57 protein-coding genes and 1 pseudogene (1 of these 58 cut by a window edge) are annotated in these 55402 nt (G+C 70.2%); 32 read left to right on the top strand and 26 right to left on the bottom strand.

Translation table 11 applies throughout. The annotated features are described in order from the left end of the window. From SLW52_RS00290 to SLW52_RS00275, 4 genes are all read right to left on the bottom strand, one after another. Window positions 1-85: the beginning of a Rieske 2Fe-2S domain-containing protein gene (locus SLW52_RS00290; RefSeq protein WP_320739690.1), read on the bottom strand. It extends 1271 nt beyond the left edge of the window; the window shows 85 of its 1356 coding nt (coding positions 1-85); the start codon lies at window positions 83-85; its stop codon lies off the left edge, out of view. 86 nt (window positions 86-171) lie between these two features. Continuing rightward, window positions 172-1110 carry a catechol 1,2-dioxygenase gene (catA, locus tag SLW52_RS00285; protein ID WP_320739691.1) on the bottom strand — a complete coding sequence of 313 codons (939 nt, stop codon included), beginning with the start codon at window positions 1108-1110 and terminating at the stop codon, window positions 172-174. 81 nt (window positions 1111-1191) lie between these two features. Then, the gene (catC, locus tag SLW52_RS00280) at window positions 1192-1482 is read right to left on the bottom strand and encodes a muconolactone Delta-isomerase (RefSeq protein WP_170268170.1); all 291 of its coding nucleotides are present in this window, start codon (window positions 1480-1482) and stop codon (window positions 1192-1194) included. Between the two features lie 2 nt (window positions 1483-1484). Then, window positions 1485-2654, bottom strand: coding sequence for a muconate/chloromuconate family cycloisomerase (locus SLW52_RS00275; protein ID WP_148828006.1), 1170 nt, complete (start codon window positions 2652-2654; stop codon window positions 1485-1487). Window positions 2655-2815: 161 nt separating this feature from the next. Here SLW52_RS00275 and SLW52_RS00270 point away from each other — a divergent pair, with 161 nt between their 5' ends. Together SLW52_RS00270 and SLW52_RS00265 are read left to right on the top strand one after the other, a co-directional pair. Then, window positions 2816-3745: a LysR family transcriptional regulator gene (locus SLW52_RS00270; protein WP_017908774.1), complete on the top strand. Its 930-nt coding sequence runs from the start codon at window positions 2816-2818 to the stop codon at window positions 3743-3745. A gap of 89 nt (window positions 3746-3834) precedes the next feature. Further along, window positions 3835-4404: a DUF1415 domain-containing protein gene (locus tag SLW52_RS00265; protein WP_017908773.1), complete on the top strand. Its 570-nt coding sequence runs from the start codon at window positions 3835-3837 to the stop codon at window positions 4402-4404. A gap of 82 nt (window positions 4405-4486) precedes the next feature. Here SLW52_RS00265 and SLW52_RS00260 read toward each other — a convergent pair whose 3' ends face one another. After that, on the bottom strand, window positions 4487-5194 hold the full coding sequence (locus SLW52_RS00260; RefSeq protein WP_267114332.1) for a pseudouridine synthase: 708 nt from the start codon (window positions 5192-5194) through the stop codon (window positions 4487-4489). After that, window positions 5191-6261: a methyltransferase gene (locus SLW52_RS00255; RefSeq protein WP_320739693.1), complete on the bottom strand. Its 1071-nt coding sequence runs from the start codon at window positions 6259-6261 to the stop codon at window positions 5191-5193. Before SLW52_RS00255 ends, SLW52_RS00260 begins: the two co-directional genes overlap by 4 nt. A gap of 144 nt (window positions 6262-6405) precedes the next feature. Between SLW52_RS00255 and SLW52_RS00250 the strand changes: the two genes are divergently transcribed. Then, window positions 6406-6669, top strand: coding sequence for a hypothetical protein (locus tag SLW52_RS00250; RefSeq protein WP_017908770.1), 264 nt, complete (start codon window positions 6406-6408; stop codon window positions 6667-6669). Window positions 6670-7145: 476 nt separating this feature from the next. On the opposite strand, the gene SLW52_RS00245 is transcribed toward SLW52_RS00250, so the two are convergent. The 5 genes and pseudogenes from SLW52_RS00245 to SLW52_RS00225 all read right to left on the bottom strand — a co-directional run bounded on the left by SLW52_RS00245 (window position 7146) and on the right by SLW52_RS00225 (window position 11847). After that, window positions 7146-8480: a sorbosone dehydrogenase family protein gene (locus SLW52_RS00245; protein WP_193312602.1), complete on the bottom strand. Its 1335-nt coding sequence runs from the start codon at window positions 8478-8480 to the stop codon at window positions 7146-7148. A 74-nt stretch (window positions 8481-8554) separates the two neighbouring features. Then, window positions 8555-8875 carry a DUF3247 family protein gene (locus tag SLW52_RS00240; RefSeq protein ID WP_017908768.1) on the bottom strand — a complete coding sequence of 107 codons (321 nt, stop codon included), beginning with the start codon at window positions 8873-8875 and terminating at the stop codon, window positions 8555-8557. Between the two features lie 68 nt (window positions 8876-8943). After that, window positions 8944-10887, bottom strand: a pseudogene (locus tag SLW52_RS00235) (ATP-binding protein); the annotation flags it as partial. 221 nt (window positions 10888-11108) lie between these two features. Continuing rightward, window positions 11109-11357 (bottom strand): hypothetical protein, encoded by a 249-nt coding sequence (locus SLW52_RS00230; RefSeq protein WP_148828011.1) that lies wholly within the window; start codon window positions 11355-11357, stop codon window positions 11109-11111. Window positions 11358-11376: 19 nt separating this feature from the next. Next, window positions 11377-11847 (bottom strand): hypothetical protein, encoded by a 471-nt coding sequence (locus SLW52_RS00225; RefSeq protein WP_017914945.1) that lies wholly within the window; start codon window positions 11845-11847, stop codon window positions 11377-11379. Window positions 11848-12039: 192 nt separating this feature from the next. Between SLW52_RS00225 and SLW52_RS00220 the strand changes: the two genes are divergently transcribed. Next, the gene (locus SLW52_RS00220) at window positions 12040-12612 is read left to right on the top strand and encodes a DUF3016 domain-containing protein (protein WP_150411046.1); all 573 of its coding nucleotides are present in this window, start codon (window positions 12040-12042) and stop codon (window positions 12610-12612) included. A gap of 48 nt (window positions 12613-12660) precedes the next feature. On the opposite strand, the gene alr is transcribed toward SLW52_RS00220, so the two are convergent. After that, a complete protein-coding gene (gene alr, locus SLW52_RS00215; RefSeq protein WP_267092950.1) occupies window positions 12661-13734 on the bottom strand; it encodes an alanine racemase in 1074 nt (357 codons plus the stop codon). Next, complete coding sequence (locus SLW52_RS00210) at window positions 13713-15020, bottom strand: D-amino acid dehydrogenase (RefSeq protein ID WP_267085771.1); 1308 nt, start codon at window positions 15018-15020, stop codon at window positions 13713-13715. Before SLW52_RS00210 ends, alr begins: the two co-directional genes overlap by 22 nt. A 136-nt stretch (window positions 15021-15156) precedes the next feature. Between SLW52_RS00210 and SLW52_RS00205 the strand changes: the two genes are divergently transcribed. Next, window positions 15157-15636, top strand: a complete 480-nt coding sequence (locus SLW52_RS00205) for an Lrp/AsnC ligand binding domain-containing protein (protein ID WP_017908762.1) — start codon at window positions 15157-15159, stop codon at window positions 15634-15636. Window positions 15637-15656: 20 nt separating this feature from the next. On the opposite strand, the gene SLW52_RS00200 is transcribed toward SLW52_RS00205, so the two are convergent. Then, complete coding sequence (locus SLW52_RS00200) at window positions 15657-16037, bottom strand: host attachment protein (RefSeq protein WP_152245217.1); 381 nt, start codon at window positions 16035-16037, stop codon at window positions 15657-15659. 122 nt (window positions 16038-16159) lie between these two features. Further along, window positions 16160-16606 carry a hypothetical protein gene (locus SLW52_RS00195; RefSeq protein WP_150411044.1) on the bottom strand — a complete coding sequence of 149 codons (447 nt, stop codon included), beginning with the start codon at window positions 16604-16606 and terminating at the stop codon, window positions 16160-16162. 138 nt (window positions 16607-16744) lie between these two features. On the opposite strand from SLW52_RS00195, the gene msrB reads away from it, so the two are divergent. From msrB to SLW52_RS00165, 6 genes are all read left to right on the top strand, one after another. Continuing rightward, on the top strand, window positions 16745-17209 hold the full coding sequence (gene msrB, locus SLW52_RS00190) for a peptide-methionine (R)-S-oxide reductase MsrB (RefSeq protein ID WP_267085773.1): 465 nt from the start codon (window positions 16745-16747) through the stop codon (window positions 17207-17209). A gap of 62 nt (window positions 17210-17271) precedes the next feature. Next, window positions 17272-17649: an MliC family protein gene (locus tag SLW52_RS00185; RefSeq protein WP_320739694.1), complete on the top strand. Its 378-nt coding sequence runs from the start codon at window positions 17272-17274 to the stop codon at window positions 17647-17649. Between the two features lie 114 nt (window positions 17650-17763). Next, window positions 17764-18618, top strand: coding sequence for a flagellar motor stator protein MotA (motA, locus tag SLW52_RS00180; RefSeq protein WP_017908926.1), 855 nt, complete (start codon window positions 17764-17766; stop codon window positions 18616-18618). Between the two features lie 7 nt (window positions 18619-18625). Continuing rightward, entirely contained in the window at window positions 18626-19822 is a 1197-nt protein-coding gene (gene motB / locus SLW52_RS00175; protein WP_320739695.1) for a flagellar motor protein MotB, read from the top strand. Between the two features lie 106 nt (window positions 19823-19928). Further along, entirely contained in the window at window positions 19929-20453 is a 525-nt protein-coding gene (locus SLW52_RS00170) for a hypothetical protein (RefSeq protein WP_295912646.1), read from the top strand. Between the two features lie 8 nt (window positions 20454-20461). Then, window positions 20462-20746 (top strand): DUF4031 domain-containing protein, encoded by a 285-nt coding sequence (locus tag SLW52_RS00165; protein ID WP_017907657.1) that lies wholly within the window; start codon window positions 20462-20464, stop codon window positions 20744-20746. Between the two features lie 19 nt (window positions 20747-20765). Here SLW52_RS00165 and SLW52_RS00160 read toward each other — a convergent pair whose 3' ends face one another. Next, window positions 20766-21311 (bottom strand): hypothetical protein, encoded by a 546-nt coding sequence (locus tag SLW52_RS00160; protein WP_295912649.1) that lies wholly within the window; start codon window positions 21309-21311, stop codon window positions 20766-20768. A gap of 149 nt (window positions 21312-21460) precedes the next feature. On the opposite strand from SLW52_RS00160, the gene SLW52_RS00155 reads away from it, so the two are divergent. Further along, complete coding sequence (locus tag SLW52_RS00155) at window positions 21461-21703, top strand: DUF3297 family protein (RefSeq protein ID WP_010343635.1); 243 nt, start codon at window positions 21461-21463, stop codon at window positions 21701-21703. Between the two features lie 79 nt (window positions 21704-21782). Here the strand turns inward: SLW52_RS00155 and SLW52_RS00150 are convergent, their stop codons facing one another. The 3 genes from SLW52_RS00150 to SLW52_RS00140 all read right to left on the bottom strand — a co-directional run bounded on the left by SLW52_RS00150 (window position 21783) and on the right by SLW52_RS00140 (window position 24580). After that, window positions 21783-22544: an ABC transporter permease gene (locus SLW52_RS00150; RefSeq protein ID WP_295912651.1), complete on the bottom strand. Its 762-nt coding sequence runs from the start codon at window positions 22542-22544 to the stop codon at window positions 21783-21785. Then, window positions 22541-23488 carry an ABC transporter ATP-binding protein gene (locus SLW52_RS00145; protein WP_017914796.1) on the bottom strand — a complete coding sequence of 316 codons (948 nt, stop codon included), beginning with the start codon at window positions 23486-23488 and terminating at the stop codon, window positions 22541-22543. Before SLW52_RS00145 ends, SLW52_RS00150 begins: the two co-directional genes overlap by 4 nt. 162 nt (window positions 23489-23650) lie before the next feature. Further along, window positions 23651-24580 carry a DMT family transporter gene (locus tag SLW52_RS00140; RefSeq protein WP_295912654.1) on the bottom strand — a complete coding sequence of 310 codons (930 nt, stop codon included), beginning with the start codon at window positions 24578-24580 and terminating at the stop codon, window positions 23651-23653. Window positions 24581-24691: 111 nt separating this feature from the next. Here SLW52_RS00140 and SLW52_RS00135 point away from each other — a divergent pair, with 111 nt between their 5' ends. Beyond that, the gene (locus SLW52_RS00135; RefSeq protein ID WP_295912657.1) at window positions 24692-25171 is read left to right on the top strand and encodes an Lrp/AsnC family transcriptional regulator; all 480 of its coding nucleotides are present in this window, start codon (window positions 24692-24694) and stop codon (window positions 25169-25171) included. 197 nt (window positions 25172-25368) lie between these two features. Here SLW52_RS00135 and SLW52_RS00130 read toward each other — a convergent pair whose 3' ends face one another. Further along, window positions 25369-27006, bottom strand: a complete 1638-nt coding sequence (locus tag SLW52_RS00130) for a Na+/H+ antiporter (protein WP_017907651.1) — start codon at window positions 27004-27006, stop codon at window positions 25369-25371. A gap of 165 nt (window positions 27007-27171) precedes the next feature. On the opposite strand from SLW52_RS00130, the gene SLW52_RS00125 reads away from it, so the two are divergent. From SLW52_RS00125 to SLW52_RS00115, 3 genes are all read left to right on the top strand, one after another. Then, window positions 27172-27840 carry a class I SAM-dependent methyltransferase gene (locus tag SLW52_RS00125; protein ID WP_320739697.1) on the top strand — a complete coding sequence of 223 codons (669 nt, stop codon included), beginning with the start codon at window positions 27172-27174 and terminating at the stop codon, window positions 27838-27840. Window positions 27841-28088: 248 nt separating this feature from the next. Continuing rightward, complete coding sequence (locus SLW52_RS00120) at window positions 28089-28706, top strand: pentapeptide repeat-containing protein (protein WP_320739698.1); 618 nt, start codon at window positions 28089-28091, stop codon at window positions 28704-28706. 254 nt (window positions 28707-28960) lie between these two features. Further along, a complete protein-coding gene (locus tag SLW52_RS00115; RefSeq protein ID WP_284467837.1) occupies window positions 28961-29551 on the top strand; it encodes a fasciclin domain-containing protein in 591 nt (196 codons plus the stop codon). Between the two features lie 123 nt (window positions 29552-29674). Here the strand turns inward: SLW52_RS00115 and SLW52_RS00110 are convergent, their stop codons facing one another. The 3 genes from SLW52_RS00110 to SLW52_RS00100 all read right to left on the bottom strand — a co-directional run bounded on the left by SLW52_RS00110 (window position 29675) and on the right by SLW52_RS00100 (window position 33715). Further along, entirely contained in the window at window positions 29675-31108 is a 1434-nt protein-coding gene (locus SLW52_RS00110; protein WP_320739699.1) for a UdgX family uracil-DNA binding protein, read from the bottom strand. 461 nt (window positions 31109-31569) lie between these two features. Next, entirely contained in the window at window positions 31570-32814 is a 1245-nt protein-coding gene (locus tag SLW52_RS00105; RefSeq protein WP_017914786.1) for a putative DNA modification/repair radical SAM protein, read from the bottom strand. 94 nt (window positions 32815-32908) lie between these two features. Then, a complete protein-coding gene (locus SLW52_RS00100; RefSeq protein WP_148828025.1) occupies window positions 32909-33715 on the bottom strand; it encodes a class III extradiol ring-cleavage dioxygenase in 807 nt (268 codons plus the stop codon). 138 nt (window positions 33716-33853) lie between these two features. Between SLW52_RS00100 and SLW52_RS00095 the strand changes: the two genes are divergently transcribed. Further along, window positions 33854-34759, top strand: a complete 906-nt coding sequence (locus SLW52_RS00095) for a LysR family transcriptional regulator (protein ID WP_017909607.1) — start codon at window positions 33854-33856, stop codon at window positions 34757-34759. A gap of 108 nt (window positions 34760-34867) precedes the next feature. After that, window positions 34868-35437 (top strand): flavodoxin family protein, encoded by a 570-nt coding sequence (locus SLW52_RS00090; protein ID WP_010343649.1) that lies wholly within the window; start codon window positions 34868-34870, stop codon window positions 35435-35437. Between the two features lie 199 nt (window positions 35438-35636). Here the strand turns inward: SLW52_RS00090 and SLW52_RS00085 are convergent, their stop codons facing one another. Beyond that, on the bottom strand, window positions 35637-36548 hold the full coding sequence (locus SLW52_RS00085) for a LysR family transcriptional regulator (protein WP_320739700.1): 912 nt from the start codon (window positions 36546-36548) through the stop codon (window positions 35637-35639). Window positions 36549-36693: 145 nt separating this feature from the next. Here SLW52_RS00085 and SLW52_RS00080 point away from each other — a divergent pair, with 145 nt between their 5' ends. The 12 genes from SLW52_RS00080 (at window position 36694) to SLW52_RS00025 (ending at window position 48187) form a co-directional block, all read left to right on the top strand. Next, window positions 36694-37761 carry an aldo/keto reductase gene (locus SLW52_RS00080; protein ID WP_320739702.1) on the top strand — a complete coding sequence of 356 codons (1068 nt, stop codon included), beginning with the start codon at window positions 36694-36696 and terminating at the stop codon, window positions 37759-37761. Between the two features lie 38 nt (window positions 37762-37799). Further along, window positions 37800-38219: a carboxymuconolactone decarboxylase family protein gene (locus SLW52_RS00075; protein WP_267092964.1), complete on the top strand. Its 420-nt coding sequence runs from the start codon at window positions 37800-37802 to the stop codon at window positions 38217-38219. 54 nt (window positions 38220-38273) lie between these two features. Continuing rightward, window positions 38274-39269 carry an aldo/keto reductase gene (locus tag SLW52_RS00070; RefSeq protein ID WP_017909601.1) on the top strand — a complete coding sequence of 332 codons (996 nt, stop codon included), beginning with the start codon at window positions 38274-38276 and terminating at the stop codon, window positions 39267-39269. A 64-nt stretch (window positions 39270-39333) separates the two neighbouring features. After that, window positions 39334-40035, top strand: coding sequence for a glycosyltransferase (locus SLW52_RS00065; protein WP_043093436.1), 702 nt, complete (start codon window positions 39334-39336; stop codon window positions 40033-40035). A gap of 81 nt (window positions 40036-40116) precedes the next feature. Then, window positions 40117-40563 carry a GNAT family N-acetyltransferase gene (locus SLW52_RS00060; protein ID WP_295969751.1) on the top strand — a complete coding sequence of 149 codons (447 nt, stop codon included), beginning with the start codon at window positions 40117-40119 and terminating at the stop codon, window positions 40561-40563. 109 nt (window positions 40564-40672) lie between these two features. Next, on the top strand, window positions 40673-41689 hold the full coding sequence (locus tag SLW52_RS00055) for a 3-oxoacyl-[acyl-carrier-protein] synthase III C-terminal domain-containing protein (protein ID WP_320739703.1): 1017 nt from the start codon (window positions 40673-40675) through the stop codon (window positions 41687-41689). A 1-nt stretch (window position 41690) separates the two neighbouring features. Further along, window positions 41691-42668, top strand: coding sequence for an NAD-dependent epimerase/dehydratase family protein (locus SLW52_RS00050; RefSeq protein WP_320739704.1), 978 nt, complete (start codon window positions 41691-41693; stop codon window positions 42666-42668). Beyond that, on the top strand, window positions 42665-43513 hold the full coding sequence (locus tag SLW52_RS00045; protein ID WP_295965358.1) for an MBL fold metallo-hydrolase: 849 nt from the start codon (window positions 42665-42667) through the stop codon (window positions 43511-43513). The genes SLW52_RS00050 and SLW52_RS00045 overlap by 4 nt, the downstream gene beginning before the upstream one ends. Then, complete coding sequence (locus SLW52_RS00040) at window positions 43506-44687, top strand: ATP-grasp domain-containing protein (protein WP_320739705.1); 1182 nt, start codon at window positions 43506-43508, stop codon at window positions 44685-44687. The genes SLW52_RS00045 and SLW52_RS00040 overlap by 8 nt, the downstream gene beginning before the upstream one ends. Beyond that, on the top strand, window positions 44684-45799 hold the full coding sequence (locus SLW52_RS00035) for a hypothetical protein (protein ID WP_320739706.1): 1116 nt from the start codon (window positions 44684-44686) through the stop codon (window positions 45797-45799). Before SLW52_RS00040 ends, SLW52_RS00035 begins: the two co-directional genes overlap by 4 nt. Before the next feature lie 143 nt (window positions 45800-45942). Continuing rightward, window positions 45943-47130 (top strand): GGDEF domain-containing protein, encoded by a 1188-nt coding sequence (locus SLW52_RS00030; RefSeq protein WP_320739708.1) that lies wholly within the window; start codon window positions 45943-45945, stop codon window positions 47128-47130. A gap of 43 nt (window positions 47131-47173) precedes the next feature. Then, window positions 47174-48187, top strand: a complete 1014-nt coding sequence (locus SLW52_RS00025; RefSeq protein ID WP_320739710.1) for a Rieske 2Fe-2S domain-containing protein — start codon at window positions 47174-47176, stop codon at window positions 48185-48187. Here SLW52_RS00025 and SLW52_RS00020 read toward each other — a convergent pair. Both SLW52_RS00020 and SLW52_RS00015 read right to left on the bottom strand, forming a co-directional pair. Next, entirely contained in the window at window positions 48177-51074 is a 2898-nt protein-coding gene (locus SLW52_RS00020) for an EAL domain-containing protein (RefSeq protein WP_320739711.1), read from the bottom strand. The two genes, SLW52_RS00025 and SLW52_RS00020, sit on opposite strands and share 11 nt — an antisense overlap. A 156-nt stretch (window positions 51075-51230) precedes the next feature. Continuing rightward, window positions 51231-52160, bottom strand: coding sequence for an oxygenase MpaB family protein (locus SLW52_RS00015; RefSeq protein ID WP_152182484.1), 930 nt, complete (start codon window positions 52158-52160; stop codon window positions 51231-51233). Between the two features lie 6 nt (window positions 52161-52166). On the opposite strand from SLW52_RS00015, the gene SLW52_RS00010 reads away from it, so the two are divergent. Beyond that, entirely contained in the window at window positions 52167-52952 is a 786-nt protein-coding gene (locus tag SLW52_RS00010) for a hypothetical protein (RefSeq protein ID WP_226978460.1), read from the top strand. A gap of 261 nt (window positions 52953-53213) precedes the next feature. Next, window positions 53214-55331 (top strand): TonB-dependent siderophore receptor, encoded by a 2118-nt coding sequence (locus SLW52_RS00005; RefSeq protein ID WP_320739712.1) that lies wholly within the window; start codon window positions 53214-53216, stop codon window positions 55329-55331. Window positions 55332-55402 lie beyond the last annotated feature (71 nt).

The raw sequence follows: 55402 nt of genomic DNA, 5'->3' as shown, positions 1-55402 counted from the left end.
GGAACCTGCCTTCGGCATGGTCGTCCTGCACGGCGCTGGCGAGCAGGTCGTCGAGCGCGGTCGCTTTGTCGATGACGGCGGACATGTGGCGTTGTCTCCTGGGGGAAGGCGGCGGCCGTGCGCGACGGCAGGCCGCCGCGACGACGACGGACGCGGTTGGCGCAGCAGACGCTAGGCGGCGGCGCGCCGGCGCAGCGGGTTGGCCTGGTTGTCGACGCCGTCGACAAGCTCGGTGAGACGGAAGTCGAAACGGATCTCGGCGAACGGGCCGTCCACGCCATTGGCGGCGATGCTGGCCGCGTCGCTGTGCTCGACGATCGCCGGCACCAGGCCGTCACGGGTGGCGTAGGCGAAGTCGTCGTTGACCAGCGGGTCGCCGGCGATGTTGATCTGCGTGGTCAGCTTGCGGTGGCCGTCGGCGCCGACGAAGAAGTGGATGTGCGCCGGACGCTGGCCATGGCGGCCGAGCGCGAACAGCAGGCGTTCGGTCGGGCTGCCCGGCGGCACGCCGTAGCCCTTGGGCACGATGCTCTGGAAACGGTACTGGCCGTTGTCGTCGGCGACGATGGTGCGGCGCATGTTGAACGGCGCCTGCTTGCCGGTGGGATCGAAGTGCGAATAGAAACCGCGCGTGTCGCAGTGCCACACCTCCACCGTGGCGCCGGGCAGCGGGCGGCCGTCGGCGGCGTACACGGTGCCGTGCATGATCAGGGTATGGCCGTTTTCGTCGCTGCCGTCGTCGAGCCGGGCGAAGCCGTGCGCCACAGGCGCACCGGCCACGTACAGCGGCCCTTCGATGGTGCGCGGGGTCGGATTGTCGATGCCCAGTTCGGCGTCGATGGCGTCCAGGCGCAGGTCCAGGAAGTGGTCAACGCCCAGCCCGGGCGAGATCAGCCCGGCCTGACCGGCCGCACCCAGGTCGTTGAGCCAGGCGACGGCGGTCCAGTATTCGTCGGGGGTGACGTTCAGGTCGTCGATGGCCTTGAACAGGTCCGACAACAACCGGTGCATGATCTGCTTCGCCCGTGCGTCGCCGCCGGCCTGGTCCAAACCGCAGACCGACCGCAGAAATGCCTGCACGTTCGCAGTCTCGAAAATCTTGACGCTCATCGTATGGTCCCTTCTTTGCTCATGGTGGCGTTGGCTGCCTTGAGACGTTCCCCTCCCCAGGGAAGCGTCGTTGCTTCGGTTCTAGCGATCGTCCTCGTACAGCGAGGACGGGTGCCGGCACAGCGGCGTGACGGCGATACGCATGTAGGGAAACAGCGGCAGCGACAGCAGCAGGGCGTGCAACTGGGTGTTGTCGGCCACGTCGAAGATGCTGACGTTGGCGTATTGCCCGACCACCCGCCAGATGTGCCGCCACTGGCCGCTGCGCTGCAGTTCCTGGAAACGCGCCTTTTCCTGCGCCTTGAGTTGCTCGGCGCGCTCGGGCGGCATGTCGCCGGGCAGGTTCACTTCCATGGTCACGTGGAACAGCATGGTCATGGCTCCTGGCTGGGCGCGACCGGCACCGCCACGCGGCGGCGGTCGCGACGGAAGGCATCCACCCGCGCCTCGTCCAGGGCGATGCCCAGGCCCGGCGCGCGCGGTACGTGCAGATGGAAATCCTCGTAGCGCAGCGGCTCGGCGAGGATCTCTTCGGTCAGCAGCAGCGGCCCGAACAGTTCGGTGCCCCACTGCAGATGGGGGAAGGTGGCGAAGACATGGGCCGAGGCGATGCTGCCGATCGCCCCTTCCAGCATCGTGCCGCCGTACAGGCCGATGCCGGCGGCATCGGCGATCGCGGCGACCTTCTGCGCGGCGAACAGGCCGCCGGATTGTTCGATCTTCACCGCGAACACGTCGGCGGCGCCCTGCTGGGCGGCCTGGAAGGCGCTGTCCGGGCCGTTGAGCATCTCATCGGCCATCAGCGCGATCGGGAAGCGCCGCATCAGCCGCCGCATCGCCGCCAGCGACGCCACCGGCTGTTCGACCAGTTCGCAGCCGGCGTCGGCCAGCGCCGGCAGCGCGCGCACCGCCTCGGTCTCGCTCCAGGCCATGTTGACGTCCACCCGCACCGCGCCGCGCGCCCCCAACGCGCGCTTGATCGCCGCCACGTGGGCCACGTCCTCGGCGACGCTGCGCGTGCCGATCTTCAGCTTGAACACGTTGTGCCGGCGCTCGGCGAGCATGCGTTCGGCCTCGGCGATGTCGCGTTCGGTGTCGCCGGAGGCCAGCGTCCACGCCACCGGCAGGCGATCGCGCAGGCGCCCGCCCAGCAGCTCGGACACCGGCAGGCCGAGCCGCTGGCCGTGGGCGTCGAGCAGCGCGGTCTCGATCGCGCACTTGGCGAAATGGTTGCCCTTGACCAGGCCGCCGATCCGCTGCATCAGCGCCTGCACCGCGCAGGCATCGGCCCCGACCAGCAGCGGCGCGATGTAGCGGTCGATCGTCAACTGCATGCCTTCCGGGCTCTCCGCGCCGTAGGCCAGACCGGCGATCGTGGTGCCCTCGCCCAGCCCGACCACGCCGTCGCTGCAATGCAGGCGCACCAGCATCAGGGTCTGCCCGCGCATCGTCGCCATCGACAGGCGATGCGGGCGGATCGTGGGCAGGTCGAGCAGCAGCGTCTCGACGCGTTCGACGGTGGCGGTGGTGGGGTGCGGTGACATGGCGCCGATTCTTGGCCCGGCACGGCACTGCCGTCCAAGACTGAATGCAGCACCATTTCATACCCTGAAGATATAGTATGGCGGGAAACCTAGACGTTCATGATTTGCTGCAGCACAGCATACTTTGAATGTCATGTAACTTTCCGCCACAGCGAGCGTCTATGGATCTGCGTCAACTCCGCTACTTCGTGGCCGTCGCCCGCGAACGCAACTTCACCCGTGCCGCAGAAATCCTGCATATCGCGCAACCGCCGCTGAGCCGGCAGATCCAGCAGATCGAACAGCAACTGGGCGTGCCGCTGCTGGTGCGGCGCAGCCGCCCGCTGCGTCTCACCGACGCCGGACGGCTGTTCTACGAGGAAGCGCTGCAGGTGCTGGGCCGGGTCGAGCAGATGACCGAGGCCGCGCGCCGGCTCGGCCGCAGCGAGCGCCGCGTGGCCTCGATCGGCTTCGTCGCCTCCACCCTGTACGGCGGTCTGCCCACGGTGGTGCGGCGCCTGCGCCAGGCGCGACCGGACCTGGAAGTGCGCCTGGTCGAGCTGATGTCCAGCCAGCAGGTGGAAGCGCTGAAGGAAGGCCGCATCGACCTGGGCTTCGGCCGCGTGCGCAGCAGCGACCAGCATGTCGAACGCCTGGTCCTGCGCGAGGAGCGCCTGGTCGCGGCGATCCCGATGGAACACCCACTGGCCGCGGAGGACGCGCCGCTGCCGCCGGCGGCGCTGGCCGGGCAACGGCTGCTGCTCTATCCCAGCCATCCGCGCCCCAGCTTCGCCGATCAGGTGCTGTCGCTGCTGCAGGATCACGGCGCGCATCCCAGCGAACTGCAGGAGGTGCGCGAGCTGCAGACCGCGCTGGGCCTGGTCGCGGCCGAGAGCGGGATCTGCCTGATCCCGGCCTCGGCGCGGTCGATGCGCAGCGACCTGCATTACCGCCTGATCGACGACGAACACGCCACCTCGCCGATCATCATGAGTTATCGCCGCAACGACGACTCCGGCCTGGTGGAACTGACCAAGCAACTGATCCGCGAGATGTATGCCGAGCATCCGCCGTGGCTGGACGTGTCCTACAACCGCTGGAACGCACCGTAACCCCGGCCACCGGCGCCTATCCGGCATACACTGGCCGCCGCGCGCGGCCCCGTGCCCACGCGCGCCGCCCCTTCGCCGCCGCCGACGCCATGCCTCCCACCTCGCTTGCCCCCGCCTCCGACGACCCGATCGCCCTGACCCGCCGATGGCTGGAGCGCGCGGTGATCGGGCTGAACCTGTGTCCGTTCGCCAAGGCGGTGTACGTCAAGCAGCAGGTGCGTTTCGTGCTCAGCGATGCGAGTACGCCCGAGGCACTGCTCGAACAGCTGGCCGAGGAACTGGTGCTGCTGCGCGACACCCCGGCCGAGCAGATCGACACCACGTTGATCGTGCATCCGGACGTGCTGCAGGACTTCCTGGATTACAACGACTTCCTCGACAACGCCGACGCCGCGGTCGAGGCGCTGGACCTGCAGGGCGTGCTGCAGGTCGCCAGTTTCCATCCGCAGTACCAGTTCGCCGGCACCGCACCGGACGATATCGGCAACTACACCAACCGCGCGCCCTACCCCACCCTGCACCTGCTGCGCGAGGACAGCGTGGAACGCGCAGTGGCCGCGTTCCCGGACGCGGACGTGATCGTCGAGCGCAATCTGCAGACCCTGGAGACGCTGGGGCTGGAGGGCTGGAAGCGGGCGGTTGGGGAGCGGGATTCGTGATTTGGGATTCGGGATTCGTAGAAGCGGGATTTGCGACGGTGCGTGGCGCCACGCGCTTTTGCCAATCCCCAATCCCGACTCCCTAATCCCGGCCCTCGAACAGCACCGCCACGTCCTCCGCCTCCAGCACCCGCCACTGCCCCGAGGGCAGATCGTCCAGGCCGAAGCCGCCGATGCGGCTGCGGTGCAGCGCGGCCACGTGGTTGCCGACGGCCGCGAACATGCGCCGCACCTGGTGGTAGCGGCCTTCGTGCAGGGCCACGCGCACCTGCCGCGGCCCCAGCGTCTCCAGTTGCACCGGCAGCAGCGGCGTGGTCTCGCCGTCGAGCATCAGCGTGCCGCTGGCGAACTGCGCGGCCTCGTCGCCGCGCAGGTCCTCGGCCAGGGTGGCCTCGTAGACCTTGGCCAGCCGCGCCTTGGGCGAGACGATGCGATGCAGCAGCGCACCGTCGTCGGTCATCAGCAGCAGACCGCTGGTGTCGCGGTCCAGCCGCCCCACCGTGGACAGCAGCGGCGAGCGCAGGCGGAAGCGCGGCGGCAGCAGATCGTAGACGATGCGCCCCGGATCCTTGGTCGAGCAGGTGTAGCCCACCGGCTTGTGCAGCGCCAGGATCAGCCCTGGCGGCGGGTCCAGCGGCTCGCCGTCGACCCGGATCGCCGCGTGCGGCACCTGGTCGTCGGCATACAGCACCTCGCCCTCGGCGTCGGTGATGCGGCCCTCGCGGAACATCAGCGCCACCTGCTTGCGGCTGCCGTAGCCCAGGTTGGCCAGGTGCTTGACCAGTTTCATCGGCGCGCTCCGGCACGGCTGCGCACCGCGTGGATCAGCTTGAAGCCGTCGCGGGTGGCGAGCACCTCGGTCTCCCCGAAACTGGCGTCGAGCACCGCCTCGTAGGGCAAATGCCGGTTGGCGACCAGGAACAGCCGCCCACCGGGCGCCAGCGCCTGCGCCGCCACCGCGATGAAGCGCCGGCCGATGTCCGGCCGCTCCATCCGCCCCGGCGCATGGAACGGCGGATTGCTGACGATGACGTCGTACTGCCCCGGCAGTCCGGTGGTCACGTCGTGCCAGTGGAAGCCCAGCGTCGGGCCGGCCGGTGCCTGCGCCAGATTCGCGCGCGCCAGCGCCAGCGCGCGCGCGTCGGCCTCGAACAGGTCCAGCGCGGTCAGTTGCGGGCAGCGCGCCAGCAGTTCGGCCGACAGGTAGCCGTAGCCGGCGCCGAGATCGGCGGCACGGCCGCGCAGGTCGGCGGGCAGGTGCTCGGCCAGCAGCGCCGAGGCCGGGTCGATGCGATCCCAGGCGAACACGCCCGGGCGGCTGCGGAAGCGACCGTCGAGAATCGGCCGCACCGCATCCAGCGTTGCCCAGCGCTGCTGCAGCGCGGCGTCGTGGCCGCCCTGCAGCGGCGCGGTCCAGTACACGCGGCAGTGGTGCTTGGTCAGCTTGCCGCCGAGTCCAGCCAATTGCTGCAGGTCGTCCTCGCCGGAGCGCGCGCCCTCGTTGTTGGCCTGGCAGGCCACCACCATGCCGCCCGGCGCGGCCAGCGCCACGGCGCGCGCCAGCAGCGCCCGCGCTTCCTCGCGCTGGCGCGGCGGCAGCACCAGCACCAGCGCGTAGCCGCCTGCGTCGGCGGCGCCGTCCTGCTCCGCACGCACCGTCCAGCCGCCCTGCTGCAGCGCGCTGGCGAACGGCCGGTAGTCCTGCTCGCAGACCATTTGCGGCGGCTGCGCGTGCTGGCGCAGCGCCCAGCCGTCGCGGGCGCGCAGGAACAGCACCTTGCCGGCAGGCCAGCGCAGCACGCCCTGGGCGAACGGCAGGAACAGGGTGTCGAGGGGGGCGTCTTGCGCAGCCGGCATCGGGCGTGAGTCATCGGAACAGGGACGCGCATTCTACCGGCAGTGCGCCGCGACCCCGGTTTTGCGCGAATCCAACGCATCATTGATGTTTCGGCAACATCGCCGCGCCTAGGCTGCAAGGCACCCAATGACCGGAGAGGCAGCATGCGCGCAGTGTTCATCGGCGGCGTCGTCGACAACAGCGAAGTGGACCTGGATGGCAGCCAGCCGCCGTTGCACTACCCGGAGAACACCGGCACCGGGCGTCCGCGCTACCGCCTGCACCAGCGCGGCGCACGCGACGACGGCAGCGTGGTGTATGCCGTCTATGCCGCCCCGGAACTGGGCGACACCGAAGTGGAGCGCGTCTTCAACGAACGCGGCTACGCCCGCCGCTTCGGTGTGGAGCCGGCGCCTGTGGAGCACTGACGCCGGGCTTTCGGCTCGGTCAATCAAACCTGCAGGAGCGGCGTCGGCCGCGACCAGGTCGTGCCAGGCGCATCCCGGTCGCGGCCGACGCCGCTCCTGCACGCGTTAGCAGAGATGGATTTGCCCTCGTGCCCACTCGCGCGATTTTCGATTGCAGCAAACAAGGCCGGCTTCCAGGAAGCGGCTGCGGTCGTGGTTTTCCTGTAAGACCCGTCGAGGCTGAAGCCGCTCCTATGGGTGCCTGCGCATGTTTTTCGAAGCACGCGGCCGCGCAATGAGATGCGCGCTGCAGCAGCCCTGGGGGCACGCGCCACACCTTCCGCGGTGGCCCTTTGCAGGAACGGCCTAAGCCGCGATCGGGCTCCACCATGAAGCCCACGTCGCAGCCATCAATCCCGCATCGCGACCATGAACCCCGCGCCGCGACCGAAGCCACCCCTACGATCGATGCGGAAACACGCGGCTAACCAGACCGCTCACTTCCCCGGCTTCGGCGTCACCCGCCACACCACATTGCCGACGTCGTCGGCGACCAGCAGCGCGCCCGGCTTGTCCACCGCCACGCCGACCGGGCGGCCCTGCGCGCGGCCCTCGGCGTCGAGGAAGCCGGTCAGCACGTCCTGCGGCTTGCCGCTGGGCTTGCCGTTGGCGAAAGGCACGTAGATCACCTTGTAGCCCGACGGCGGGTCGCGGTTCCAGGAGCCGTGCTGGCCGATGAAGGCGCCGCCGCGGTAGGGCTGCGGCAGCAGCGCACCCTCGTAGAAGGCCAGGCCCAGCGAGGCGGTATGCGCGCCCAGCGCGTAGTCCGGCTTGATCGCGCTGGCCACCATCTCCGGGTTCTGCGGCTGCACGCGCTCGTCCACGTGCTGGCCGTAGTAGCTGTACGGCCAGCCGTAGAAACCGCCCTCGCGCACCGAGGTCAGATAATCCGGCACCAGGTCGCTGCCGATCTCGTCGCGTTCGTTGACCACGGTCCACAGCGTGTCGGTGCCGGGCTGCCAGGCCAGGCCGACCGGATTGCGCAGGCCGCTGGCGAACACGCGGGTGGCGCCGCTGGCGGCGTCCACTTCCAGGATCGCGGCGCGGTTGAGCTCCTGCTCCATGCCGTTCTCGGCGACGTTGCTGTTGGAGCCGACGCCCACGTACAGCTTCTTGCCGTCGCGGCTGGCCAGCAGGCTCTTGGTCCAGTGGTGGTTGATGCCGCCGGGCAGGTTGGCGACGAAGCTGGGCGCGGCGGTGATCTGGGTGTCGCCGTCCTTGTACGGGAAGCTGACCAGGGCATCGGCATTGGCGATGTACAGGCGGTCGCCGACCAGGGCCATGCCGAACGGCGAATACAGGCCCTTGAGGAACTGCGTGCGCACTTCGGCGACGCCATCGCCGTCGGCGTCGCGCAGCAGGGTGATGCGGTTGGCGCTGGGCACGGCGGCGCCGGCCTTGGCCATCATCGCGCCCTGGATCTTGTCGCGCAGGCCGCTGCTCTCCTTTTCCGGTGCCGGCGGCTCGGCGGTCTCGGCGACCAGCACGTCGCCGTTGGGCAGCACGTACAGCCAGCGCGGATGGTCCAGGTCGCGGGCGAAGGCCTGCACCGCCAGGTCGGCGGCCGGCATCGGCGCGGCACCATCGGCCCAGCGCTTGACCTCGGCGACCTTGACCGTGGGGATCATGCGCTTGACTGGATCGGGCAACACCGGATCCGGCCCCATGCCCTCCTCGATGGAGTGCTTGGCGGTGTCGCCGCAGGCGGCGAGCAGGGCGGCACTGAGCGCACACAACACCCAACGGGCGCGAATCGGCGAAGACATGGCCATGTGTCTTGGATATCCGGGAACACGGGGGAACGCCGATGATGCACAGCCCCGACGCGAAAAAAGTGAAAGATGCGTCAAGAGGCGTCGCCGCGCGGATCGGTCTCCCAGGGCCGCGCCGGCAACTGACGCACGCTGCGGATTTCGTCCAGCCACAGGTAGCGGTGCCGGGCCGGATCGTCGAGGTCGTCGATGCGCACCTGCGCATTGCTGCCCTCGTTGCCATCGGCGTCGCGGAACTGCTGGATGCTGGGCCGGACCGACACGGTGCCGAAGCACACGCTGCCGTCGTGCAATTCGATGCGCACATGCGCCTGCCCGGGCAGTTGCAGGATCAACGCTTCCAGCGCCTGGATCTGCGCCTGGTCGGTGTGGATACGCTCGGCAAACTGGGTCATCGGCGGACTCCTGAGGGGGAACCGCAGCACCCTAACGCCGGCCGCGTGAGCCGGCGGGCAAGACCGCGCTAACGCTGCCGCGCGAAGCGCACCGCCGAGACCAGCTGCGCCACGCTGTACGGCTTGGCCAGGTGTTCCTGGAAGCCGGACTGCAGCGCGCGCTGGCGATCGTCGGCACGCGCCAGCGCAGTCACCGCGACCGCCGGCAGTTCGTCCGCGCCCAGGCCCATGTTCTCGCGCACGGTGCGGATCAGCCCGTAGCCATCCATGCCCGGCATGCCGATGTCGGTGACCATCACGTCGATCGCCGCATGGCCGCCGCCGTCGAGCACCTCCAGCGCCTCGCTGGCCGAGCCCACCGCGACCACCTCCGCGCCCTGCTCCTCGAGCAGGCGCCGCAGGTAGTCGAGCATGTCCGGCTGGTCCTCCACCGCCAACAGGCGCACGCCCTTGAGCGAATACGCCTCGACCACCTGTTCGGCCATCGCGAACGCGCGCACTTCGCGCAGCGGGCGCGAGCCCGGCGCATCGCGGTGCAGCGGCAGGCGCACGGTGAAGACCGAGCCGCAGCCGCGACCTTCGCTGGCCGCACTGATCTGGCCGCCATGCATTTCCACCAGTTGCTGCACGATCGCCAGGCCCAGGCCGAGGCCGCCGTGCAGGCGCGTGGTGGTGCTGTCGGCCTGGCGGAAGCGCCCGAACAGATGCGGCAGGAACTCCGGCGGAATGCCGTCGCCGGAATCGCGCACCGCCACGCTGACGTGCTCGCCATCGTCGTCGAGCGCGATCGCCAGGGCGATGCGCCCGTGCGCGGGCGTGAACTTGATCGCGTTGGACAACAGATTCCAGAACACCTGCTGCAGGCGCGTGGCGTCGCCCAGCACCATGCACGGCTGCGAAGGCGCCTGCAGGGTCAGCGCCTGGTCCTTGCCTTCGGCCACCGGCTCCTGCGCGCGCATCGCCTCGCGCACCTGTTCGGCCAGGTCCAGCGCCTCCACTTCCAACTGCACCTTGCCCAGCAGCATGCTGCTGAGATCGAGCATGTCCGAGATCAGCCGCTGCTGCGCGCGCGCGCTGCTGGCGATCACCGACAGGCCCTTGCTGCTCGGGTCGCCCGGCGGCAGCCGCTGCAGCAGCAGGTCGCTCCAGCCGAGGATGGTGGTGAGCGGCGTGCGCAGTTCGTGCGACAGCGTCGCCAGGAATTCGTCCTTCAGCCGTGCCATGCTCTCGGCGGCGTTGCGTGCGCTGCGCTCGGATTCCAGCAGTTGCTCGCGCGCCAGTTCGATGTCGCGGCGTTCGGTGACGTCCGGACTGCTGCCGGCCAGGCCGATGAACTGGCCCTCGGCGGAATAGCGCGGCACCGCGGTCATTTCCACCCAGCGCCACTCGCCATCGTGGCGGCGCGCGCGCACCAGCGCGCGCAGGTTGCGCTGGTCGTGCAGCGCGTTGCGCAATTCGTAGGCGAACACGCCCACGTCTTCCGGATGCAGCACGTCGCCCCAACCCGGGCGCGCAGCATCGGTGTCCAGATCGATGCCGAAGAATTCGGCATAGGCGGTGTTGGTGAAGCGCATTTCGCCCTGGGCGTCCAGCACCCACACCGGCATCGGCAGGCCCTCTGCCAGCGCGCTGAAGCGCGCCTCGCTCTCGGCCAGGTCGCGCTCCATCCGCTTGCGCTCGGTGATGTCGAGGAACTGCACGGCGACCTGGCGCAGTTCCGGCGCGCCGACGCGGAACGAATCCACTGCCCACCAGCGGTCCAGCGCAGTCGCGAAGTTCTCGAACTTGTCCGGACGACCTGTCAACGCGACGGCGCCGTAGCGCTGGAACCAGTGCTCCTCGTGGGTCGGCGAGATCTCGCGCATGCGCCGCCCGACCACGTCGCGCAGGCCGGTCTCGCGCTCGAAGGCCGGATTGACCTGCAGGAACACGTAATCGACCGCGCGCTCGCCCTCGAACAGCATCTGGATCACGCAGAAGCCGGAATCGATCTTGTCGAAGATCTCGCGGTACTGCAGGTCCGTCGCCTGCGCGAACGAGGAAGCGGTGGAGTCTGGACTGGCATGCATGACGGACTAGCTCTGGAAGCGGCCTACGGCAACGGATGAAGACGGTGCCCGGCATACGCGGCGCAACGACGATGCGCCAGGAGCGGCAAGGCGTAAACCCCCATCTTGTTAAGCCACTCCGCCGCCGTCAAGCCAGCGCCTGTGCTGCGCCTGCCCGAACGATGTCACCAGAAGAACGCGATCACCAGCACGATGCCCAGCAACGACAGGCCGATGCCGGCGAGCACCATCCACTGGGTGAGGCGCGCGCTGCGCAAGGCCTGCTCTTCCAGCCAACGCTCGGCTTCCTCGCGCCACGGCGGCGGCGAAGAGGATTCCAGCAACTGCTGCACGCGTGCCGGCCCCAGCTGCCGGCATTGCCGGCGGCATTCTTCGGGAACCACGGATCGCTCGGGTGCGCTGACGACGGACATGACAACGTTCCTGAATTGCTCAGCCGAGCGTGAAACGAGGCGCGTCGCCGGCGAGTTCGTGCTCCACCGCCATCCGCGCCAGGCGGGTGTAGTTGGCGCGCGGGCCGGCACCGCGGCCGACAATCAGGCCCAGGTACTCCAGGCCGGTCCACACCCGCGCCTTCCACTCCACGCCGTCTTCGGCCAGCACCAGGGTCAGCGTGTAGCGGAAGCTCTGCCCCTGCGGGCTGCGGTAGTGGTAGCTGGGCGGGAACTGCACGGCCACGTCCTGCGCCTCGCCGAGCGAGACCAGGTAGCGCCGCAGCAGATGGCGCACGTCGTCGCCGGGGTTGAGGCGCAACTGCCGCGCCGCCTCGTCCAGGTTGGCCTGGTGCTCGACGAACGCGGCCGCACCGCTGGCCGGGCTGTGCCCATGGCGCTTGGCCCAGTCGATGAACTGCAGGCGCACATCGCTGCCGGTGTGGGCCTGGTGGAACAGCGGCGTCTTCATGCGATCCCCGTCGTGCTCGAGTGGCGGCCATGCTCGCGCGCGCGCCGTGAAGCAGGCGGCGAGGCGATGTGAGCCGCCCGTCACGCCGGAGCGGATGAATCGGCGGCCAACGGTCGTCGCCGCACGCCTCGCCGCGATTGCGGGCACGCCGGCACAGGCACACACTGGACGCACGCCTCCTGGAGATCCGCCATGAAGATCCGCTATGCCTGGACGGCGCTGGCGCTTGCCTGCCTGTGGGCGGGCGGCGCCTCCGCCGAGATCCGCAACGTCACCGACCCGCAAGCGCCGCGCAGCCTCGTCAGCGACGGCCCGGTGCAGGTGAGCTGGGCCGACCCGTCCACCTTCAGCGAACTGCGGCAGAGCCGCAACCGCTGGGAAGCCGAACGCGGCGACTGGGTGCAGGACCTGGCCGCCTACCTGCAGAAGCAGGCCGCCAAGCAACTGCAGCCCGGGCAGCGCCTGGACATCAAGCTGACCGACATCAAGCGCGCCGGCGACTTCGAGCCGTGGCACGGCCCGAACTGGAACGACGTGCGGGTGATGCGCGACCTGTACCCGCCGCGGATCAGCCTCGACTTCACCCTGTACGGCGCCGACGGCCAAGTGATCGCGCAGGGCCAGCCGAAACTGATGGACCCCAGCTATCTGTACAACAGCTCGGTCGGCCTGAGCACCGATCCGCTGCGCTACGAAAAGCGCATGCTCGACGACTGGCTGCGCCGCCAGTTCCGCAACAAGGACAGCGCAGTCGCCGAGCGCTGAGGCCGCACGCGCGGCGCCGGTATCGCGCCGGCGCCGTCAGCCATTGGCTTACGCGTCGAGATAGACGCGCGGCGCGCGCTTGAGGCCGCACAGCAAGCGGTAGGCGCTGGAACTGCAGCGCCCGGCCAGCGCGTCGATGCGCGGCTGTTCGCCCCACAACTGCACCTCGCTGCCGAGCCCGGCCTGCGGGTGGTCGGTCAGGTCCACGGTCAGCATGTCCATCGACACGCGCCCGATCAGTGCGCCGGGCGCGCCGTCGATCAGCACCGGGGTGCCGTTGGGCGCGAACTGCGGATAGCCGTCGGCATAACCGATCGCCACCACGCCGACCCGGGTCGGACGCGCCGCGACGAAGCGCGCGCCGTAGCCGACCGGCTCGCCCGGCGCGATAGTGCGCACGGAGATGATCCTGGACTGCAGGGTCATCACCGGACGCAGTTCGCCGGGCAGCGCGGCCGCGGCGGCGAACGGGTCGGCGCCGTACAGCATCAGTCCCGGCCGTCCCCAGTCGTTGCGCAGCTCCGGCCAGCCGAGCAAGGCTGGCGAGTTGCACAGGCTGGTCTCGCCGGCCAGGCCGGCGGTGGCCTGACGGAACACCTCCACCTGCTCGCGGGTGCGCGCGCTATCGAGTTCGTCGGCGCGGGCGAAGTGGCTCATCAGCACCAGCCGCTCGACCTGCGGCAGCGCGCTCAGGCGCGCGTGCGCGGCGCGGAATTCCTCCGGCGCCAGGCCCAGCCGGTGCATGCCGCTGTCCAGCTTCAGCCACAGGCACAGCGGCTGCGGTGCGGCGAAGGCGGCGATCGCCTCCACCTGCCAGGGCGAGGCCACCGCGCACCACAGCCGGTGTTCGGCGACCAGCGGCAGTTCGTCGGCGTCGAAGATGCCTTCCAGCAGCAGGATCGGCGCGGCGATGCCGGCCTGGCGCAATTCCAGCGCCTCCTCGATGCAGGCCACCGCGAAGCCGTCGGCCTCGCCGTCCAGCGCGCGCGCGCAGGCCACCGCGCCGTGCCCGTAGGCATCGGCCTTGACCACCGCCAGCGCCTTGCCGCCGCTCAGCCGGCGGGCCAGGCGGTAGTTGTGGCGCAGCGCGTCGAGATCGATCAATGCACGGGCTGGGCGCACGCGACGGCCTCGGCGACGGACGCGGCGGAACCGCGGGAATAACGGAAGATGTCCAGGCCCTCGCCGCTGATCTGCGGCTGCCGCGAGACCATCAGGTCGGCCAGGTAGCGGCCCGAGCCGCAGGCCATGGTCCAGCCCAGCGTGCCGTGGCCGGTGTTGAGGAACAGGTTGCGGTAGCCGGTGGCGCCGACCACCGGCGTGCCGTCCGGGGTGGCCGGGCGCAGCCCGGTCCAGAACTCGGCCGCGGCCAGGTCGCCGCCGCGCGGGTACAGGTCGTTGACCACCTTCTCCAGCGTGGCGCGGCGCCGTGCCGGCCGCGACAGGTCGAAACCGGCCAGTTCGGCCATGCCGCCGACGCGGATGCGCGCGTCGAAGCGCGTGATCGCCACCTTGTAGCTCTCGTCGAGGATGGTGGAGGTGGGCGCCAGCGCCGCGTCGCGGATCGGCAGGGTCAGCGAGTAGCCCTTCAGCGGGTACACCGGCAGGCGGATGCCCAGCGGCGCCAGCAGGCCCGGCGAATAGCTGCCCAGCGCGACCACGTAGCGGTCGGCGCGCTCCACCCGCCCGCCGATGCGCACGCCATCGATGCGGTCGCCATCGGCCTGCAGCGCCTCGATGGTCTCGCCCTGGCGGAACTGCACGCCGGCCGCGGCGGCCATCGCGGCCAGGCGCTGGGTGAACAGGCGGCAGTCGCCGGTCTGGTCGTTGGGCAGGCGCAGCGCGCCGACCAGGCCGGCCGGTGCGTTGGCCAGGGCCGGCTCGACCCGGGCGATGCCGGCACGGTCCAGCAGCTCGTAGGGCACGCCGTACTCGCGCAGCACCTCGATGTCCTTGGCCGCACCGTCCAGTTGCTGCTGGGTGCGGAACAACTGGGTGGTCCCGAGCTGGCGGCCTTCGTAGGCGATGCCGGTCTCGGCACGCAGCTGGTCCAGGCAGTCGCGGCTGTACTCGGACAGGCGCACCATCCGCGCCTTGTTGATCGCATAGCGCTCGGCGGTGCAGTTGCGCAGCATCTGCGCCAGCCACAGGTACTGCTGCAGATCGGCGGTCGGGGTGATCGCCAGCGGCGCATGGCGCTGGAACAGCCATTTCAGCGCCTTCAGCGGCACCCCGGGCGCCGCCCACGGCGAGGCGTAGCCGGGCGAGACCTGGCCGGCATTGGCATAACTGGTCTCCAGCCCGGCCGCCGGCTGGCGGTCGACCACCGTCACCTCGCAGCCGCTGCGGGCCAGATACCACGCCGTGGCCGTGCCGATCACACCGCTGCCGAGAACCAGAACCCGCATGCGCCTACTCCGTTCGGATCAATTCCCTGGCTGGATGGCGCCAGGGCAGAAGTTCGGTGCAGTATAGGCAGCAGAACCCAGGATTTTCCCCTGACTTCTGCCGACCCGGCAGGCCAAACCCCTGAGACCGCCCCGCATGGCCGCACGCCTCCGCGAACTGGACAAGATCGACCGCAAGATCCTGCGCATCCTGCAGCAGGAAGGGCGCATCTCCTTCACCGAACTGGGCGAGCGGGTGGGCCTGTCCACCACCCCGTGCACCGAGCGGGTGCGCCGGCTGGAACGCGACGGCGCCATCACCGGCTATTACGCGCGGCTGGACCCGCACTATCTCAAGGCCAGCCTGCTGGTGTTCGTGGAGATCAGCCTGGCCTACAAGTCCGGCGACATCTTCGAGGAGTTCCGCCGCGCCGCGCTGAAGCTGCCCAACGTGCTCGAGTGCCACCTGGTCTCGGGCGACTTCGATTACCTGCTCAAGGCCCGCATCAGCGAGATGGCGTCCTACCGCAAGCTGCTGGGCAGCACCCTGCTGACCCTGCCGCATGTGCGCGAGTCCAAGAGCTACATCGTGATGGAAGAAGTGAAGGAAACGCTCAGCCTGCCGATCGCCGACTGAGCGTTCCGCGCGAGGGCGGGTCAGGAGACCAGCAGCTTCTCGAGGTCGTCGCGCGAGGAATTGGCGTGGTTCTTGGCCAGTTCGGCCACCACCCGCTTCTGGACCTCCTTGTGCAGCAGCGGCCGCAACTGCCCCAGCGTGTGCGGGTCGGCGACCAGCATCAGGTGCTCGACATCGCCGCGCAACGCATCCTGGTACAGGCGCTCGGCGATCTGGCGCACGAACCCGGCTTCATCCATGGTCATCGGCCGGTCGCCATCCTCCACGCCCTCGATCGGCGTCGGGTTCAGCACTTCGGTCTGCTCCAGCAGCGCGGTCTCGCCGGCCAGGTTGACCCGGAACAGGCGCGCAGCGGTGCGGTCGGCGACGACGATCAGGGTGTTGTCGGGAAGCTTGCTCATCGGTTCTCCTGCGAAAACATGGCGCCGCGGCAGACGCGGCCGGTCCGTCAGTCTAGGAACCGATTTGTGAGGATGGCGGCCACGCGGCGTTCGCCGCGCGTTCGCCGCCGGGGCGCAGGCGCTCAGTCCTGGATGCGGACCCCGTCGCCGCTGGGCACGGTGTCGTAGTAACGGCCGGTGCGGGTATCCAGCGCGCGGTTCGGCCCCACCTGCATCGCCCCGGGCACCAGCTGGCCGCGGCGGTCGTAGAGGCGGACCGGGCGGCGTGCGGACGGGTCGGCGAGCGCGGCGGCCGGTACCGCCGGACTGGCCGGGCGCGTGTGCCGGGCCTTTCCTTGCGGCCGGTCGTCCAGGCTGGAGGGCACCGGCGCGGCCTTGGGAGCGGTCGTCGAGGCAGGTGGACGCTCGTCGAGACGGCTGGCCACCGAGGGCGCCGGCGGCGGCGCGGACTGCAGGGTGTTGGCGTCGCGATTGCCGGCCGGTGCGCCGGGGACCGGCTGGAGACTCTGCGCGGCGGCAAGCGCCGGCACGAGCAGGGCGATGGCAACGCAGGGCAGCAGGCGCTTCACGGTGGCTCCATCGACGGGCCGCAAGAGAGCGCTCCACGCTAGCGCATCGCCAACTCGGCGTCGACGCGGCGCGGCGCGCTTGATCCACCCCGTACAGCCCTCATGTTGTTTTCCCCTCCTCCAGCCACGGGCCCCGCCATGAGCCGATTCGACCTCACGCCTCCTACCGCTGCCGAGCGCGAGCAGTTGATCGGCGGACTGAATGCGGAGGAACGCCGGGTGCTGCTGCAGCACGGCACCGAAGCGCCGTTCTGCGGCGTATTCCTGGACAACAAGCTGGAGGGCGTCTACACCTGCCGGATGTGCGGGCTGCCGCTGTTCCGCTCCAGCGCCAAGTTCGATTCCGGGACCGGCTGGCCGAGCTTCTTCGCGCCCTACCACCCCGACCACGTGCGCGAACTACGCGACACCAGCCACGGCATGATCCGCACCGAGATCGTCTGCGCCCGCTGCGACAGCCATCTCGGCCACGTGTTTCCGGACGGCCCGCCGCCGAGCGGCGAGCGCCACTGCCTGAATTCGGTGTCGCTGCAGTTCACCGAACAGGGCCAGACGCTGCCCAACCCGCTGCACCGCGGCGGCGGCGAGACCGAACCGGCCTGATTCCGGCGCAACCGCGCCGCCACAGGGAGACCACCGGTATGCGTAGCCCGTTGCTTCCCCTCTTGCTGCTGTCACTCGCCCTGGGCGCCTGCCAGCGCAGCCCCACCCCGCCGCCGGCGCAGGCCGCGCCGGTCGCCGCCGCGCCATCGCCCGCCAGCGCGCCCGGCCTGCAGGCCGATGCCCTGCCCATGCAGTGGCGCTGCGGCGAGGAACGGGTGCAGGCGGCCGCCGACCCGGCCCGCGAGCGCCTGGCCCTGCAGGTGCGCGGCACCCACCTGGACATGCAGCGCACCGATGCCGGCGGCGCCACCGGCGCGCGCTACACCGACGCCCTGGGCAATACCTTCTGGCAGTCGCAGCCGGACCAGGCCACGCTGACCCTGGCCGGCCTGGGCGAGACCCCCAAATGCGTCCGCCACGACAGCGGCATGACCGGCTGAAGACCGGCGCGGGCGCGGCCGCCGCCAAAAACCCGGCACAGTTCACACCTTCAGAATGGCGCGGCGGGGCCGACATCTAGAGCGTCCCCGCTTCGGCCCGCAGGCTGCCCCGCCATGCTCATCATCGTTGGCTTCATCGTCGTCATCATCAGCGTGGTCGGCGGCTACGTGCTGTCGCACGGCAAACTCGGCGCGCTGTGGCAGCCCTACGAGCTGATGATCATCGGTGGCGCGGCGCTGGGCGCGTTCCTGGTCAGCACCCCGGGCAAGATCGTCAAGGCGACGCTCTCCGGCGTGCTGGGCGTGTTCAAGGGCCCGCAGTACAAGGCCGACGACTACCGCAGCACCCTGACCCTGATCTACGAACTGCTGAACAAGGCGCGCCGCGACGGCTTCATGGCGCTGGAAGACCACGTCGAGCGCCCGGCCGACAGCGCGATCTTCGGCAACTACCCGAAGGTGCTGGCCGACCACCACCTGCTCGACTTCATCACCGACTGCCTGCGCCTGATGATCGGCAGCAACATCGAGCCGCACGAACTGGAACCGCTGCTGGAGCTGGAGCTGGAGAAGCACCACCACGAGGCGATGGCGCCGGCGCATGCGCTGAGCAAGGTGTCCGACGGCCTGCCCGGTTTCGGCATCGTCGCCGCGGTGTTGGGCATCGTCATCACCATGGGCTCGATCGGCGGTCCGATCGAGGAGATCGGCCACCACGTCGGCGCGGCGCTGGTCGGCACCTTCCTCGGCATCCTGCTGGCCTACGGCTTCGTCGCGCCGCTGTCAGCGGCGATGGAAGCGCGCGCCGAGCAGGACAGCCGCATCTTCGAATCGGTGAAGACCGCGCTGCTGGCCTGCCTGCGCGGCTACAACCCGAAGATCGCCCTCGAATTCGCGCGCAAGACCCTGCCGACCGACGTGCGGCCGAGCTTCGCCGACTTCGAATCGCATCTGAAGACGATCAAGTAACGCGGTCATGGCCGAGACCAAATCCACCGTCGTCATCCGCCGGGTCAAGAAGGTCCAGGGCGGCGGCCACCACGGCGGCGCGTGGAAGGTGGCCTATGCCGACTTCGTGACCGCGATGATGGCGTTCTTCCTGGTGCTGTGGCTGGTGGCGGCCACCACCAAGGAACAGCGCGCGGCGATCGCCGAATACTTCCGCAATCCCAGCCCGCTGGCCGGCAAGAGCCCGGCGCCGAGCCCCGGCATGGCCGGCCCCGGCGGCGCCAGCACCTCGATGATCAAGCTCGGCGGCGCCGGCGAGATGCAGCGCGGCAACAACAAGGATCCGTTCGGCAGCAAGAGCCTGAAGGGCGACGACAGCAAGACCACGCAGCGCGAGAAGGAAAAGCAGCGCCTGGAAACGCTGATGCAGGAGCTGAAGGAAGCCATCGACAAGAGCCAGGCGCTGGAACCGTTCAAGGACCAGCTGCTGCTGGACCTGACCCCGGACGGCCTGCGCATCCAGATCGTGGACAAGGAAAACCGGCCGATGTTCGACCTCGGCAGCGCGGTGCTCAAGCCCTATACCCGCGGCATCCTCCACGAGCTGTCCGGCTTCATCAACCAGGTACCCAACCACATCAGCATCACCGGCCATACCGACGTCACCCAGTACAGCGGCAAGAACGGCTACAGCAACTGGGAACTGAGCGCGGACCGCGCCAACGCCGCGCGCCGCGAACTGGTCGCCGGCGGCATGGGCGAGGACAAGGTCTCGCGCGTGGTCGGGCTGTCCTCCTCGGTGCTGTTCGACAAGCAGGTGCCGAACAATCCGATCAACCGCCGCATCAGCATCGTGGTGATGACCAAGGATGCCGAGGACGCCGCCATCGCCGACGGCGACCACAGCGTCGCCCTGGGCACGGTGCAGCCCGACGCCGACACCAAGGTGCCGGACCTGAGCGCCGCGGCGGGGGACGCGGCCGCCGCGCCGACCACCGGCAAGGGCGCGCCCGCGGCGGCGCCTGCCGCCAGCAACGGCGCTGCCCCGACGGCCGCGGCCGCGACCTCCGGCAAGGCCTCGGTGCAGATCGCCGAGCCGCGCACGACCTCGCCGGAGGCCGCGGCCGCGGCCGCGCGCGATGCCTTGCGCAGGATCAACGGCAGCGCACCGGTGGCGAGCACCGCCGCCCCCGGCGGGACCCCGGCAGCGACCAACACGCGCTGACCGCGCCGCCGCCGCGCGCGCGGGCGATGACCGCGCCGCACCGGCCCGGCGGGACCGCACACGGCGCGGCGCTTACAATGGCCGCCACTTCGCCAACGAGACCGCCGTGTCCAAGCAATCCAAAGCCAAGCGCGACAAGCGCAAGAAGCAGCAGTCGCCGCGCCCCTTCGCCCGCCTGGGCCGCGAGCAGCCCATCGCCAACCACGCCGTGCTGCAGAACGAGAGCGGCCGCGTGCTGGCCGCGATCGGCCTGCAGGGTCGCCAGTGGTTGCTGTCGGTCGGTGGCCAGACCATGGGCAATGCCGACAATCCGGTGCCGATGCTGGCGATGCTCAAGCACCTGGCCAACCTGCAGGAGCAGGAAGGCAACACCATCACCCTGGACTACTCCGCGCAGTTGCAGCAGATGATCGACGCGCTGGCGGCCGAGGCCGGCCAGACCCCGACCGAGTACCTGGACGCGCTGGTTGCCGAGTTCGCCGCGGGCGATGGCGCGGCAGAGGATGCGGACGAGGACAGGGCCGACGCGGACGCCGCGGCGGAGACGGGCGATGCCGCTCCGGCCGAGGCCGACGGCAGCGCCACCGCGGAACCCGCGGCGGATGCCGACGGCACGCACAAGCCGGCCTGACCTGGCGCGTGGCGGTCTACATCGACGATGCGGTGCATCCCTGGCGCGGCCAGCGCTGGGGCCACCTGCTCGCCGACACGCTGGACGAACTGCACGCCATGGCGGCGCGGCTGGGCATTCCCCGCCGCGCCTTCCAGAACAAGCTCAGCGGCGCGCACTACGACGTGCCCGCCGCCCTGCGCGACGACGCGATCCGCCTGGGCGCGGTGCCGGTCTCGCGCCACAGCGACCGCGAGCTGCTGAAAGCATTGATCCGCAATGCACGTGCGCAGGCGCGCGGCGAGGCGCGGTGAACGGCGGCGCCACGTCCGCCTAGAACGGATCGCTGCCCGGGCGCAGTTCGATGTCCAGCAGCGCCGCCAGGCGCCGCATGTCCTCGTCGTCGCGGCTGAGCGCCATCCACCCGGCGTACGCATCGCCCTCGGTGTCCCAGCACCAGAGGGTATAGCCGTGTTCGCGCAGGCGATCGTACGCCACGTTCAGCAGCACCGGCACGTCATGGCTGTCGAGGAAGTCCTCGTCGTCCACGTCGCCGCCCCAATCGATGCGCAGGTTCCAGCGCGCCGCCAGTTCGTCGATCGCGCCGATCAGCGACTCGGTGTCCTTCCAGTCCACGTAGAAGCCGGCACTCCAGTCGATGGCATCCTTCAGCGTCCACAACCAGCCGTCGTCCTCTTCGCCCTCGTGCTCGGCGCGCGCTTCGCGGAACGCGTTGAACTGACGCAGCGCACTTTCCTCGTCGCCGGGATTGATCAGCAGCAGCAGGTTCCAGATCAGCCCTTGCTGGGTATCCGGATCGTCGTCGAGCTCGTCGTGCAGATCGTCGGGATCGTCGTAATCGGTGCTGTTGTCGGGCATGGCGTGAGCCGGCGGATGGAAGGGAAGGTGCAAGTGTGCCGTGCCCGCCGCGGCGACGGAAGCGCACGGAACTCGGCAACGGCGCCGCGGGCGTTTATCCTTCGCAGCCCGGAAGACGGCGCTGTCCGCCGCCACGCGAAGCCACCACGATGTCCGACACGCCCCCCGACCGCCTGGCGGTCAGCCCGCAGAGCCCCTTCCACGATGCCGAGACGCTGTCGCGCGGCGTCGGCATCCGCTTCAACGGCGTGGAGCGCGACAACGTCGAGGAGTACTCGATCAGCGAAGGCTGGATCCGCGTCCAGGTCGGCAAGGCGCGCGACCGCCGCGGCAACCCGATGACCATGAAGGTCAAGGGCACGGTCGAAGCCTTCTGGCTCGACGCCAAGTAGGCGCGACCGCCGGCAGGCGCCACGCCTGCCGGCATGCCGCTGCGACGCACGGCCGCACGCCGCGGCCCCGGCTACCGCCTCAGGGCTTGAGCCGATAGCCGCTGCGGAAGATCGCCCACACCACGCCCAGGCACAGCGCCATGAACGCCAGGGTCATGCCCAGGCTGACCGCGATGTGCACGTCGGCCTTGCCGTAGAACGCCCAGCGGAAGCCGCTGATCAGGTACACCACCGGGTTGAACAGGCTGATCTTCTGCCACAGCGGCGGCAGCATGTTGATCGAGTAGAAGCTGCCGCCGAGGAAGGTCAGCGGCGTGATCACCATCAGCGGGATCACCTGCAGCTTCTCGAAGCCGTCGGCCCACACGCCGATGATGAAGCCGAACAGGCTGAAGGTCAGCGCGGTCAGCACCAGGAAGCCGAACATCCACAGCGGATGCGCGATCTCGTACGGCACGAAGGCGCGTGCGGTGAGCAGGATCAGCAGGCCCAGCAGCACCGACTTGCTTGCCGCCGCGCCGACATAGCCGATCACCACCTCCCACCACGCCACCGGCGCCGACAGCACCTCGTAGATGGTGCCGGCCCAACGCGGCATGTAGATGCCGAAGGAGGCGTTGGAGATGCTTTCGCTGAGCAGCGACAGCATCACCAGCCCGGGGATGATGTAGGCGCCGTAGCTGATGCCGTCGATGGCGCCCATGCGCGAACCGATCGCCGCGCCGAACACCACGAAGTACAGCGAGGTCGACAGCACCGGCGAGGCGATGGACTGGGTCAGCGTGCGGAAGGTGCGCGCCATCTCGAAGCGGTAGATCGCGGCGATCGCGTGCAGGTTCATGCGCGCACCTCCGCCGCGGCCGACGCCGGCCGCACCAGGTTGACGAAGATCTCCTCCAGCGAACTCTCGCTGGACTGCAGATCCTTGATCTCCACGCCCTGCGCCTCCAGTTGCCGCAGCAGCGGGCCGATGCCGGTCTGCGCGGCCTGCGCGTCGTAGGTGTAGGTCAGTGTCGTGCCGTCGGCGGACAGCTCCAATGGCTGCGCCGCCAGCGCCGGCGGCAACGCGTGCAGCGGTGCCTGCAGGGTCAGCGCCAGTTGCTTCTTGCCGAGCTTGCGCATCAGCGTGCGCTTGTCCTCCACCAGCACCAGTTCGCCGCGATTGACCACGCCCACGCGGTCGGCCATGTCCTCGGCTTCCTCGATGTAGTGCGTGGTCAGGATGATGGTGGTGCCCTGCTCGCGCAGGCGCCGCACCATCTGCCACATGTCGTGGCGCAGCTCCACGTCGACCCCGGCGGTGGGTTCGTCCAGGAACAGGATGGACGGCTCGTGCGCCAGCGCCTTGGCGATCAGCACGCGCCGCTTCATGCCGCCGGACAGGGTGGAGATGCGGCTGCCGCGCTTGTCCCACAGCGACAGCTCGCGCAGCACCCGCTCCAGGTGCGCATCGTCGCGCGGCTTGCCGAACAGGCCGCGGCTGAAGCGCACCGTCGCCCACACCGTCTCGAACGCATCGGTGGCCAGTTCCTGCGGCACCAGGCCGATCTTGCCGCGCGCGGCGCGGTAGTCGCGCACGATGTCGTGGCCGTCGGCCAGCACCCGGCCGCTGCTGGGATTGACCAGCCCGCAGATGATGCTGATCAGCGTGGTCTTGCCGGCACCGTTGGGGCCGAGCAGGGCGAAGATCTCGCCGCGATGGATCTCCAGATCGATGCCCTTCAGTGCCTGGAAACCCCCGGCGTAGGTCTTGGTAAGGTGTTGTACGGAAATGATCGGCGACACGGGAACTCCCTGGGCGCGCGGCGGCTGCGGAAACGGCCCCCAGGGTAGAAGCCGGCTCGTGATGGATAAATCCCGATCCGGCGGAAGCACTCTCCCGGATGCGGGACAGTGCACCAGCGAGGTATCCGCAAACGCCGGGCGACGCCGTCGTCGCGCCGTGGACTAGCGCTCGCCGGGCTTGAGCCGGCTGGCAGGCGCCCGCGCTGCGCGCGGCCACGGCCACACGCGCCAGCCGAAGTTGACCCCGGCCGCCGCCAGCAGGATCAGCAGCGCCCCGAGCACCTGCGTCCACGCCAGCGACTGCCCGAAGGCGATGCGATCGACCGCGATCGCCACCACCGGATAGATGAATGACAGCGCGCCGATCATCGCGGTGGGCAGCGTCTGGATGGCGCCGTACAGCAGCACGTACATCACCCCGGTATTGACCACGCCGAGCACGACCAGATCCAGCCATTGGCCGGGACGGCTGGGCAAGGCATCGAAGCGCACGAACGGCGCCAGCAACACGATGCCGATGCCCAGTTGCAGCAGCGCGAGCAGATGCGGCGGCGTGCCTTTCAGGTGCTTGGTGACGATCGACGACACCGCGTACAGAAACGCGGCACCGAGCGCCAGGGCGACGCCCTGCAGATACTCGCCCGGCACCGCGAGCACCGCAGGCGCGATGCGCACCACGCCCACCAGGCCGACGAAGGCCACCGCCAGCCACGCCACGGTCGAGGCGCTGATGCGCTCGCGGAACACGAGCGCGCCGAGCCCGACCAGCATGAACGGCTGCGTGTTGTAGACGGCGGTGGCCATCGAAATCGACGCGCGACCGTAGGCGGCGAACAGCAGCAGCCAGTTGCCCACGATCGCGATCCCGCCGAGCAGCACCAGCGCCAGCATCCGCGGCGAGAACGCCTTGCGCCGCAACAGGCCCAGCGCCGCGCAGACGATGAGCAGCGTGGCCGCGCCGAACAGGCAGCGGAAGAACACCACGTTGAACGGCGACTGCCCCGACGACACCACCAGCCAGCCGATCGTGCCGGACATGAGCATGGCCACGACCATCTCGGCCGCACCACGGCGAATCTCGTTCGAGGCCATCCCGGTTCCTTTCAATGCTGCGAACAGCCGTCATTGTAGAAACCGAAATTCCGCGAAAATATGCTTAAACTTAGGCCAATTAGGGAATTTACCTAAAAAAGGAAGGCCACCATGCAAACCCGCCTTTCCCCTCCCGCCATCGCCCCACTCGACGCGATCGACCGCGCCATCCTGGCTGCATTGGCGCAAGACGCGCGCATGGCGACCAGCGAACTGGCCCGGCAAATCGGCCTGTCGGCCCCGGCGACCGCCGACCGCGTGCGCCGGCTGCAGCACCAGGGCGTGATCGCCGGATTCACGGTCGAGCTCGATCCGCGCGCGCTGGGCTACACCTTGCAGGCGATCGTGCGGGTCAAGCCGCTGCCGGGGCAGTTGCACCTGGTGGAGGAACTGCTGCAGCGCATCCCGGAATTCGTCGAGTGCGACAAGGTGACCGGCGAGGACTGCTTCATCTGCCGGCTGTACCTGCGCAACATCGAGCACCTGGACAACATCCTGGCAAAAGTCACCGATCGCGCCGAAACCAACTCCGCCATCGTGAAGTCGACCCCGGTGCCGCGACGGCTGCCGCCGCTGGCCGAGGACGCCTAGCGCGATGCGCTAGTCACGCGGCTTGCAACAGACCACACAGCGCCAGGGGCGCAGGCCGGCGTGCGCCCCTGGCGGGCAGTAAGCGACGAGCAGTGAACCGGCGCGCGCCGAAAGTGGCATCGCGGCGAGCCCAAAAAGGGCGCCAGGAAGCCGCTTTCACGAATCCCCATTCCCGATTCCCCATTCCCGGCCGTCGATCAACTCTTGCGCCGCGCCTCCAGCAGATCCAGATTGCGGATCAGCCGGCGCGCGATCTCGTCGGAGATCTTGCGCTGGCGGGTCAGCTTGAACAGTTCCTGGCGTTCGGCCTGCAGGCCGGCGTGACGCAGCTGGCGCAGCACCGCGTCCAGGCGCCGCGCCTCCTCCGGGTCGCTCTCCATCGCCTCGCCGTGATCGAGATGGCGCTGGTACAGCGCGCTGACCCGGTTGGCGGCCTCGTTGTAGAGATCGGCGTGCTCGCTGTCCTGCACCAGCCGCTGGCGCAGCTTCTCCACCGCCGCGAGCGCCGCGCGCGAGGACTCGCGGCGGGCCAGGTCTTCCTCCAGGCGGTCGGTCGGCTCTTCCGGTAGCTCCAGGCCGCGCAGCAGCCGCGGCAGGCCGATGCTGGCGACCAGCAGCGAGGTGACGATCACCGCGCTGGCCAGGAAGATCGCCAGATCGCGCGCCGGGAACGCGGCGCCGCCGGGCAGGGCCAGCGGCAGGGTCAGCACGCCGGCCAGGGTGATCGCGCCGCGCACGCCGGCCAGCGAGGTCGCCACCACGATCCGCCACGGCGGGCTCTGCCGGTCCTCGCCGCGACGGCGCGCCTTGAGCAGGGTCCAGCGCAGCGACAGCCACACCCACAGGAAGCGCAGCAACAGCAGGCCGACGTAGATCGCCAGCGCATAGGCGGGCAGCCACCACGGGTCCAGGTGGCCGGCTTCGTCCATGTTGTGCATGGCGCCCTGCACGATGCCCGGCAACTGCTCGCCGAGCAGCACGAACATGATGCCGTTGAGGGTGAACTGCACCATGTCCCACACCGCCGAGCGCTGCACGCGCATGCTGCCCGGGGCGCGGCCGCTCAGCTCCACGTAGCTCATGGCGATGCCGGCGGCGACCGCGGCGAGGATGCCCGAGGCGTTGATCGCCTCGGCCAGCAGGTAGGCGGCGAACGGCAACAACAGGTTGACCAGGATCGCCGCGCCCGGCTCCTCGCCGACCTGGCGCCACACCCAGCGCTGCGCCAGGCTGGTGCCGACCACCACCGCGATGCCGGCGGCCACGCCGACCAGCGCCACCCACAGGAAGGTCAGCGAGGCATCGGCCAGCGAAAACGTGCCGGTGATCGCCGCGGCCACCGCGAACTGGAAGCAGACCAGGCCGGAGGCGTCGTTGAGCAGCGATTCGCCTTCCAGGATGTGCATCAGCCGCTTGGGGATCGGCGCACGCGCGGCGATCGAGGACACCGCGATCGGATCGGTCGGCGACACCACCGCGGCCAGCGCGAACGCCACCGCCAGCGGCATGGTCGGGATCATCCAGTGGATCAGGAAGCCGGCGCCGATCACGGTGAACACCACCAGGCCCAGCGCCAGTTCCAGGATCACGCCCTTGTCGCGGAACAGGCCCTGCTTGGGGATGCGCCAGCCGTCCAGGAACAGCAGCGGCGGCAGGAACAGCAGGAAGAACAGCTCCGGCTCCAGCGCATAACCCTTCTTGAACACGCCGGCGATGATCGCGCCCAGGCCGATCTGCACCAGCGGCAACGGCAGCGAAAACGGCAGTACGCGCACCAGGTAGCCGCTGGCCACCACGGCCAGCAACATCGCCAAGACCACTTCGATCGAATGCATGCTCGTCCGGACGGCGGCGCCACGCCGGCGGCGCCGCCCATGAATGGGGGAGCCTGCAAGCAAAGCGCACCGCGGCGGCGATGTCCAGTGGTGCGCGCGGCGTCCAGGCTACTATCCGGCCACAGAGCCGGTGGCGGACACCGGCGCCTTTTCGCCGGAGACCGCATGCTCACCATCCAGGAACTCAACCGTTTCATCGACGAACACGCGGCGGAAGGCAGCATTCCGCGGATCTGGGACCTGATCGGCGACCACTTCGTCCAGGCCCAGGCCGGCCTGCCGGCCGAACACGCGATGGAGCGGCGCGAGCTGTCCTTCCACGACCATGTGCGGCTGCTGGGCTATCTGTGCCTGCTGCTGGAGGGCGTGCCGGGCGATCTGTTGGAGATCGGGGTGTGGAAGGGCAAGTCGCTGGTGCTGATGAACGAGGTGTCTGGCCGCCAGCGCCGGGTGATCGGCATGGATCCGTTCGCGCTGCCGAACCAGTTCGAGGAGTTCAACCACTATCGGCAGCAGTTGCTGCCCAATGCGCGCTTCATCCGCGGCTATTCGGAGTTCTGCGCCGAACATTTCTACGCCATGGAGCCGAAGGTGGCGCTGTTGCACATCGACGGTGGGCACACCGGGCGCAACGTGCTGCTGGATTTCCTGCTGTACGGACCGAGCGTGGTGTCCGGCGGGTTCGTGGTGTTCGACGACTACGGCGACTGGGAATACTCGCCGGAGGTCGGTCCCGCGGTGGACCTGCTGCGCGCCGCCGGCTACTTCGGCGACTTCCATGTGCTCGGCTGCGCCCACGGCTTCGAGAACAGCTACGTGCTGCAGCGCCGCTGAGCCGACGCGCCTTGGTCCTCCAGCGCGTGCCGGCAGCGCAAGGCGGCGTTCCGAGAACGGCATCGCCGGGATGATCCCGGCCAACCAACAGGACAAACATTTCCGACACACCGATCATCGATCCTGGACCCTGAGCCCGACACCCACTCAGGGTGCGGACGTCGCGGCGCGTCCGAAGCTGCAGCCGCGCTCAACCATAACGGCATGGCAGATAGCATGCCGCCAATTCATCCCCGAGGCGGCCCCCCATGAAAAACACAACCGCCAAATGGCGAAACCATGAGTATCTGGCGAGCATCATCGACAGCATCGATTCGATCGCGGCTGGACGACCGATCATTCGCGACGCTGATCTTTCCGGCATCAGCATCGGCCCATCTGCCATCCTGGAGCAGTTAAAAGCCGCAAATCTCTTCGAATCGAGGATCAGCAACACCGATCTGTCTTACTCGAAAATATCGGGAAGTGCGAACGATAGTTCCTTCATGAATGTCAGCTTCGAAAGTGCCAGCTTGAACGGAGCCCTTTTGTGCAGATCGGAAATAAAAAACTGCAACTTTTCAAAAAGCAAGCTTGCGATCAACATGGATGATGCGATCTGCGAAAAAACCGATTTCGTCAAAGCCAGGTTTGCCGGTGGATCTTGCGGAGTGGAGTACGGCGGCCGCCGGGTAAAATTCATGGACTGCGATTTTACCGGCGCAGTCTTTGACAGAGTCGAATTCAGAGCATCGACATTCATCAACTGCATCTTTGCCGATGCGAAATTCAGGAAATGCGACTTGCGTGGCGCCAGGTTTGAGGCTGGCGTTCTGCCACTGGCAGCCCAGTTTGAGGATATGGATATCCCTTCTCAGTGTCGGTGATCTCGTCGGCGCAGGCCGACGATGAGGCCTGCCTGCAGTCGTATAGACCGTTCGCCGGAGCGCTGCCCGGCCTTGCGGCTGCACCACCGTGCGACAGGGCGCTCGCCTGAACCGCCCTGGATGCGGGCGACGGTACCCGCCAGCCCCCCCTGTTCATCATTATCTGGACGGCGTGATGCAACCGCGTCGGCGCAGGCCGCGTAAAGACAGGTGCACGGCCGACTGGCCGCGCATCCCTTTCAAGGAGCAAGCCCATGAAGATCCACTTGCTGTCCCTGGCCCTCGCCGGCCTCGTCTCCCTGCCCGCCATGGCCGCCCCCAGCCAGGCCGCGATGCACGACCACGCCGCGATGAGCGAAGCCAAGCCGAATCCGATGGTCGGCGGCGCCCCGATGTACGCCACCAAGGACATCATCGACAACGCGGTCAACTCCAAGGATCACACCACCCTGGTCGCCGCGGTCAAGGCCGCCGGCTTGGTGGATACGCTGAAGGGCGCCGGCCCGTTCACCGTGTTCGCGCCGACCAATGCCGCCTTCGCCGCGTTGCCGGCCGGCACGGTGGACACGCTGCTCAAGCCGGAGAACAAGGAAAAGCTGACCCAGGTGCTGACCTACCACGTGGTCCCCGGCAAGCTCGATGCGGCGACGCTGCTGGCGCAGATCAAGGCCGGCGGCGGCAGCGCCAAGCTGACCACCGTGCAGGGCGAAACGCTGATCGCCAAGACCCGCGGCGGCAAGGTCACGCTCACCGACAGCAAGGGCAACACGGCGCACGTCACCACCGCCGACGTGATGCAGAGCAACGGCGTGATCCATGTGGTGGACAAGGTTTTGATGCCGTAAGCACGCGTCGGGGGGTGCATTGGCATCGCGGGGGCGGCTACGGCCGTCCCCGTTTTGCACGCCCATGCAGCCAACAGCGACCGCGCGCCACGCCGACAACGCCCGGACCACGCGCACGAACCGTCAGTCGCCGGCACCGCCTGCGTGCGGCATCGGCACCTGCGCTGCCAGCACACGCAAGTCATCCACGAAGTCTTGATAGGCGGCCTCGCCGCCACGCTGGCGCAGCACCCACGACGGATGCACCGTGGCCAGTGCGCGGGTGCCGTCGTCCAGCGCCTGCCATTGCCCACGCTGGGCCATCAGCTTGAAGCCGCTGCCCAGCACCGCGCGCGCCGCGGTCGCGCCCAGGCACAGCACGATGTGCGGGCGCACCCGCGCCAGTTCGCCGGCCAGCCACATCCGGCAGGCCTCGACATGCGCGCGCTCGGGATTGCGATGCAGCCGCGCCTTGCCGCGCTGCTCGAAACGGAAATGCTTGACCGCGTTGGTCACGTACAGACTTGCACGTTCGACGCCCAGTTCCTGCAGCGCGCGATCGAACAAGCGCCCGGCCGGGCCGACGAAGGGACGCCCGCTCAGGTCCTCCTCGTCGCCGGGCTGCTCGCCCACCACCATCACCGCGGCATCCTGCGGACCTTCGCCGAACACGGTCTGGGTGGCCGGCTGCCACAGCGGACAGCGGCGGCAGTCGCGCGCCGCCGCGCGCAGCGCGTCGAGGCTGTCGTCGGCGGCCACCACCGGCGCCGGTGCCGGCGCGGGAATGCGCCGCCGCACCGGTTCGGGCGCGCGCTCGGCCATCTCGCGCACGCGCTGCCCGGCGTCGCGGATCAGCGTGGGCAGCAGTTGCGCTTCCGGCAGATGCTTCCAGTATTTCTGCGGCATCTCCTGGCGCATCATCGTCGGATTGAGCCGCGCCGGGTTGAAGATGTTGGCGTAGTAGGTGCGCCACAGCGTGTCCTGCGCATCGTCGGCCGGCGCATCGGCGCGCTGCGCACCGGCGCCGAACTGCAGCGTCTCGCCGTCCCAGCGCACGCTGCGGTACGGGGTAAGGATCGCCCAGCGCATGCCGGCGAATCGCCGCGCGAAGAACGGCGCCACCCGATCGACGATGTGATGTTCCGGCTCGAACCAGGCGATGTAGGCCTCCTGCTCGCCCGGCACCTCGCGGAAGCGCACGAACGCCTTCATCTTGTGGCTGTCGCGGCGCACCGCCTGCGCCCATTGCTGGGCGCGGTGCACGTCGGCATCGGTGACCCGCTGCAGCAGCGCGCGCTCGCCGCCGGCGATGCGCCACAGCAGGCGGTACAGCAGCGCATGCCGCTGCGGATCGCGATGGCACAGCACCGCACCGGCCAGCGCCAGGAACTCGGCCGACACCCGCGGCGGCGGCACCTGCGCCGGCAGCGTGGCGACGTCGGCCCCGGCGAGCAACCCACCCTGCGCATCGCCGTCCCAGGCCAGCGTCTCCGGCGCCACCTGCGCGCACCACGCCGCCCGCGCCACCGCCCGCCACGCCTCCAGGCTCCACGGCGGCGCCACCTCAGCCTGGAACATGCACCGCTCCACGCATCAGCTCACCGAAACGAATGCAGAACACAGCAACACAACCGCCAACACAGCATCCGCAACCATCGCCGCGCGTGCAGATGTTGCTGTTGCTGTTGCTGTTGCTGTTGCTGTTGCTCGTGATGTTGCTTTTAAAACTTCCCGCCTTAAAGCGAGCCGAGCACCGGAGTGGCGAGCGGCCGAAGAGGCGCCCTTGTTTGAGCGAAGCGAGTTTGGGCGCCGTGCCGCTCGCCGCGAGGAGCGCAGGGGACCGGTGCGGCCGTATCGCACCGGCTCGTGTCAGGCGGGAGCGGTTTTGGTGACTTTTGCCAAGACAAAAGTCACTCGCGCCCGTAGGCGCGAAAGCCTTTGCCGTTGCTGTTGCTGTTGCTGTTGCTGTTGCTGTTGCCGTTGCCGTTGCCGTTGCCGTTGCCGTTGCCGCAAGCATGGCAACACCCCACCCCACCGCGTCAATCAAACAAGCCCCCCTGCCGCGGTGCCGGCGCCAGTTGCGCACGCAGCCGCTGCGGATCGTCCAGCCGCTGCCGCGGATGGTGGTCCAGCACACTGACGAACGGCAGCAACTTCTTCAGCGGCACCCGCAGCCGCGCCAGGTCCTCGACCCGCAGCCGCGCATGCCGCCGCGCCAGCAGCAAGCGCTCGACGTTGCGGGTGCCCAGCCCCGGCACGCGCAACAACAGTTCGCGCGCGGCGGTATTGAGATCCACCGGGAATCGCTCCGGGTTGCGCAGCGCCCACGCCAGCTTGGGGTCCACGTCCAGATCGAGCATGCCGCTGGCCGCAGGCGGGGCGATCTCCTCCACCGAGAAATCGTAGAACCGCAGCAGCCAGTCGGCCTGGTACAGGCGGTGCTCGCGCTGCAGCGGCGGCGCCAGCAGCGGCAGCTTGGCCGAGGCGTCGGGAATCGGGCTGAACGCGGAGTAGTAGACCCGGCGCAGGCGATAGTTGCCGTAGAGATTGTGGCTGGTGTGCAGGATCGCGCGGTCGTCCGCGCCGTCGGCGCCGACGATCATCTGCGTGCTCTGCCCGGCCGGGGCGAAACGCGGCGGCTTGGCGCGCACCCGCGCCTCGGCCTTGCGCGCCTCCTTGCTCTCCTCGATGCGCCAGCGCAGCTCGCCCATCGCCGCACGGATGCCGCCGACGTTCTTCTCCGGCGCCAGTTGCGCCAGGCCGCGCTCGGTCGGCAGCTCCACGTTGATGCTGAGCCGGTCGGCGTAGCGGCCGGCGGCGGCGAGCAGCTCCGGCGCCGCGTCGGGAATGGTCTTGAGATGGATGTAGCCGGCGAAGCGGTGCTCCTCGCGCAGCTGCCGCGCCACTTCCACCAGTTGCTCCATGGTGTAGTCGCTGTTGCGGATGATGCCGCTGGAGAGGAACAGGCCTTCGATGTAGTTGCGCTTGTAGAAATCCAGGGTCAGCTTGACCACTTCGGCCGGGGTGAAGCGCGCGCGGCGCACGTTGCTGGACACGCGGTTGACGCAGTACGCGCAGTCGAACACGCAGAAGTTGGTCAGCAGGATCTTCAGCAACGACACGCAGCGCCCGTCGGGCGTGTACGAATGGCAGATGCCCATGCCCTCGGTGCTGCCGATGCCGCCGCTGCGCAGCGAATGGCGCTTGTCGGCGCCGCTGGAGGCGCAGGACGCGTCGTACTTGGCCGCGTCGGCGAGCACGGCGAGTTTCTCGAGGGTATTCACCGGCCGACGATGCCGGGTCCGCGTCTCAAACGGTGAGACGCGGATGCGGTGCGGCCTTCACCGCGATGAATCGCTCAGGTCGATCTCCTGGCGTTCAGGCCGCCACGCGCGCCGCGGCGCCGTCGAAGCGGTAGATGTCCATCGCCAGCAGGCCGGCGTCGATCCCCGCATCGATGCGCTGCGCGCCCAGCCCGTCCGCGCCGGCCGCACCCATCGCCACATAGATCGGCAGCCAGTGCTCGTCGGTGGGATGCGCGCGCTCGGCGAACGGCGCCTGCCGGCGGTAGTCGAGCATCGCCGGCACGTCGTCGCGGCGCAACGCCTGCTCGGTCCATTCGATGAACGGACGCACGTAGGGCACTTCCTTGCCCTCGGCGTAGCGGCCGAAGTCGTGCAGGTTGTGGGTGATGCTGCCCGAGCCGATCACCAGCACGCCGTCCTCGCGCAGCGGCGCCAGTGCGCGGCCAAGCGCCAGGTGGTGCTCCGGCCCGAGTTCCGGCTGGATCGACAGCGGCACCACCGGGATGTCGGCCTGCGGGTACAGCAACGACAGCGGCACCCACACGCCGTGGTCCAGCCCGCGACGCTCGTCCAGCACCGGCGCCAGCCCGGCCTGCGCCAACAGCTCGGCAACCTGCTGGGCCACGGCCGGCGCACCCGGCGCCGGGTACTGCATCGCGTACAGCGCCTGCGGGAATCCGCCGAAGTCGTGGATGGTCTGCGGCTGCGCCGCGGCGCCGACCAGCGGCCGCCGGCCCAGCCAGTGCGCCGAGGCCAGCACGATGGCGCGCGGCCGCGGCAGCGTCGCCGCCAGTTCGGCCAGCCGCGTGCCGACCAGGCCGGGCTGCAGCGCGGTCATCGGCGAACCGTGCGAGATGTACAGGGAAGGCAAACGCGCCATGGCAGGTCTCCACAGTGGGGGGCGGCACGGTGGCGCGCGCGGCCAGCGCCGGGCGTTCGTGCAGGCGACCAGGGTATTTCCGCCATCTGCGGGAATAAATTACCCTGCCGCCGACGATCCATTTCAGGAACCGAAACAATGGACACGCTGGAGGCGATGCGGGTCTTTGTCGCCGTGGTCGACCGCAACGGCTTCAACGCCGCCGCCGACGCGCTGGGCATTTCCACCGCCAGCGTCACCCGCCAGGTGGCGTGGCTGGAACAGCGCCTGGGTTCGCGCCTGCTCAACCGCACCACCCGCCGGGTCAGCCCGAGCAGTGTCGGCGCGGCGTATTACCAGCGCTGCCAGTTGCTGCTGGCCGAGTTCGACGACATGGAGGCGGCGGTCGGCGAGCAGGCGCTGACGCCCTCCGGCACGCTGCGGATCAACGCACCGTTCAGTTTCAGCGTCGCCCGGCTGGGCCCGCGCCTGGCCGGCTACAGCGCGCGCTATCCGCAGGTCGCCCTCGATCTGTCGCTGTCCGACCGCCTGGTGGACATCGTCGAGGAAGGCTACGACTTGGCGATCCGCATCACCCGCCAGGTGGCGCCCACCTTGATCGCGCGCAAGCTCGGCGAAGTGCAGGCGTTCCTGTGCGCGTCGCCGGACTACCTGGCGCGTGCCGGCACCCCGCAGCTGGCCGCCGACCTCGCCGGCCACGCCTTCCTCAGTTACAGCTACGTGCAGGACGACCTGACCCTGCACGGCCCCGACGGCGCGACCCAGGTGCGGGTGGCCGGCACGCTGCGCGCCAACTGCGGCGACGTGCTGCGCGAGGCGGCCATCGCCGGCATGGGCGTCACCGTGCAACCGGACTTCATGGCCGAAGCGGCGCTGGAGGACGGCCGCCTGGTGCGGGTGCTGCCCGACCATGAGATCGGGCCGATCGGCGTCTACGCGGTGTACGCCAGCCGCAGCCACCTGGCGCCGAAGGTGCGCAGCTTCATCGACTACCTGGTCGAAGTGGGCATCGATCGCACGATGCGCTCCCCGGCCGAGAGCTGAACCGCAGCGCGCGGACCGGACACAACATCCCGCCGATGGCGCTGATCGCGGCGGCCGCGCATGCGCACAATGCCCGCGCTTTTCCCCCTCACCTTCAGGAGTCCGCGTATGAGCAAGATCGCGATCGTCTACTTCAGCGGCTACGGCCACACCGTCAAGCAGGCCGAGGCCGTGCACGCCGGCGCCGCCAGCGTCGGCGAAGCCACGCTGTACCGCATCGACCAGGACGGCAACCTGCCCGACGGCGCCTGGGAGGCCATCGGCCAGGCCGACGCCATCGTCTACGGCAGCCCGACCTACATGGGCGGCCCGGCCTGGCAGTTCAAGAAATTCGCCGACGCCAGCTCCAAGCCGTGGTTCGCGCAGGCCTGGAAGGACAAGATCGCCGCCGGCTTCACCAACTCGGCCTCGGTCAACGGCGACAAGTTCGCCACCATCGAATACTTCTGGACCCTGGCCCAGCAGCACGGCCAGATCTGGGTCGGCACCGGCCTGCTGCCGTCCAACACCAAGGCGCACGGCCCCAACGACGTGAACTGGACCGCCGGCTCCGGCGGCGCGCTGGCGATCTCGCCGTCCGACGCCTCGCCGGACGAGGCGCCGCGCAGCGGCGACCTGGAGACCGCGCGCCTGCTCGGCAAGCGCGTGGCCGAGTTCGCGGCCAAGCTCAAGGGCTGAGTCCGGCGGTGCCGCCCGCAAAGGGCGGCACCCTGCATCGCGATCGCAGCGGTCTCCGGGCGAGGCGATGCCCCTTCGGCGCCCGGCCTTGCCGGTCGGGCGCTTCCTCGAGGCAACAATGCCCTCGCGCTGCGGCGCTGCCGCGCGTTCTCTGCATCCCGATCTCGCCATGTGCCGGCCCTCGGCCAGCACCGTCGCGCTACGCCGTGCCACCCACCGCATGCGCCGCGCGCAGGTGATCGATGAACACGCGCAGCTTCGGCGGCAGGTGTTCGCGCGCCGGGTAGTAGATGTGCCAGCCGGCGAACGGCGCGTGCCAATCGTCCAGCACCTGCTGCAAGCGGCCGGCGGCGACGTCGGCGGCCACCTGCCACTCGAACGCCTGGCCCAGGCCCAGACCGCGGCGCGCGGCGTCCAGGCCGACCGCGGTGTCGTTGACCACCAGCCGTCCGCTGACTTCGACCAGGAAATCGTGGCCGTCGCGGGTGAACTCCCAGGCCTGCAGGCGGCCGTCGGTGCGGCGCCAGCGGATGCAGTCGTGCGCGGCCAGTTCGGCCGGCGTGCGCGGCACTCCATGCGCAGCGAAATACGCCGGCGCGGCCACCACCGTCTGCCGCTGCGGCGGTCCCAGCGGCACCGCGATCATGTCGCGCGCCAGGCTCTCGCCCAGGCGGATGCCGGCGTCGAAGCCGCCGGCGACGATGTCGGCCAGGGTCCGGTCCGAATACAGCTCCACGCTGACCTCCGGATAGCGCGCCAGGAACGCCGGCAGCTGCGGGCACACCAGTTGCTCGGCGGCCACCAGCGGCAGGTTGATGCGCAGCGTGCCGGCCGGGCGGTCGCGCAGGAAATCCAGGTCGGCGAAGGCCGCGTCGATCTGCGCCAGGCCCGGCGCCACCCGCTGCAGGAAGCGCTCGCCATGCTCGCTCAGGCCGACCCGGCGGGTGGTGCGGTTGAGCAGGCGTGCGCCCAGCTGCGCCTCCAGCGCGCGCAATGTCTGCGACAGCGCCGAGGGCGAGACGCCCAGCTCGGCGGCAGCGCGGGTGAAGCTGCCATGGTGGGCGACGCGGACGAAGGCGACGACGGCGGACAGCGGCGGTGGACGGTGCATGGCGACGGACGGCAGTGGAGGACGGACGCGGGAGCCGCGTCGGTCATTGTTTAGCACAGCTTCAAGGCACATGCGGATTCATCGGATTTATCGATGGCGACGCGGCGCCTACAGTGCCTGCACCCTTCACCTGGAGACCGCCGCGATGGCCCTCGATCACTACCGCCTGCTCGGCCGTTCCGGCCTGCGCGTCAGCCCGCTGTGCCTGGGCACCATGACCTTCGGCGCCGACTGGGGCTGGGGCGCGGACGAAGCCGAGGCACGCCGCCTGTTCGACCTGTACGTGGATGCCGGCGGCAATTTCATCGATACCGCCAACATCTACACCAACGGCAGCGCCGAGATCCTGCTCGGCCGCTTCGTCGCCGGCCGCCGCGACCGCCTGGTGATCGCCAGCAAGTTCGCGCTCAACCCCTTCCCCGGCGACCCCAACGGCGGCGGCAACCACCGCAAGGCGCTGCTGCGCTCGGTCGACGCCAGCCTGGCGCGGCTGGGCACCGATTATCTGGACCTGCTGTACCTGCATGCCTGGGACGGCACCACCGGCATCGACGAGGTGATGCGCGGCTTCGACGACCTGGTGCGCGCCGGCAAGATCCTCTACGCCGGCATCTCCGACACCCCTGCCTGGCAGGTGGCGCGCATGCAGACTCTGGCCGACCTGCGCGGCTGGACGCCGTTCGTCGCCCTGCAGATCGAATACTCGCTGGCGCAGCGCACGGTCGAGCGCGAGCTGGTGCCGATGGCCGAGGCGCTGGGCATGTCGGTGCTGGCCTGGTCGCCGCTGGCGATGGGCGTGCTCACCGGCAAGTACGGCGCCGCCGATCTGGCACGGGTGCGCGCGGCGGCCTCGGGCGGCGCGCAGGTCGATGGCGTGGGCCGCGCCGAGGTCGCGCATTCGCAACGCACCTTCAACGAACACGCGCTGGCGGTCGCCGAGACGGTGGTGGCGCTGGCCACCGAGCTGCAGCGCTCGCCGGCGCAGGTGGCGCTGGCCTGGCTGCTGGCGCGCGGGGCGATGCCGATCGTCGGCGCGCGCAGCGTGGCGCAACTGCAGGACAACCTGGGCGCACTCACCCTGCACCTGGATGCCGAGGCGCTGCAGCGGCTGGATGCCGCCAGCGCGATCGAATTGGGCTTCCCGCACGACTTCCTGGCCTCGCCCAACCCGCAGGCGCTGCTGAGCGGCGGCACCCGCATCCAGCCGCGCTGAGCGCGGCGTCCTGCCCCTTCGCACACGAGCACCATTCCATGGCATCCATCGCGAACGCGTTGCCGAGCAACATGACCCTGGCCGAGGCCGAAGCGGCCGGCATCGCGCAGATCGCCGCGCTGATGGGCCCGCAGCAGGGCGCGGCGATCCGCGCCCTGGCCGATGACGCGGACGCCGCGCTGAGCGGCCGCGGCGCCGCCATCGCCTTCGCCGAGATCTACCGCGCCGACAGCGCGCTGGACCTGAAGACCCGCGAACTGGTCACGGTGGCGGTGCTGGCCAGCCTCGGCCACGCCGCACCGCAGTTGCGCCTGCATCTGCGCGCCGCGCAGGCGGCAGGCGCCAGCCGTGCGGAGATCTTCGCCGTGCTCGACCAGTTGTACGCCTACGTCGGCTTCCCCACCGCGCTCAATGCCCTGGCCGTCGCCCGCGACGCGCTGGGCACGTCCTCACCCTGAGCGAACCGCCCGGCGGCCACGCTTTCCCTCCCCTCCCCCTCAGGAGCATCCTCCATGCAAACCCGCACCCTCGGCCGCAACGGCCCCCGCGTCTCCGCCCTCGGCCTCGGCTGCATGGGCATGAGCGCGTTCTACGGCGGCCGCAGCGACGACGCCGCCTCGATCGCGGTCATCCATGCCGCGATCGAGCACGGCGTCAGCCTCATCGACACCGCCGACATGTACGGCCCGCACACCAACGAAGTGCTGGTCGGCAAGGCCCTGGCCGGGCGCCGCGACCAGGTCGTGCTGGCGACCAAGTTCGGCATCAAGCTCGACCCCAACGACCCGGCCGCACGCGGCATCGACGGCCGCCCGGAATACGTGCAGTCGGCCTGCGAGGCCAGCCTGCGCCGGCTCGGCGTGGACCACATCGACCTGTACTACCAGCATCGGGTGGATCCGAACGTGCCGATCGAGGACACGGTCGGGGCGATGGCGCGGCTGGTGGAACAGGGCAAGGTGCGCTTCCTCGGCCTGTCCGAAGCCGCCGCGGCCACCATCCGCCGCGCGCACGCGGTGCATCCGATCACCGCGCTGCAGAGCGAGTACTCGCTGTGGTCGCGCGACCCGGAACACGACGGCGTGCTGGAGACGGTGCGCGAGCTGGGCATCGGCTTCGTGCCGTACTCGCCGCTGGGCCGCGGCTTCCTGACCGGGGCGATCCGCTCGCCGGAGGATTTCGAGGCCGACGACTACCGGCGCCATTCGCCGCGCTTCCAGGGCGAGAACTTCGACCGCAACCTGCAGCTGGTGGAGCGGGTACGTGAGCTGGCGCAGGCCAAGGGCGTGACCCCGGGGCAACTGGCGCTGGCCTGGGTGCTGGCGCAGGGCGAGGACCTGGTGCCGATCCCGGGCACCAAGCGCCTGGCCTACCTGGAAGAGAACCTGGGCGCGCTGCAGGTGAAGCTGAGCGCCGAGGAACTGGCGCAGATCGAGGCGATCTTCCCCGCCGACGCCGCCGCCGGCCATCGCTACCCGGCCGCCTCGCGCGGCGCGCTGCAGGGCTGAACCGCGCCCCCGGCCGCGGCGCGGGTCGATTGCCCGCGCCGCCCCGGCCCCGCATGATGCGGGGGTGATCTCCTTCATCGTCCCCGCGCACGACGAAGCCGCCCTGATCGGCGACACGCTGGCCTCGCTGCATGTCGCCGCGCAGGCGCTGCGGCTGGACTGCGAGACGCTGGTGGTGGCCGATGCCTGCCGCGACGGCACCGCCGAGATCGCGCGCCGGCACGGCGCGCAGGTGCTGGAGGTGGAACTGCGGCACATCGCCGCCGTGCGCAATGCCGGCGCCGCCGCCAGCCGCGGCCGCCATCTGCTGTTCGTCGATGCCGACACCCGGGTCAACACCCCGCTGCTGGCCGCGGCGCTGCGCGCGCTGGGCACCGGCGCGGTCGGCGGCGGCGCGCAGGTGCGCCTGCTCGGCGACATCGCCTGGCACGAGCGCCTGGCGCAGACGCTGTTCGGTTGGCTGTTCCGCTGCACCGGCATCGCCCCCGGCTGCTTCCTGTTCTGCACGCGCAGCGCCTTCGTCGCCGCCGGCGGCTTCGACGAGCGCTACTACGCCGGCGAGGACGTGGCGCTGAGCCGCGCACTGGCGCGGCAGGGACGCTTCGTGATCCTGCGCGAGCCGGTGCACACCTCCGACCGCAAGCTGCGCAGCTTCAGCAAGCGCGAGCACCTGGGGCTGCTGTTGCGCCTGCTGCGCCGCGGCCGCAGCCTGCTGCGCTCGCGCGACGGACTTGGCTTCTGGTACGGGCAGCGTCGCGGGCGCTAACGCGCCGCCCATTTCCGCACAGATTGCGTCGGGTCGGCAAAGCGGTTGCGCCCGACGCGGGCGACTTCCTACTGCCTGCAAATGCGCGAGAACGGCACCCTGGACATCAGGAACGCGACAATGGCGGACCGGCAGGCGATCGTGACGCTGATGGCGGCACTGGACTACGCCGGAACCGAGGACTTCATCGAGGCGCGCCTGACGCAGCTCCTGGCACATCCGGACGCGGCTTTGCTGTTGGCCGCCGCAGGGGACGACGTCCTGGGTGTGTTGTCGCTGCACTTTCTGCCGCAGTTGGCATTGGCCGGCGACATCTGCCGCATCAGCTATTTCTGCGTCGACAATCGCGCGCGCGGCGCCGGGGTGGGACAGCGTTTGCTGGCAGAGGGCGAGGCACTGGCGCGGCAGCGCGGCTGCGACCGCCTGGAGGTGCACTGCCACAGCCGGCGGGAACGCGCGCACGCCTTCTATCGGCGGGAAGGCTTTGTCGAAGCGCCCACGTATTTCGCCAGGTCGCTGCGCGATTGAGGATTGTCTGAGGTCGCCAGCCGCAGACAGCGGCGCGATCTTCGCAAGAGCGGTTGCCGGCGCCGAGCCGCTGGCAGTACGCTGCGCGCCCCTTGTGCGAGCTTTACGGATGAGCGTCCACACCAGCAGGCCCATCGCGCTGCGCATCCTCGGCACGGGCGAGTATCTGCCCGCGCAGCGGGTGCCGGCGGAGGCCTTCGACCGGCGCTGGGGCAAGCCCGCCGGCTGGACCCTGCGGCATACCGGGGTCGCCACGCGGCACTACGCGGGCGCCGACGAGCCGGCCACCTTCATGGGCGAACGCGCCGCGCGCGCGGCGCTGGACGCGGCGCAGTTGCAGGCGCACGAGGTCGATTGCGTGATCAGCGCCTGCAGCCTGATGGAACAGGCGATCCCATGCAGCGCGGCGCTGCTGCACGCGCGGCTGGGCCTGCAGGGCAGCGGCATTCCGGCCTTCGACATCAACGCCACCTGCCTGAGCTTCATCGCCGCACTCGACCTGGCCGCCTGCGCGATCGCCGCCGGCCGCCATCGCCGCGTGCTGATCGTCTCCAGCGAGATCGCCAGCGTCGGCCTCAATCCGGACGATGCGGATACCGCGCCGCTGTTCGGCGACGGTGCCGCCGCGGTGGTGCTCGGCGCCGACGACGGCGCCAGCGGTTCGCAATTGCTGGCGGCGCGGCTGGAAACCTATTCCGAAGGCATCGACCACTGCCGCGTGCGCGCCGGCGGCACCCGCCTGCGCCTGGATCATGGCGTCGACGCGCTGCGCGCCGGCTCGCAGTTCGAAATGAACGGGCGCGCCACCTACCGGCTGGCCGCGGCGAAGCTGCCCGGTTTCCTGCAGCGGCTGCTGGCGCAGGCCGGCGTCGAGCTGGTGCAGTTGCGGCGGATCGTGCCGCATCAGGCCAGCGCCAAGGCGCTGCGCCATCTGCGCGTGGCGCTGGGGCTGGCGCCGGATGCGCTGATCGAGGTGATCGGCCAGCGCGGCAACCAGATGGCCGCGTCGATTCCCGTCGCGCTGCACCAGGCGATCGCCAACGGCCGCATCGTCCGCGGCGACCTGATCGGCCTGGTCGGCTCCGGCGCCGGGCTGGCGTTCGGCGGCGCGGTGTTGCGTTACTGACATGGCCCGCGTCCTGGTCACCGGCGCGTCCGGGTTCATCGGCGCCTACATCGTGCGCGCCCTGGCCGATACCGGCGTAGCGGTGCGCGCCAGCGGTCGCGACGCCGCCAAGCTGGCGGCCTTCGCCGGCGATCCGCGGATCGAGGTCGTGCCCGCCGAGCTGTGTCGCGACGAGCTGGTGCCGTTGCTGCACGGCTGCGATGCGGTGATCCACTGCGCTGCGTTGTCGGCACCTTGGGCCAGCGCCGAGACCTTCCGCCTGGCCAACGTGGTCGCCACCGAACGCCTGCTCGCCGCCGCGCTCGCCGCACGCGTGCGCCGCTTCGTGCACTTCAGTTCGCCCAGCATCTACTTCCGCTTCGCCGATCAATACCAGATCACCGAAGACTTCACCCCGCCGGCGCGCTGGATCGGCGGCTACCCACAGACCAAGTGGGAAGCCGAGGAAAAGGTGCGCGCCGCCGCCGCCGCCGGACTGCCGGCGGTGGTGCTACGCCCGCGCGCGGTGTTCGGCCATGGCGACAACGCGATCGTGCCGCGCTTGCTGGCGGTGGCGCAGCGCGGCTGGTTCCCGCTGGTCAACGGCGGCCGCGCGATGATCGATGTGTGCTGCGTGGAGAACGCGGTGGCCGCGGCGCTGGCGGCGCTGCGCGCCGAGCACATCGGCGATGGCCGCGCCTACAACATCAGCAACGGCGTGCCGATCGCGGTGCGCGACCTGCTGACCGAACTGTTCGCGGTGCTGCGCCTGCGCGTGCGGCTGTTGCCGCTGCCGCGCGGACCGGCGTTGGCACTGGCCACGCTCGGCGAGCAGATCGCGCTGCGCCGTCGCGGGCAGCCGGAGCCGCGGCTCAGCCGCTACGGTATCGGCGTGCTCGGCTATTCGCAGACGCTGGACATCGGCCGCGCCCGCCGCGAACTCGGCTATGCGCCCGTGCTGTCGACCGAGGCCGGGCTGGCCGCGCTGGGGCGGCCATGAGCGTACCCAGGCTGCAGTGGCGGCTGTACGAAGCCGGTCACTGCACGCATCCGGAGCGCGCCACGCGCCGCGGCGCGCCGCTGGCGCCATGTCCGTTTCCGGCGCTGGCGGCCCTGCTGCAGCATCCGCAGCAGGGCGACCTGTTGTTCGACACCGGCTACGCCCGTCATTTCTTCGATGCCACCGCGCGCTTTCCCGAACGCCTGTACCGCTGGCTGACGCCCGTGCAATTGGCACCCGGGCAATCGCTGCGCGAACAACTCGCCCGCGACGGCGTGGATGCGGACCGCATCGGCTGGATCGTGCTGTCGCATTTCCATGGTGACCACGTCGGCGGCGTCGCCGATTTCCCACACGCGCGCCTGGCCTGCGCGCAAAAGGCCTGGGACGATCTGCAGCGCCGCGGCCGGCTGGCCGCGCTGCGCGAAGGTTTCCTGCCGGCACTGCTGCACGGCGCGCGCCCGCGCATGCACTGGATCGAGGCGCTGCCCGCGGCGCTGCCGCCCGCCGCACTGCGCGACTTCGGCACGCCACGCGACCTGTTCGGCGACGGCAGCGTGCTGCTGGTGCCGCTGCCCGGACATGCGCCCGGCCACTACGGCCTGTGGTTCGAGGACGCGCACGGCCCGGTGTTCCTGATCGCCGACGCGGCCTGGTCCAGCGCTGCGCTCGCCGACGGCACGCCGCCGCCAGCCCTGGTCACCCACCTGCTCGGCGAGCATCGCGTCTATCGCGACACCCTGGCGCGGCTGCATGCGCTGCGCCAGGCCGAGCCGGGCTTGCGCCTGGTGCCCTCGCATTGTCGGCAATGGCGGCCGGCACCGGCGGAGCACCCGCATGGCTGAGGCCCCCGGCGTGCTGATCACCGGCGCACGCGCGCCGGTCGCCCTGGACCTGGCGCGCCGCTTCGCCGCGCAGGGTTGGCGGGTGCACCTGGCCGACAGCGTCGCCAGTCGCATCTCCGGCTGGTCGCGCGCGGTGGCCGCGCATCACCGCGTCGCGCCGGCACGCGATGCGCCACGCGCCTGGCTGGCCGATCTCAATGGCGTGCTCGCGCGCCAGCGCATCGACGTGCTGGTGCCGACCTGCGAGGAAGTGTTCTACCTGGCCCGCTATCGCAGTGCGCTGCCGACGCAGTTGCAGCTGCCGTTGCACGACTTCGACACGCTGCGCACGCTGCACAGCAAGTACGCCTTCATGGAACTGGCGCGCAGCCTGGACAGCGCCATCGACGTACCCGCCAGCGTGCGCGTGCGCAGCCTGGGGCAGGCGCGCGAATGGGCCGGTTCCGAACCGCTGGTACTCAAACCGGAGTTCTCGCGCTTCGGCGTGCATGTGCGGCTGTACCCGCAAGGAGTTCCCGCCGATGCCGCACCCCTGCTCGCGCAGGGCGACTGGGTCGCACAGCGCTACTGTGAGGGCGAGGAACGCTGCTCGTATGCGCTGGCGCGCGACGGCATGTTGCTGGCGCATGCGGTGTACCGCCCGCGCTATCGGCTGCGGCGCAGCTCCAGCTACTACTTCGACGCCGCACCGAACCCGCAGATCGAGCGCTTCACCGCGCAACTGGTGCAGGCGCTGCGCTTCACTGGGCAGATTTCCTTCGACTGGATGGTCTCCGCGCAAGGGCGCTGCAGCGTGATCGAATGCAATCCGCGCGCGACCAGCGGCCTGCACCTGTTCGCCGCGACCGATCCGCTGGTGGGACTGCTGTGCGGCGACGCGGGCGCGGCGCCGGCGCCGTTGCGCCCGGCCGACGAGCGCGCGGCGATGCTGGGCATGCTGATGCTGGGCGTGGCGTTGCCGGCGGCGCTGGGCCAGGGCCGGCTGCGACAGTGGCGCCACGACTACGCGCGCGCCGAGGACGTACTGGCGCCGCGCGGCGACCGCTGGCCGCTGGTCGGCACGCTGTGCGACCTGGGCAGCCACGCGCGCCTGGCGCTGGCGCAGCGCTGCAGCGTGCGCGAGGCCGCCACCCGCGATACCGAATGGGACGGCGAAGCGCTGCCGCCGCCATGAGTACCGACAGCGCCGACGCCGCAGCCGCCGACTACGCCGCGAAGCTGCAACGCTTCGCCGCGCTGCACGCCGGCGGCGACGCGCAGCAGTTGGCCGACAACGCACATGCGCGCATCGAGGTATTGCAGGCGGGCGACCTGGCGCTGCCGGTGACGGTCGGCGAACGCCACCCGGGCAACGCCTGGGTCTGCTCGCCGCGCACCACCTACGCCGACTACGCCGCCGAGGAAGCCGCACGGCTGCTGCCGGGCGCGCTGGCCGCGCCGGTGCGCGGCCTGTGCGGCGGCATCGGCGCGTGGCTGGACTGGGCACGGATCGACCGTGCGGTCACCCTCAACAACTGGCTGCTGTCCACCAACCTGTACCCGCCGCTGCCGCCGAGCGGCTTGCGCGCATTGCTGGATGTCGCACGCGCGCGCTGGCCCGACCACGCGCTGTGGTTCCGCTCGCTCAACGCGGTGGATACGCCGCAGTGGCTGCACGCGCTGCAGGCCGAAGGCTTCACCCTGATCGGCAGCCGCCAGGTCTACCTGTACGAGGACTGGCCGCAACTGTTGCGCCATCGCGACCTGGCCCGCGACCTCAAGCTGGTCGACCGCCGCGACCTGCAGCGCTGCGGCAACGACGCCATCGGCGAGGCCGACTATCCGCGCATCGCCGCGCTGTATGCGCAGCTGTATCTGGAGAAATATTCGCACTGCAATCCGGCCTACCACACCGACTTCCTGCGCGCCTGGCACCGCGCCGGGCTGCTGCGCTTCGACGGCTTCCGCGACGGCGACGGGCAACTGGTCTGCATCACCGGCCTGTTCGGCATCGGCGGCACCGTCACCGCACCGATCGTCGGCTACGACCTGCAGCTGCCGCAGCGGCTGGCGCTGTACCGCACCCTCACCGCCTGCGGCATCGACCATGCGCGACGGTATGGACAGCGCCTCAACCAGAGCGCCGGCGCGGCCAGTTTCAAGCGCCAGCGCGGCGGCATGCCGGTCATCGAGTACAGCGCGGTCGATGCGCGCCACCTGCCGCTGCGGCGACGCCAGCCGATCGCCGCGCTCGGCGCCCTGACCCGGCGCATCGGTGTCCCGCTGATGCGCCAGTACCGGCTGTGAGGCCAGGCAGCGCCACGCCCGAAGGCGGGCCGTAATCGTTTTCAGCGTCGATCGCACATGCCGCGTCGGCTGCCCGACACTGGCACTGGCATATACTTTGCTGCATCTGCAACACCTCATCGCCGCTGCGGCCCGGAACATCTGTGGAATGGATTGCGCATCTGGCCCATGCCGGCACCTTGCTGATCGTCAACGCATTGCTCGCGGCGGTGTCCTCGGCGATGTTCCTGGCGCTGTACGTCACCGGCCGCAAGGAACGGCACGCGCGCAGCCTGTTGCTGCTGACGCTGAGCTACGCCGTGTTCACCCTGGGCTTCGGCACCCTGCTGGCGCCGGCCTGGCACTACATGGAAGTCTGGGTCGCGCCCGCCGGCAACGTCACCCTCGACGTGGCCACCGCACTGACACTGGTGGCGGTAAACGCCTACCTGCGACGCCCACTGCTGCAGTGGACATTGCTGGTCCCGATCGCGCTGCTCTGCGCGCTGGAACTCTACAGCCTGCACTACACAGGCCTCGATCACCGCATCATGGTGATCTTCGGCGGCCTGGTGCGCGGCATGCTGACCCTGGCCACCGCGGTGGCGCTGTGGCGACACGCCGACAGCACCGTGCGCACGCCGGCGCGCTTCACGGCCGTCTTCCATTTCCTGTGGGCCGGCATGGTCGGGCTGCGGGTGGTCTGGTGGGCCTTCCATCCCGACGTCGATACCAGCTACGACCCGACCACCAACTTCGGCCTGCTCTCGCGCATCGTGCTGACCGCCAGCATCACCCCCGGCTTCCTGTGGATGCTGACCCGCGAAATGAACGCGGAACTGCGGCGGCACGCCTCGCAGGATCCACTCACCGGGGTCACCAACCGCCGGGTGATGTGGGAGCGCGGCGAGGCGGCGACCCTCGATGCCGCACGCAAGCGGGCGTCGATCGCGGTGCTGATGATCGACGTGGACCATTTCAAGGCGATCAACGACCGCTTCGGCCATGCGGTCGGCGACCAGGTGCTGGTCGCCATCGCGCAGACCCTGACGCAGCACATCCGCATGCCGGACCTGCTGGCGCGCATCGGCGGCGAGGAGTTCATGGTGCTGATTCCGCAGGGCGACGAGGCGTCGGTGCGCGATCTCGCCGAGCGCCTGCGGCGGCGCATCGCGCAGCAACAGATCGATGCCGCGCCGGAGGCGCCGCTGGTGTGCACGGTGAGCATCGGCTACTGCCTGTCGCCCGGGGCGCAGGCGTCCTGGCAGACCCTGGTGCTGGCCGCCGACCAGGCGCTGTACGCGGCCAAGCGCGCCGGCCGCAACCGGGTCGCCGGCACCGCCATCACATGAACGCGCGCGGCGCGCGGCACACCACGCGCGTGGCGCCGGCGGCATGAGCGCCTGGCATCCGTCCCTGTACCGGCAGTGGTTCGCCGTCGCCCCCGCCACGGCGTTGCGGCGCCAGCCGCTGGCGGTGTCGGTGATGGACCGGCATGCGGCGATCGCGCGTTGCGCCGATGGCGGCCTGCTGGCGCTGGAAGACCGCTGTCCGCACCGGCACGCGCCGCTGTCGGCCGGCTGCGCCGCCGGCGACGGCCTGTCCTGCCCCTATCACGGCTGGCGCTTCGACCGCGCCGGCGCCCTGCGCGAGATCCCCGGCCTGCCGCCGGGGCAGGCGCCGCCGGCGGTGCGGGTCCGCGCCTTCGCCGCGCGCGAGCACGACGGCCTGATCTGGCTGCGTCCCGATCCGGAAGGCGCGGACGCGCCCTCGCACCTGGTGCAGACGCTGCAGCCGTCGGCGCGGCGCTTCCTGTGGCGCACGCGCTGGGATGCGCACGTGGTCGATGCGCTGGAGAACTTCCTGGACCCGCTGCACACCCATCTGCTGCATCCGGGGCTGGTGCGGCGCGGCGGCGCGCGCACCGCCATGCGCGCCGAGCTGCGCCACACCGACGAAGGCTTCCACGTCGACTACCGCGGCGCCGCGGCGCAGAGCGGCTGGCTGTACCGGTTGTTCGAGTCGCCGCGCATCCTGGAACGCGCGCATTTCGCCGCGCCCGGCAGCGCGCAGATCGAGTACCGCTACGCGCGCGGCGGCCGCGTGCGGATCAGCCTCCACTTCACCCCGCTCGACGCGCGCAGCACCGACGTCTTCGCCAGCCTGCACGTGGAGGGGCGCTGGGCGCCGGCGTGGGCGGTGCGGCTGCTGGTGTGGCCGCTGCTGCGCCGGGTCGGCGAACAGGACCGGCGCATGCTCGCGCTGCAGTCGCGCAACCTGCAGCGCTATCCGGGCGCGCGCGGTGCCTCCACCGCGCTGGACCTGGTGCGCGAACCGCTGCGGCGTTACTGGGACGGCGAGCCGCTGCCGGCACCGGGCAGCGGGCACGACGTGGAACTCATGCTGTGACCGCGCCGAGCCGCTGCAGCACATCCGCCAATGGGGCCGGACGCCCGAGCAGATAGCCCTGCACGCCGCCGCAGCCGTGCGCGCGCAACCAGCGCAGCTGCGCCTCGGTTTCCACGCCCTCGGCGACCACGTCCAGCCCCAGGCAATGGCCCAGGGTCAGCAGCGCCTGGCAGATCGAGGCGTTGCGTGGATCGCGGTCCACCTCGGCGACGAAGCTGCGATCGATCTTCAGCGTGTCCAGCGGCAGGTCGCGCAGATACGCCATGCTGGAGAAGCCGGTGCCGACGTCGTCCAGGGCCACGCGCACGCCCAGCGCGCGCAGTTGCCGCAGCACGTCGCCGGCCTGCTGCGGCTGCCGCATCAGGCTGCTCTCGGTCAGCTCCAACTGCAGGCCGTTGGCGGCCAGCCCGGCCTCGGCGCAGGCCTGCACCAGGTCGGCGACCAGGTCGCCGTCGAAGAACTGCAGCGCCGACACGTTCACCGCCACCGGCAGGTCCGGCCATCCGTGCTCGACCAGGGCGCGACGCGCCCGCGCCGCCGCGCGCATCACCCAGCGCCCCAGCGGCAGGATCAGCCCGGTGTCCTCGCACAACTGGATGAACGCATCCGGCGCGATGAAACCGCCATCGCGCTGCGGCCAGCGGATCAGGGCTTCCAGTTCGCGCGGCGCGCCGCTGACGGCATCCATGATCGGCTGGAAGTACAACTCGAACTCCTGGCGCTCGATCGCCTGCTGGATGCGCCCGGCCAGGCGCAGGCGTTCGCCGGTGCGCGCGGCCATGGCGCGGTCGAAGCGCACCAGGCTGCGGCCCTCTGCCTGCGCCGCATGCGCGGCCTGCGCGGCGCTGCCGATCGCCTCGTCGGCATCGGCGGCATCGTCCGGACACAGCGCCACGCCGATGTGCGCCTGCAATTGCTGGGCGAATTCGCCGCCCTGCACCGGTGCGTACAGCGCCTCCTGCAGCGCCTGCAAAGCCTGCGGCAGGAGCTGGGGGTCCAGGATCGCCAGCACGAAGTCCTGCGCCGGCTGGTGCGCGCTCAGGCCGAAGCGCTCGCCGAGCGTGCGGATGCGCCCGGCCACCGCGCTGCGCACCGCGTCGCCGGCGGCGCGGCCCAGGGTGTCGCCGATCAGGGCCAGGCCGCGCACCTGCACGTAGGCGATGGCATAGCCGCCGCGCTGCGCACGCAGGGCTTCGGCCATCGCGCGCGGCTTGAGCAGGCCGGTGTTGAACTCGTGGCGTGCCAGGTAGGCCAATTCGCGTTCATGGGCAAGACGCTCGGTGACGTCTTCGGCCAGGATCAGCCGCGCCGGCACGCCGCCGAATTCCAGGTCGGCGCTGTGGATGCATACCGACAGCAGGCTGCCGTCCTTGCGCCGGTGGGTCCACACGCTCGGCGCGTCGAAGCCCTCGCGCGGTTTGCGCACGTCCTGCAGCAAGCGCTTGGCATCCTCCGCCGGGCGCAGGCCAAGCAGGTCCATCGCCAGGAATTCCTCGCGGCTGTAGCCGTACTGGCGCACCGCGGCCTGGTTCACTTCCAGGAAGCGCAGGCTGTCGACGGCGAACACCCAGTACGGCAGCGGATTGCGGTCGAACACCAGGCGGAACTGGCGCTCGGCATCGAGCAGGCGCGCGTGCGCCGCCACCCGGTCGCTGACATCCTGCACCGCGCCGGTCATGCACACGCCCTCGCGGGTGTGCACCAGCGCGCCGCGTGCGGCCAGCCAGCGCAGGCGTCCATCGGGCAGGTGCATGCGATAGACGGTGTTGTAGTCCGCGCGCCCTTGCGCCGCGTCCTCGTACAGCTGCGTCACCCGTGCGCGATCCTCGTCGTGGATCCGCGCCAGGAACGCCTCGATGGGCAGTTGCATGCGCTGCAGGCCGAACATCGCGCCGGTCGGTTCGGACAGGCGCAGCACGCGCCGCGCGATGTCGACGCGCCAGGTGCCGATGCCGCCCATGCCGTGCGCCAGGCGCAGATCCTCGTCGCCACGCCGCAGGCGCTGCAGCAGGTGGCGTTGGCGACGCTCGGCGCGGCGCAGGCTGACCAGCAGATAGGCCAGGCCGAGCAGGTACAGCACGTACACCAGCGCCGCCGCCGCGACGAACCACCACCAGCCGGACAGCGTCTCGCGCAGCCCCACCCCGGCGACTGCCAGCAACGGATGCGCACCGCCGCCGCTCAGCGCCAGGATCCGCGGTGTCCCGTCGAAGACATCGCGGCGTACCCCCAGGGCGCCGCCGTGCGGCATCGGCTGCGCCAGCGCGATCGGCAGACGTGGCTGGCCGGCCGCGAGCGGACGGCTGGCGGCCAGCAGCACGCCCTGCGCGTCGGTCAGCGCGACGATGCCGTCGCGCCCGCTGTCGGTGCCCTGCACGATGCGTTGCAACGCGGCCACCCGCCATTGCGCCTCGACCCAGCCATCGGTGCCCCACGGGACCGCCACGCGCACCACCGCCTCGCCATCGGCCAGGCGCACTGGCGGACTCACGCAGACCCGGTCGCCGCAGCGCGCGCGCGGCATCCATGCGCGCAGTTGCGGATCGCCCGTGCCGCCGAAGCGGCGTTGGCCCTGCACATCCAGCAGGGCCACGTCGCGCAGTTCCGGGTGCCGCGCCTGCAGGCCGTGCAGCGAGGCGGCGATCAGCTCGGGCGCCCGCATCGGCGTCTCCGCCAGCAGCGCCTGCGCACTCAGGCCCTCGCCATGCAGGGCCTGGCCGAGATTGTCCAGTTGCAACTGCAGCAGGCGGTCGCTGCCGGTGGCCAGGGCCAGGCTCTGCCGCTGCGCTGCGGCCAGGCGGTTGTGGCGGTCCTGCGCCAGCACCAGCACCAGGCCGGCGGCCAGCAGCACCGCCAGCGCCACGCCCCAGGTCGCGATCGCCCGCAACGGCGCGCGCGTGACGCGACGCAGGCTGTGCCGAAAGCGACGGTCACGCTTCCTGTCGGCGAGCGGGTTCGGCGGCATCGAGGGTCGGGAGTGCGGCCTGGGATCGGCGATCTTGACCATCCGTGACGCGATACTGCGTTCAGCGATGCGGATAAATCATTCAGTCCGCTGCGGCCACTGCGCCAGTGCCTGCGTCGTCAGTCCCACCCGTCGGCACGCACGCGCGGCGATGCCATCGTGCAGTGCCACCCGGAACAGCGGCGCCACCTGCTGCAGCAACCAGGCCGGCACCGTCGGGCCGGTGCGCTGCAGCCGTGCCTGCCGCAGCAGGGCGCTGGCCCATGGCGGCAGCAAGGCCGCGCCGGCGCCCAGGAACAGTTCGCGCGACAGCCCCGGCGCCGGCACCGGCAGACGCAGCCCGGACAGCACCGCCAGCACCTCGCGCGAGCGCGCATCCACCCGCAGCAGCGGCCGCTGCCGCGCGAAATAGTCCAGCACCGCCGCCTCGCTGGCCGGGACGTCGCGCGCGCCCAGCGCTTCGGCGACGCGCCGGCCTTCGTCGTAATAGCGGTCGGCGATCGCCGCCGGCACCGCGCGGCAGTAGCGGCGGTAGCCCTGCAGGAAGCCGTAGGCCTCGGTCACGTGGACCCAGGTCAGCAGCGCCGGATCGTCGGCGGCGTAGGCGAGCCCGTCGGGCGTGTGGCCGCGCACCCGCGTGTGGATCGCACGCACACGGGCGATCTGGCGCTGCGCCGCGTCGGCGGGCGCGTAGCTGGTGGCGGCGACGAACTGGGTGGTGCGGCGCAGGCGCCCGACCAGATCCTCGCGAAAGTTGGAATGGTCGTAGACCCCGGCCAGCGCCAGCGGATGCAGGGTCTGCAGCAGCAGCGCACACAGCCCGCCGGCCAGCATCCCGGGAAACTCGGCATGGATGCGCCAGGTGACGCTGTCCGGACCGAACAGGCCCACATCGCCGAGCGGCTGGTCGTAGTCGATGGCGTCGCGTTCGCGCGGGAACGCGCCCAGCACCCAGCGGCGGATCTGCGCGGTGGCCGGAGCGGAGAGGGTGCGTAGCAGCGGGGGCATGCGCCGATGGTAGCGAAAGCGGCGCGAGCGCCGTGCGATGGCGTATGGCGCGCCGCGGCCGCGCCGCATGTGCGACCGCAGCATGCACTTTGCGGCCGCTGTGCTAGAAAGAAGCTGCCTCAAGATCGCCAACCGACGTTCCGCGTCCGTCACCGCATCTGCAAGGAGCCCGTCATGCTCGCTCTGTTCAAAGGCTTGGGATTGCTGCTCGAGGACAACGCGCTGCACCAGCGCTCGTTTCCCGAACAGGTCGCGCACTGGCAGCACAAGAGCGAGGCGCAGATCCGCGAAGAGGTCGCGTTGCTGGCCAAGGCCAAGCAGCAGTGGCTGGTGGCGTCGATCATCGGCTGGCAGGCGATCTCGCTGATCCTGCTCGGCGTGATCACTGCGCAGTTGTGGCAGCACGACTACCACCTGACGTTCTCGCGCATCGTCATCGTGGTCACCTCGTGGGTGGCGATCCTGTTCGTGATCTGGTTCATCGCCAACATGTTCGACCGCACCGCCGGCTTCGAGCGCTGGCTCACCGCGTTCAACAGCCGCGAACCGCTGTCGGCCGATGCCGACACCGTGGAGTGCGTGGCCGACGCGCTGAACATGGCGCGCAAGTATCCGGAGATCCTCGCCTACAAGCGCGAGGTGGTGGCCAACCGCGAACTGCGCCACGAGGACATCCGGATCATGCGCGAGATGGGCCGCATCCGCCTGCATGCCGAACTGGTCGCCTCGCTGATCCAGTTCGAAGGCACGCCGCCCGGCGGCCAGCCCGGCGTGTTCCGCGTCGCCGGCTGAGTCCGCCGCGCGCCCGCGCGACTGGCATCCCCTCAACGGTCAACGGCGTTACCGCGCCGCAAAGCGACCGCACCGGCGGTCGCTTTGCGTTTGTGGACAGCGCGTGGCGATGCGCGGTACCGGCGCAACGCAGGTACGGCCCCCCGATATTCAGGCATGCCGCGCAGCGGGCACTCCGCCGTGCCGCGGCCGCGGGCATTCCCAAGGCCGCTCTCGCGAAATATAATCATTCTCGATTAGAACTTTCGCCCCACGGTCTCGATGACACTGCATCCCCTTTCGTACGCCTGCCTGCTGGGCACGGCGCTGTCCCTGCCTGCGCACGCCGCCAGTGCCGACACCGCCTCGGACGCCGACAGCGGCGCCGATGCCGCACAGGCGACCGCCCTGCCCACGGTGCAGGTGCGCGCCGATGCGCAGAGCGGCTTCCGCGCCACCGGACCGGTGCAGGCCGACAAGTCGGATGCGCCGCTGGCGCAGACGCCGTTCTCGATCACCGTGGTGCCGCGCGCGCTGCTGGACAGCCAGCAGGCGCGCACCCTGTCCGATGCCCTGCACAACGTCTCCGGGGTCGTCGCCAACACCTACGGCCGGCGCGGCTGGGACGACCTGATCATCCGCGGCCAGACCGCCTCCGACGCGCTGTTCGTCGACGGCCTGCGCACCGCCGACAGCAACCGCGTGGCCGAGCAACTGTTCGGCGTGCAGCAGGTGGAGGTGCTGAAGGGCCCGGCTTCGCTGCTGTACGGACAGGTGCTGCCGGGCGGCCTGGTCAACCTGATCAGCAAGCGTCCCGGCGCCGAGCCGATGCGGCGGGTCGACCTGGGCGTGGGCAGCGACGGCCTGCGCCAGGGCAGCGTCGATCTCAACCAGCCGCTGTCGGCCGACGGCAAGGTCGCACTGCGCCTCAATGCGCTGGCGATGAACAGCGACGACCCGACCAACCACGTGTACTTCCGCAGCCGCTGGATCGCCCCGTCGCTGTCGCTGGACCTGGGCCCGCGCACCGACTTCGTGCTGCTGACCAGCTACCAGGAACGCGACTACATCCGCCAGCAGGGCCTGCCCTGGGAAGGCAGCGCCGAACCCAACCGCAACGGCAAAATCGACCGCGCGCTGTTCACCGGCGAACCCGGGCAGCGGCCGTACCACAGCCACCAGAGCCGGATCGGCTACGTGCTCGATCACCGCTTCGACAATGGCTGGAGTCTGCACCACGCCGCGCGCTGGCAGAGCTTCGGTCTGGACGGTTTCCTGATCGCCAACAACGGCCTGGCCGCCAACCTGCGCACCCTGCGCCGTACCGCCACCCAGCAACAGTTCGACGGACGCACCTGGGTGCAGGACACCTACCTGCAGGGCGGCTTCGCCACCGGCACCTGGCAGCACACCGTCACCGCCGGCCTGGACGCGTTCAAGACCTGGGAATGGAACGTGCAGTCGACCTGCCGCGTCGGCAATCTCGACGTGTACGCGCCGGTCTACGGCAGCGCCGTGACCTGCCCGGCACGCCCCACCCGCGACAACCTCAGCGTGGTGACCTCGGGCGGCCTGTACCTGCGCGACCGCATCCAGTTCGCACCGGACTGGCAACTGCTGCTGGGTCTGCGCCACGACCGCAGCCGCAACCGCAGCGAGGACCGGCTGGCCGGCAGCGACACGCGCACCGACAACAGTGCCACGACGGGTTCGGCAGCGCTGATGTTCGACGCCGGTGGCGGGCTGCGCCCGTATGTCAGCGTCGCCACCTCTTTCTATCCCAACGTCGGCACCGACGCGCAGGGCGCGCAGTTCGATCCCGAGCGCGGGCGCCAGGTGGAACTGGGCGTCAAGATGGAAGTCGGCAGCGGCACCAGCCTGAGCATGGCGCTGTACGACCTGCGCCGGCGCAACGTGCTGCAGACCGATCCGTTCAACGACGGCTACAGCCTCGCCGTGGGCGAACAGCGCAGCCGCGGCCTGGAGCTCAACGCCGCCGCCGACCTGGGCAACGGGTTGAGCCTGTTCGGCGGCTACGCCTACACCGATGCGGTGGTCACCGACGACGGTGGCCAGCGTGTCAGCAGCGTCGGCAGCCGCCTGAACAACGTGCCGCGGCATAGCGGTTCTGTGTGGCTGCAGTACACCGCCCACGGCGCGGCCGACGGCTGGAGCGTCAGCGGCGGCGCGCGCGCCGAAGGCGAGAAGACCGCTTACGGCCATCGCATTCCCGGCTATCTGGTATTCGATGCCGGCCTGGGCTACCGCCAGGGCCATTGGCGCTACGCGCTGAACCTGAAGAACGCCTTCGACCGCGACTACTTCACCGGCGGCCTGCAGCGCGCCGTGGCCCTGGGCGACCCGCGCACGCTGTTGTTCTCGGTGGGCGTGGATTACTGAGTGGGTGCGCGTCGTTGCGCACGGCGCGACGCCGTTCGTGCCAGCGTGCTGTGGGATTGCGGGACAGCATT

The organism is Xanthomonas sp. LF02-5 (genome assembly GCF_034105325.1).
GTDB lineage: Bacteria > Pseudomonadota > Gammaproteobacteria > Xanthomonadales > Xanthomonadaceae > Xanthomonas_A > Xanthomonas_A sontii.
Note: the sequence above shows the minus strand (reverse complement) of the source record. Positions and strands in the feature narration are given on the sequence as shown.

Coding starts and splice junctions, on each gene's coding strand:
- catA (WP_320739691.1), bottom strand. CDS start 1,110: ATGAGCGTCAAGATTTTCGAGACTGCGAACGTGCAGGCATTTCTGCGG.
- catC (WP_170268170.1), bottom strand. CDS start 1,482: ATGCTGTTCCACGTGACCATGGAAGTGAACCTGCCCGGCGACATGCCG.
- SLW52_RS00275 (WP_148828006.1), bottom strand. CDS start 2,654: ATGTCACCGCACCCCACCACCGCCACCGTCGAACGCGTCGAGACGCTG.
- SLW52_RS00270 (WP_017908774.1), top strand. CDS start 2,816: ATGGATCTGCGTCAACTCCGCTACTTCGTGGCCGTCGCCCGCGAACGC.
- SLW52_RS00265 (WP_017908773.1), top strand. CDS start 3,835: ATGCCTCCCACCTCGCTTGCCCCCGCCTCCGACGACCCGATCGCCCTG.
- SLW52_RS00260 (WP_267114332.1), bottom strand. CDS start 5,194: ATGAAACTGGTCAAGCACCTGGCCAACCTGGGCTACGGCAGCCGCAAG.
- SLW52_RS00255 (WP_320739693.1), bottom strand. CDS start 6,261: ATGCCGGCTGCGCAAGACGCCCCCCTCGACACCCTGTTCCTGCCGTTC.
- SLW52_RS00250 (WP_017908770.1), top strand. CDS start 6,406: ATGCGCGCAGTGTTCATCGGCGGCGTCGTCGACAACAGCGAAGTGGAC.
- SLW52_RS00245 (WP_193312602.1), bottom strand. CDS start 8,480: ATGGCCATGTCTTCGCCGATTCGCGCCCGTTGGGTGTTGTGTGCGCTC.
- SLW52_RS00240 (WP_017908768.1), bottom strand. CDS start 8,875: ATGACCCAGTTTGCCGAGCGTATCCACACCGACCAGGCGCAGATCCAG.
- SLW52_RS00230 (WP_148828011.1), bottom strand. CDS start 11,357: ATGTCCGTCGTCAGCGCACCCGAGCGATCCGTGGTTCCCGAAGAATGC.
- SLW52_RS00225 (WP_017914945.1), bottom strand. CDS start 11,847: ATGAAGACGCCGCTGTTCCACCAGGCCCACACCGGCAGCGATGTGCGC.
- SLW52_RS00220 (WP_150411046.1), top strand. CDS start 12,040: ATGAAGATCCGCTATGCCTGGACGGCGCTGGCGCTTGCCTGCCTGTGG.
- SLW52_RS00210 (WP_267085771.1), bottom strand. CDS start 15,020: ATGCGGGTTCTGGTTCTCGGCAGCGGTGTGATCGGCACGGCCACGGCG.
- SLW52_RS00205 (WP_017908762.1), top strand. CDS start 15,157: ATGGCCGCACGCCTCCGCGAACTGGACAAGATCGACCGCAAGATCCTG.
- SLW52_RS00200 (WP_152245217.1), bottom strand. CDS start 16,037: ATGAGCAAGCTTCCCGACAACACCCTGATCGTCGTCGCCGACCGCACC.
- msrB (WP_267085773.1), top strand. CDS start 16,745: ATGAGCCGATTCGACCTCACGCCTCCTACCGCTGCCGAGCGCGAGCAG.
- motA (WP_017908926.1), top strand. CDS start 17,764: ATGCTCATCATCGTTGGCTTCATCGTCGTCATCATCAGCGTGGTCGGC.
- motB (WP_320739695.1), top strand. CDS start 18,626: ATGGCCGAGACCAAATCCACCGTCGTCATCCGCCGGGTCAAGAAGGTC.
- SLW52_RS00160 (WP_295912649.1), bottom strand. CDS start 21,311: ATGCCCGACAACAGCACCGATTACGACGATCCCGACGATCTGCACGAC.
- SLW52_RS00155 (WP_010343635.1), top strand. CDS start 21,461: ATGTCCGACACGCCCCCCGACCGCCTGGCGGTCAGCCCGCAGAGCCCC.
- SLW52_RS00150 (WP_295912651.1), bottom strand. CDS start 22,544: ATGAACCTGCACGCGATCGCCGCGATCTACCGCTTCGAGATGGCGCGC.
- SLW52_RS00140 (WP_295912654.1), bottom strand. CDS start 24,580: ATGGCCTCGAACGAGATTCGCCGTGGTGCGGCCGAGATGGTCGTGGCC.
- SLW52_RS00135 (WP_295912657.1), top strand. CDS start 24,692: ATGCAAACCCGCCTTTCCCCTCCCGCCATCGCCCCACTCGACGCGATC.
- SLW52_RS00130 (WP_017907651.1), bottom strand. CDS start 27,006: ATGCATTCGATCGAAGTGGTCTTGGCGATGTTGCTGGCCGTGGTGGCC.
- SLW52_RS00125 (WP_320739697.1), top strand. CDS start 27,172: ATGCTCACCATCCAGGAACTCAACCGTTTCATCGACGAACACGCGGCG.
- SLW52_RS00120 (WP_320739698.1), top strand. CDS start 28,089: ATGAAAAACACAACCGCCAAATGGCGAAACCATGAGTATCTGGCGAGC.
- SLW52_RS00115 (WP_284467837.1), top strand. CDS start 28,961: ATGAAGATCCACTTGCTGTCCCTGGCCCTCGCCGGCCTCGTCTCCCTG.
- SLW52_RS00110 (WP_320739699.1), bottom strand. CDS start 31,108: ATGTTCCAGGCTGAGGTGGCGCCGCCGTGGAGCCTGGAGGCGTGGCGG.
- SLW52_RS00100 (WP_148828025.1), bottom strand. CDS start 33,715: ATGGCGCGTTTGCCTTCCCTGTACATCTCGCACGGTTCGCCGATGACC.
- SLW52_RS00095 (WP_017909607.1), top strand. CDS start 33,854: ATGGACACGCTGGAGGCGATGCGGGTCTTTGTCGCCGTGGTCGACCGC.
- SLW52_RS00090 (WP_010343649.1), top strand. CDS start 34,868: ATGAGCAAGATCGCGATCGTCTACTTCAGCGGCTACGGCCACACCGTC.
- SLW52_RS00085 (WP_320739700.1), bottom strand. CDS start 36,548: ATGCACCGTCCACCGCCGCTGTCCGCCGTCGTCGCCTTCGTCCGCGTC.
- SLW52_RS00080 (WP_320739702.1), top strand. CDS start 36,694: ATGGCCCTCGATCACTACCGCCTGCTCGGCCGTTCCGGCCTGCGCGTC.
- SLW52_RS00075 (WP_267092964.1), top strand. CDS start 37,800: ATGGCATCCATCGCGAACGCGTTGCCGAGCAACATGACCCTGGCCGAG.
- SLW52_RS00070 (WP_017909601.1), top strand. CDS start 38,274: ATGCAAACCCGCACCCTCGGCCGCAACGGCCCCCGCGTCTCCGCCCTC.
- SLW52_RS00060 (WP_295969751.1), top strand. CDS start 40,117: ATGCGCGAGAACGGCACCCTGGACATCAGGAACGCGACAATGGCGGAC.
- SLW52_RS00055 (WP_320739703.1), top strand. CDS start 40,673: ATGAGCGTCCACACCAGCAGGCCCATCGCGCTGCGCATCCTCGGCACG.
- SLW52_RS00050 (WP_320739704.1), top strand. CDS start 41,691: ATGGCCCGCGTCCTGGTCACCGGCGCGTCCGGGTTCATCGGCGCCTAC.
- SLW52_RS00045 (WP_295965358.1), top strand. CDS start 42,665: ATGAGCGTACCCAGGCTGCAGTGGCGGCTGTACGAAGCCGGTCACTGC.
- SLW52_RS00040 (WP_320739705.1), top strand. CDS start 43,506: ATGGCTGAGGCCCCCGGCGTGCTGATCACCGGCGCACGCGCGCCGGTC.
- SLW52_RS00035 (WP_320739706.1), top strand. CDS start 44,684: ATGAGTACCGACAGCGCCGACGCCGCAGCCGCCGACTACGCCGCGAAG.
- SLW52_RS00025 (WP_320739710.1), top strand. CDS start 47,174: ATGAGCGCCTGGCATCCGTCCCTGTACCGGCAGTGGTTCGCCGTCGCC.
- SLW52_RS00015 (WP_152182484.1), bottom strand. CDS start 52,160: ATGCCCCCGCTGCTACGCACCCTCTCCGCTCCGGCCACCGCGCAGATC.
- SLW52_RS00010 (WP_226978460.1), top strand. CDS start 52,167: ATGGTAGCGAAAGCGGCGCGAGCGCCGTGCGATGGCGTATGGCGCGCC.
- SLW52_RS00005 (WP_320739712.1), top strand. CDS start 53,214: ATGACACTGCATCCCCTTTCGTACGCCTGCCTGCTGGGCACGGCGCTG.